This is a genomic window from Pseudonocardia sp. MH-G8 (assembly GCF_002262885.1).
Classification (GTDB): Bacteria; Actinomycetota; Actinomycetes; order Mycobacteriales; family Pseudonocardiaceae; genus Pseudonocardia.
In genome coordinates, this window is record NZ_NKYF01000031.1 from 56,681 (window position 1) to 112,522 (window position 55,842).

Consider the following 55,842-nt stretch of genomic DNA (forward strand, 5'->3'; position numbering starts at 1 on the left):
TCGTCCAGCAGCTTGTCCCTGTTCTCCACGCCCCCACGATCGAGCGGCACCGTGGCGACGAACAGGCCGTGCTCGGGCTGGCCCCCAGGGGGCCACCCTCGCGCACCGCGCGACGGGCGGGCAGCGTCATAGGCTCACGACATGGGGAAGCCATTCGGGGACTTCATCCGGGCCGCGCGCGACAGCATCCAGCCGGAATCCCTGGGACTGCCGGACCGCGGCCGCCGACGGTCCCCCGGCCTGCGTCGACTGGACCTCGCAACGCGCGCCGGCATCAGCGTCGAGTACCTGACGCGCATCGAGCAGGGCCGCGACCGCAATCCTTCGGCTGCGGTCGTCAACGCGCTCGCCGATGCGCTCGGCCTCGGCCCCTCGGAGCGCAACCACCTGCGCTACCTGGCGAAGATCACCGGCGACACGTGTTCCGCCCACGCCCGACCCGCACCACTGCGCCGGCACGTGCGACCGTCCGTCCTGACGACGCTCCGCCTCCTCGAACCGGGCATCGCCATCGTGACCAACCGGCTGGGCGACATCCTGGCGCACACCAGCGGCTACGAGTCGATCACCGACGGAACCGGGCTCCTCGACGCCGACCCGCCGAACCTCACCCGCTACGTCTTCACCGACCCCCGAGCCCGCGCGTTCTTCACCGACTGGGACGACGTCGCGGACGAGCAGGCCTTCGACCTGTGGCTCGCACCGTCGGTCGAGAACTCCGACTGGCTCACCGCCGAACTCGCCCCCGTTGCCGGCTCCGACTTCACCCGCCGCCTGCACCGCCACGTGGTGCCACGACGGGGAACCCTCCGGCTCACCCACCCTGCCGGGCACGAGCTGCACCTGCTCCGCGAGACGTTCGAACTCCCCACGGACACCCAACAACTCGTCGTCTTCCTCCCCGCGGACGAACGAGCGGCCCAGGCCGTCGACCAACTCCACCGCCCGCCCCACGGCCGGCTCCGATCCATCTCATGACTGAACCCGGTTGCCAGCCCTTGATGCCCCGCCTCAGTGCGAGCGCAGCTGCACCCGCGGCATGAGGAACGGGTCTTCGGACCACTCCCGGACGAGACGTGGGTCCACTCCGGTGACCGAGGCCTCCAGTAGGTCGGCGCGGGCGGCCCCGAACCGGGCGGCGACCACCGCGGAGGCGAGCGCGTCGGGACCACACCCGAAGGCGTCGGTTGGCGCGCACTTGACCTCGACCCGACTCGAGATTCTACCGTCCTGATCGTCCACCGCGGAGCCGTCACGACGCCGAGGAGCAGGCAATGATCGTCACCATCGCCAGGGTCGTCGAACCGGATCGGTTCCTGGAGGTCTTCGAGACCGTCGGCGCGCAGAAGCGGCGGCAGCACGGCTGCCGGGGCGCCCGGGTCTACTTCGATCCCGACGACGCGCACCGGGCGTGGTCCGTCTTCGACTGGGACGCGCAGGACTACGAGGGGTTCCTCGCGGACCCCGAGATCCCGGCCATCGCACGGGAGCTCGGGCTCCTGGCACCGCCCGTACACGCCGTCGCCGCAGCCGAGCTCGACGCCTGACACACGTCGCCGCATTCACCGGCGCGGACGGGCAGGAGCCCGATCGAGACGCTCACCCCGTCCGGAACGGGCGCCTGGCGCCCGGTTGCCGCTGCAGGCGAGCTGCACTGCACGCGTCGTCGACGATCTGCACGATCCCTCTCAGCGATCGGGGCTCGGTGCGAGGTGGGCCAGGCACGCGGCGGGCTCGGCGAAGGGTTCCAGGGCGGTGACCGTGACCGGTGCGCCGAGCTCGGTCAGCGCGCCCTGCATCAGACCCAGGTGCAGCGGGCACACGAGGTCACGGTGCGGTTCGGCGAGCTCGAGGAACGGGCAGTGCCGCAACCGGACCCGGTCCGGGAGGCCGCCGTCGCCGGCGACGGGTTCGGGCGCGAAGTCCAGGTCGTCGAGCATCGTCGTCAGCCGTTCGACCGCTTCGCCACTCGTGATCTCGCGGAACGGCGCGGGCCGCGGGACAAGATGCGCACCCCACGTCCGACCTGCAGCGGCTGCGGTGTCGGCCGCGTCGTCGCTCGTGGCGGACAGGTGGCCGAGCAGGATCTCGGCCAACATGCGGTAGCGGCGCGCGCCGCCGCGCGCCAGTCCCGGCCGCGCCCGGTAGCCGACTCGTGGCCGTCCCCGCCCAGAAGGAGCGTCCGACGCCCGCTCGACGATGCCCTCCCCCACCAAGGCTTCGAGGTGGAAGCGGGCGGTGTTGGCGTGGATACCGAGGTGGTCGGCGGTCTCGGACACGCTCACCGGCGCCGCAGCCCGATGGATCATGTCGAGCACCTGCTGGCGACGCTCACTCATCGTCCTGACCTTCCATCGGCTGCGGCGGGAGCCCGGCCACCAGTGAGGTGTCGGCGGGGCACGGCACATTTAACACAATAAACCCTTGTGAAAATAAGGTAAACCTGCTGGACTCCGGATGGCACCGGCAGGTGCCGCGGTAGGCAGGAGGACACGTCGTGACGTTGCAGGTCCACATCCAGGACACTCCCACCGACCCCGCCCGACAGGCGCAGCACATGCTGCGCGACCGCGGTGACGAGCTGCTCGCCGAGCTCGCCGCGAAGGTCGCCCTGGCCACTGAACTGCAGCTCCGCCTCGCCGACCGGGAGGATGCGCGGGAGACGCTGACCGACTTCTGCGTCCAGCACGTCGTCCGCCACCTGGTGGCGACAGATCGGGTGCTCTACTCGGTCGCAGCCAGGGCGGCAGAGACTCGGCTGCTGGTCCGCGCACTGAGGGCCCAGCACGACCTCGCAGCCGAGCGGATCACCGATCTGAAGCGCGCGGACAGTTCCGCTGATGTCGCCGCCTCTGCGCACGCACTCGTCGGCCTGCTCGAGGTCTGCGTCCACGTCGAGCAGAAGGTGCTGATCCCCGCACTGGCCACCCTCCCGGGTGTGGATCTTCCCATGCTGGTCGAGGACCTCGGCATCCTGCTCGCCGGCGGCATCCTCGACATTCCGGCGAAGGTGGACGTCCGCGATGTCCCGCACGGCCGCCGACACCCGCGCATCTTCGGCATCTACGCCCGGCTGGCACCCGGGGAATCCTTCGTACTGGTCAACAACCACGACCCGAAACCGCTGCGACGCGAGTTCCAGGCCACCTACCCCGACCAGTTCGGGTGGGACTACCTCGAGGCGGGCCCGGACCAGTGGCAGGTGCGAATCGAGCGGCTGCCGGTGCAGGCGTGACACTGCGATGACCGACCTCCGACGTCCCGAGCCGATCGCTGTCCACCCCTATCCCGTCCGGCGAGTGCCGAGGGGATCGACATTCCTGCGGATGCTGCGGACCACCGACCCCAAGGACATCGCGATCCTGTACATGGTCACGTCGTTCGGCTTCTTCCTCGCCGGCGGCGCGATGGCGCTGCTCATGCGCGGCGAGCTGGCAGTGCCGGGGCAGCAGTTCCTGTCCAGCGAGCAGTACAACCAGCTGTTCACCATGCACGGCACGATCATGCTGCTGCTCTACGCCACGCCGATCCTGTTCGCCTTCGCCAACTACATCGTGCCGCTGCAGATCGGCGCCCCCGACGTCGCGTTCCCCCGGCTCAACGCGTTCTCGTACTGGCTGTTCCTGTTCGGCGGGCTCATCGTCCTGTCCGGCTTCCTGACCCCGGGCGGTGCGCCCGACTTCGGCTGGTTCGCCTACACCGCGCTGTCCGACGCGGCCCACTCCCCCGGCGCCGGCGCAGACCTGTGGATCACGGGTCTCATCGTCGCCGGACTGGGAACGATCCTGGGTGCCGTCAACTTCATCACGACGATCGTCTGCATGCGCGCCCCCGGCATGACGATGTTCCGGATGCCGATCTTCACCTGGAACATCTTCGTGACCTCGATCCTCATCCTGCTCGCGTTCCCGGTCCTCACTGCGGCGCTGTTCGGTTTGCTGGCTGACCGCCACCTCGGTGCTCACGTGTTCGACCCGGCCAACGGCGGTGTGGTCCTCTGGCAACACATGTTCTGGTTCTTCGGCCACCCCGAGGTCTACATCGTGGCGCTGCCGTTCTTCGGGATCGTCACCGAGGTCTTCCCGGTGTTCGCTCGAAAGCCGCTGTTCGGCTACAAGGGCATGATCTTCGCAACAGTGACGATCGCGATGCTGTCGGCCGCGGTGTGGGCCCACCACATGTTCGCCACCGGCGCAGTGTTGCTGGCGTTCTTCTCCCTCACCAGCTTCCTGATCGCCGTCCCAACCGGGATCAAGTTCGTGAACTGGATCGGAACCATGTGGCGGGGGAAGCTGACGTTCGAGACTCCGATGTTGTTCGCGGTCGGCTTCGCCGTCACCTTCCTGTTCGGCGGGATGACCGGCGTACTGCTGGCATCGCCACCACTGGACTTCCACGTCTCGGACACCTACTTCGTGGTGGCCCACTTCCACTACGTGCTGTTCGGCACGATCGTGTTCGCCACCTACGCCGGCATCTACTTCTGGTTCCCCAAGATGACCGGGCGGTTCCTGGACGAGACGCTGGGCAAGGTCCACTTCTGGCTCACGTTCATCGGCTTCCACCTGACGTTCCTGGTGCAGCACTGGCTGGGCAACGAGGGCTTCCCGCGCCGCTACGCCGACTACCTGCCGATCGACGGCTTCACCACGTTGAACGCGATCTCCTCGATCGGCGCGTTCGTGCTGGGCGCGTCCACGCTGCCGTTCATCTGGAACGTGTTCCGCAGCTACCGCTACGGGCGTGTCGTCACCGCGGACGACCCGTGGGGCTTCGGCAACTCGCTGGAGTGGGCCACCTCGTGCCCGCCGCCGCGGCACAACTTCACCGAACTGCCCCGCATCCGCTCGGAGCGTCCGGCGTTCGAACTGCACTACCCGCACCTCGTCGAACGAGCTCGCGCACAGGCCCACGTCGGGCGCCGGCCTTCGCACGGTGAGGTGGCTGCCCGCGGGGTCGGCAATACGGAGAGGCCCAGCCGCGACCCCCGGTCTCGCTAATGGCCGGCCCCCGGCTCCTCGCCGAGCGGCGGCCAGCCGCGTTCGACCGAGGCGCGGCAGCGGTCTGGTCGGTCGCCCGCGCCGATGAACAGCGCGGTCAGCATCGAGGCGCCGCCGTCGAGCGTCCGGCGCGGCAAGGGTCCGGTCGCGACCAGCGACGCCAGGCCGTGGCCGGTGACCCAGCTCTGGGTCGCCAGCTCCAGGGGGTCGGTGCCGCGCCGGAAGCGACCGTCGTCCCGGCCCCGGCGGGCGGCCTGGACCAGGTACTCCAGGGTGGCGTCCGCGGCGGTGAGGTCCTCGAGTTCGACGGAGGCGTCGAACATGACCCGGTACAGGTCGGGATGGTCCAGGGCGTTGCCGAGGTAGGCCGCGACCAGAGCGGTCAGGTCCCGGACCGCGTCGTCGGTCGTCGCCAGCGCCGCGAACCTCGCCGCCAGGCGGGTGAAGCCCTCCTGCCGCAGCGCCATCCACAGGCCGTCCATGCCTCCGAAGTGGGTGTAGACGGCCATCGTCGACACGCCGGTCCCGGCGACCAGCGAACGCAGGGTGAGGGGTTCGCGGTCGCGGAGCATGCGCGCGGCGCGCTCGACGAGCAGGGTGCGCACCGCCGGGTCCCTGGTTCTCGCCATGCCGCGACGATACATAACATTGCTCTGCTATACATGGAACATGCCCATCAACTTGGTCAACCCCGCCGGACTGCCCCAGGTCGACCTCTACCGGCAGGTGTCGGTCGCCACCGGATCGCGGCTCGTGTTCATCGCCGGCCAGGTCGCCCTTGACGCCGAGGGCCGCAAGGTCGGCGAGGGCGACTTCGCCGCCCAGGTCGAGCAGTGCTACCTCAACATCGGCGTCGCGCTGGCCGAGGTCGGCGCCACCTTCGACGACGTGGCGAAGCTGACCGTCTACCTCGTCGACTGGACGCCGGACAAGATGCCGCTGTTCGCCGAGGGGGTCGGCCGGGCCGCGGCGAAGCTGGGCGTCACGCCGGCCGCGCCACTGACCGGGATCGGGGTCGCGGCGCTCGCCGAGCCCGGCCTGCTGGTCGAGGTCGAGGCCACGGCGGTCGTCGGCGGAGCCGCCTGATCACGGGGCGGTGCGCGACGAGCGAGACACCAGCGGGGTTCGATCACGGGTGACACCCCGCTCACGTCTCGCTCGTCGCGAGGTCAGTCGCGTGTCGCCCGCGCCGCCACCGGTACCCGAGCGTGGCGCTTGAGGATCGCCACGGCGGCGTCCACGACGGCCAAGGCGATGATGGGGGCGACGATCAAGGCGTGCGGCATCGAGTGGCCCTTTCGGCGGGGAGCGTGGTGGCCGCCCGGCACGGTAGGCGAACCGGGTGTCACCCGCTCGGGTGGCCCTCCCGCCGCACACCGACTTCACGCCGTTCCCACCTCGAGGCACCTGTCACCGCGCCCCGGCGACCCGTCGTCGCGGCTGGCGGGCGGGTCCGGGCGGCGACGGGCATGGTCGGGGCCATGCGCCTTCAGCACGACGTCACCCCGAGCATGAACCTCCAGGTCGAGCTCGCGCTGCCGCGCGAGGGTCGCGAGGACGGCGAGACGCTCGTCGTCGTCCTGCCGACCGGTGGCGACGGCGACCCCGCCGCGATGGCCCACCGCTGGTCGTTCACCGTGGACGAGGCCGAGCAGCTCGGCACCGTCCTGCTCGACGCCGCCCAGAAGGCGCGTGACATGGGCTGACGGCACCCGCGCGCTCCTCCTCACGCGGTTGCGCCGGGCCACCACTCGCGTTCACCCGGAAGAGATCGTTGCGCCATGTCGGCTCCCTAGGGTCGCCGCGGACGCCGCCACCCCGCGGCTGCGTCCCCTCCGGAGGCCCGTAGTGCACACGCCCGTCACCCCGCCCCTCTCCGTGCTCGCGCAACGGCGCCTGTCGCGGCGGAACGTGCTGGCAGGCGGGCTCGCCACCGCCGCAGCGACGTTCTTCGGTGCCGCCTGCGCACCCGGTGACGGTGGACCGGCGGTCCCTGCGGCGCTGCTCGGGTTCCCGGCAGTCGCCCCGAGCGTGGCCGACGAGGTCGTGCTGCCGCCCGGCTACCGCTACCAGGTGCTGTTCGCCTGGGGCGACCCGATCGTCCCGTCCGGCCCGGCGTTCCGCGAGGACGCCGGCAACAGCGCCGCCGAGCAGTCCCTGCAGGCGGGCGACCACCACGACGGCATGTGGTTCTTCCCGCTGGAGGGCAGGCGGGCCGGGCTGCTGTGCGTCAACCACGAGGCGACCACCGAGGACCTGCTGCACGCCGACGGGCGCGCCGCGTGGACTCCGGAGAAGACCGCGAAGTCGCAGGCCGCACACGGCGTCTCGGTGATCGAGGTGGAGCAGGACGGCGAGGGCCGGTGGCACGTCGTCGAGTCCGGCCACGCCCGGCGGATCACGATGACGACCCCCGCCGAGATCACCGGGCCGGTGGCGGGGCACCCGCTGCTGCGCACCGGCGCCGATCCCGAGGGCGTCCGGGTGCTGGGAACGCTGAACAACTGCGCCAGCGGTCCGACACCGTGGGACACCTACCTCACCTGCGAGGAGACCTTCAACAAGTACTTCTACTACGGCGAGCAGCCGCCACCCGCCGGTTCGGCGCAGGAGCGCTACGGGGTCGGCTCGGAGGACTCCTACCCCTGGTACACGACCGACGCCCGGTTCGACATGCGGGCCGAGCCGAACGAGTACCACCGGTTCGGCTGGGTCGTCGAGATCGACCCGTTCGACGCCGCCGCCGCCCCGAAGAAGCGCACCGCGCTGGGACGGATGGAACACGAGAACGCCGTGGTCGTGCCCGGCGGGCGCGGTGAGGCCGTGGTCTACATGGGCGACGACACCCAGTTCGAGCACTTCTACAAGTTCGTGGGCGCCGAGCCGATCGAGAGCGCCCTCGCGGCCGGGCGCAGCCCGCTCGACGAGGGCACGCTGCACGTCGCCCGGCTCGAGGAGGACGGCTCCGGCCGGTGGCTGCCGCTGGTGCACGGGCAGCCGGGCCTCACGGCGGCGGACGGTTTCGCCGACCAGGCCGATGTGCTGGTCCGCACGCGGATGGCGGCGGCCGCCGTGGGTGCCACGCCGATGGATCGTCCCGAGTGGTGCACCGTGCAGCCCGGCACCGGCGCGGTGTTCTTCACCTGCACGAACAACACCGCCCGCACGGAGTCGGTGGACGCGGCGAACCCGCGGCTGGACAACCGCTTCGGCCACATCATCAAGATCGACGAGGGCGGCGACCCCAGCGCGACGAGCTTCACCTGGGACGTCTTCCTGCTGGCAGGCGACACCGCGAGCGGCGCCACCGTGCCCGCCGATCAGGCGTTCGGCTCCCCCGACGGGCTGTGGTTCGACCGCGAGGGCCGGCTGTGGATCCAGACCGACGGGACCCAGCCGACCGTCAACGGCGCCGAACAGAACAACCAGATGCTCACCGCGGACACCGCCACCGGCGACATCCGGAGATTCCTCGTCGGTCCCCCGCGCTCCGAGATCACCGGCATCACCGCCGACCCGGACGGCCGGTCGCTGTTCGTCAACATCCAGCACCCCGGCGACTCGGGCACGCCTGAGGACCCCCGCGCGGGCTCGAACTGGCCCGACTTCAGCGCCACCGGCCGCCCGCGCTCGGCGACGATCGTGATCACCCGCGAGGACGGGGGCGTGGTGGGCGGCTGAGCCTCACCCCTTCACCGATCCGGCGGCCATGCCGCGGGCCAGGAACGGCTCGAGGAACACGAACAGCACCAGCATCGGCACCATCGACAGGATCCCGGCGGCCATCAGCCCGCTCCAGTCGACACTGAACTCGCCGATGAAGGACGCGATCCCCACGGTGATCGTCCAGCCGCTGGGGTTCGGCATGAGCGTGCGGGCGAAGAGGAAGTCTCCCCAGGCGAGGATGCAGGCGTAGGTGAACGTGGTGGCGAGGCCGGGCCGCAGCAACGGGACGACGACGAGCCACAGCGCCCGCAGCCGGCCGCAACCGTCGATCATCGCGGCCTCCTCCACCTCCACGGGCACGCCGTCGACGAAGCCCTTCATCAGCCAGGTCGTGAACGGCACCGTGGCGGCGACGTTGACCAGGACCACCGCCCAGAGATTGTTGATCATCCCCGCCGAGGCGAAGACGACGAACACGGGGATGATCAGCAGCGTGCCCGGCAGCATCCGGCTGAACAGCAACGTGTAGCCCATCGCCTGCTGCCCGCGCGTCCGGAACCGGGACAGGCTGTAGCCGCCCAGCGTCGAGACCACCACCGCGATCGCGGCGGTGCCGACGGTGACCAGCGCCGAGTTCCACAGCCAGCGCCCGATCGGCCGGCTCGTCAGCACCTCGCCGTAGGCGTCGAGGCTGACCGAACCGGCGGGCGGGAGCAGCGGTGGCGCGGACGTCAACAGCTGCTGCGACGGCACGACCGAGGTCATCACCATCCAGTAGACGGGGAACAGCAGGACGGCGAGCACGGCGACGCTCACCGCCAGCAGGCCCCACTGCCGGGGTGTGGTCGCGCGCCTGCGCACCGCGGTGACGCCCATCAGATGAACCCCTGTCGGACGGACCGGCCGGCCGCGAGCAGCAGCAGCCCGGCGATGAACATGGTCACGACGCCGAGTGCGGCCGACACCCCGAAGCCGAAGAACTCGAACGCCTCGTTGTAGATGCGGATCGCCAGCGTGCGGGTGGCGTCGTCGGGACCGCCGCCGGTGAGCGGGAAGATGAAGTCGAACTCGCGGAACACCCCGACGCCGGTGATCACGATGGCCAGCGCCGACGGCGCCCGCAGGGCGGGCCAGGTGACGTAGCGGAACTGCTGCCACGGACGCGCACCGTCGATCCGGGCGGCCTCGTACAGGTCCTCGGGCACGGCCTGCAACGCCGCGAGGAGCACGAGGGTGAAGAACGGGTAGAACTTCCAGACGGTCGGGATGATCACCGCCGCCATCGCGGTGCGGCTGTCGGCGAGCCAGGCCACGTTCTCCTCGATCAGCCCGAGTGAACGCAGGAAGTAGTTGACGACGCCGAACGACCCGTCGAGCATCCAGCTGAACGCCGCGCTCACCACCACGCCCGGTACCGCCCAGGGCAGCAGCGACAGCGGGCGGACGATCCGCCTGCCGGGGAACGAGCGGTGCAGCAGCAGCGCCAGCCCGAGCCCGATGCCGAACGCCGGCGCCACCACGCCGACCGTGTAGACGACCGAGCGCCAGATGTCGCCGAGCAGCTCCGGGTCCGTGATCACCTCGACGTAGTTGGCGAGCGTGAGCGGGTACTGCCCGAGGTTCTGCAGGTCGGTGATCTCGCCGCCGCGGAACGAGAGGTGGATCGCCACGTAGAGCGGATAGGCCATGAGCAACCCGACGGCGGCGAGCGTCGGGGTGAGCATCCCGTAGGCGAACCAACGGTCGCGCTCGGCGCGGGTCCGGCCCCGGCGGGGCGGCGGCGCTGTCGCGGGCGCGCGCTCGACCATCACGTCAGGAGTCATCGCCTGCCTCTTCCAGGTCGGTGCGCAGGGTTGCGGCGGCCTCGTCGACCGGGGTGCCGCTGGCGATCAGCCGGATCGCGGCCGAGGCGACGGCGTCGCTCACCCGCCCGTGGTTGCGCCGCAGCTGCGGCGACCGGGGGAAGATGTCCACGGCCCGGTCGGCGAGCTGCCCGAACAGCTCCAGCTCCGGCGTGGCAGCCAGCGCCTCGGGGGTCACCGAGCCCTCCCGCGGCGCCGGCACCGCCGTGAGCTCGGTGTAGCGGCGCTGCCAGTCCGGTCGCGACGCCATCTCGATCAGGTCCCACACGGCCGCGGCGGTCTCCGGGTCGGCGTCGGCGGGCACGTGCAGGCTGTTGCTGACCCCTCCCGGCACGACGGGGAACGGCGGCGCGGCCACCTTCAGATGCTGCCGCACCTCCTCCGGGGCGCCCTGCACCTCCGACAGCAGGAACGGGCCGTCGATCAGCATGGCGATCTGCCCGTTGAAGAACAGCTCGTTGCGCTGCTGGGACTGGATGCCCAGCGGCGCGGTCGCCACGAGGTCGCGGTACTGACGCATGCCCTCGAGCACCTCGGGGTCGTCGGTGGTGATCCGTCCGTCCGGCTGCGACCAGGCCCCGCCGTTGCCGACGACGAACGCGGACATCTCGGTGTAGTTGTCCGAGTTCTGCACCGTGGTGGCGCCGAAGCCGAACACGTCGTCGGACAGGCCGGACACGGCCCGCGCCGCGGCGAGCATCTGCTGCGGGTCGGTCGGCACGGAGGCGCCCGCGTCGGCGAGCAGTTGCTCGTTGTAGAACAACGCGTAGCCGTACCCGAGCAGCAGCAGGCCGTAGGTGTGCTCACCCCAGCGCATCTGCTCCTGCAGCGGGCTCCAGGTCTGCGCCACGTCCGTGGTCGCCAGCTGCTCGTCCAGGGGTGCGAGCCAGCCGCGGGCCGCGAACTGCACGGCGTTGCTCGCCGGCAGGTGCACGACGTCCGGCGGGTCCCCTGCCGCGAACCGGGTGGTCTGCTGGGCCACGAAGCTGTCGAACGGCACCTGGTAGAAGTCGATGTCGACGCCCGGATGCTCGGTCTCGTAGGCGGTGATCAGCTCGTGCCACCACGGCGAGAACGACTCGTCGGCGGCCTGCCACGAGGGAAACTCGAGCACGAGCGTGTCGTCAGCAGCGCCGCCGCACGCGGACACCGTGCAGAGCGCGGCCGCGGCGGCGAGCGCCACGCTCCTGCGGAAGCGGCCTCTCGTCATGATCTCACTCCGTCGTGGATGCGGTCTGGTGGCGGGGGCCGACGTAGCCGAGGCCGATGCTGATCGCGTCGGCCACCTCGACGATCCGGCGGCCGTGCTCGACCTCCCGGTGCGCGAGGTCGATCGCCGACAGCGGGCCGGAGATCGAGATCCCGGCGACGACGTCGCCCGCGTGGTCGCGGATCGGGGCGGCCACGCACGCCCGGCCCAGCGCCAGCTCCTCGCGCTCGACCGCGTAGCCGCGCTCGGCGACCGCGGTCAGCTCCGCGTCGAGGGCGTCGTGGGCGGTGAGCGTCTGCGCGGTGAACCGGGACAGCTCCGGGATCAGCTCCCGGCGCTGCGCGGGCCCGAGCCCGAGCAGCAGGCACTTGCCCAGCCCGGTGGCGTGCAGCGGCTTGCGCTGGCCCATGAGCGTGAACGAGCGAGGGGCGAGGTGGCCCTCGAAGTTGCAGAGGTAGGACAGCGACGCGCCGCGGCGCACCGCGACGTTCGCGCCCAGCCCCGTCGCGGCGGCGAGCTCCTGCGCCCGCTGGCGGGCCTCGCGGTGCACCGGGTGCCGGTTCACCGCGGCCCCGGCCAGCCCGACGACGGCCGGGCCGAGGCGGTAGAGCGCGGTGGCCGGGTCCCGCTCCACGTATTCCAGCTGCTCCAGCGTGGCGAGCAGCCGCGACGCCGTCGACTGGCCCAGCCCGGCGCGCTGCGCGACGTCCGAGACGCGCAGATCGGCGCCCGCGTCCAGGAACGTCGCCAGCACCGAGGTGGCCCGCTCGACGCTCTGGTTCAGGCCTTGGTCCGCAGACACTGCATCGCTCCATCCGCTGTTTGCATCGCTCATGCACTGTGTGGAAGTCTTGCTCACATGCTGCATGGCGTCAACCAGCAGGTGGTTCCGTTATGAGGATCGCCGCGGTCACCACCCACGTCCTCAAGCTGCGCGCCGACGCCGCCTACCTGGGCGCCCTGCCCGACGGGAGCGCCCCGCCCGGCGGCTACGCGGTGCGCGAGCCGTGGCGCAGCCTCTACTCCGACCGCTACGAGACGCTGCTGGTGCAGGTCACCGCGGAGGACGGCACGAGCGGCTGGGGCGAGGCGCTCGCGCCGGTCGCACCGGAGGTGCCGGCCGCGGTCGTCGACCTGCTGCTCGCGCCGGTGCTGACCGGGGCCGACGCGACGGCTCCCCGGCCGGCGTGGGTGCGCCTGCGCGACCTCATGCGCGAGCGCGGGCACCTCGTCGGGCACCAGGCCGACGCCCTCGCCGCGGTCGACATCGCGCTCTGGGACCTCGCCGGGAAGCTCACCGGCCGCCGGGTGGCCGACCTCCTCGGCGGCGCGTTCCGCGAGGAGCTCCCGACCTACGTCTCCGGCCTCCCCCGCCCCGACGACGCCGCGCGCGCCGCGCTGGCCGCCGACTGGGTCCGGCGGGGCGCGCGGTCGGTGAAGCTGCACCTCGGGCACGGCGTCGCCGAGGACCTCACAACGGTCGACGCGGTCCGCGCGGCGGCCCCGGAGCTGCGCATCGCCGTGGACGCGCACTGGGCCTACCCCGTAGACGGCGCGCTACGGCTCGCGCGCGGGCTCGCCGAGCGCGGCTGCTGGTTTCTGGAGGCGCCGCTGGCGCCCGAGGACCTCGCCGGGCACGCGGAGCTGGTGTCGCGCGCGGAGCTCCCGGTCGCCGTCGGCGAGGCTCTGCGCAACCGGTTCGAGTTCGCGCAGTGGGTGGACGCGCGGGCGCTGCGGCTCGCCCAGCCCGACGTCGCCCGCACCGGCATCACCGAGTTGATGGCGATCGCCGAGGTGTGCGCCGCCCGCCACGTGCCGGTCGCCCCGCACCACTCCGTCGGGCTCGGGATCGCCCTCGCGGCCGGGTTGCACGTCAGCGCGGCCGTCGAGGACCTGGCCGCGTTCGAGTACCAGCCGACCTCGGTGGAGGTCGGCACCCGCATCCTCACCCGGCCGCTCGACGTGGCGGCCGGCTCCGCCTCCCTGCCCACCGCCCCCGGGCTCGGCGTCGAGGTCGACGCCGACGCCGTGGCCCGCCTCGCCCAGGAGTCCTGACCACCGATGTCGCACCTCGTCCACGGCCTCGTACCCATCCTCGCGACGCCGTTCACCGCGGACGGCGCGCTCGACCTGCCCGGCCTCGCCCGGTTGACCCGCTTCCAGCTGGCCGCGGGCGTCGACGGCGTGGCCACCTTCGGCATGGCCAGCGAGGGGTTCGCGCTCACCGCCGCCGAGCGTGAGCGCGTGCTGGCCACGATCGTCGAGGTCGTCGACGGCGCTGTGCCCGTGGTGGCCGGTGTGAACGGCACCTCGACGGTCGTCGCGATCGAGCAGGCGCGCGCCGCGCAGGACGGCGGCGCACAGGCGCTGATGGTGCTGCCGCCGTTCCTGGTCAAGCCCAGCGCCCCGCAGCTGGTCGACTTCTACGGCGACGTGGCCGCCGCCGTGTCGTGCGAGGTCATGGTGCAGGACGCGCCGGGCGCCACCGGCGTCGCGATGCCGCCCGCGCTCATCGCGACCCTCGCCGGGCTCGACGGCGTCACCTCGGTGAAGGTCGAGGCGCCGCCGACGGCGCCGAAGGTCGGCCAGGTGGTCGAGGCGCTGGCCGCGGCGGTGGCCGACGACGGCTTCGCGGTGCTCGGCGGGCAGAACTCCCAGTTCGTGCTCGAGGAGTACCACCGCGGCGCGATCGGCACGATGCCGGCGTGCGAGTTCCCCGACCTGCTGCGCCCCGTGCTCGCCGACTGGGAGGCGGGCAGGCGCACCGAGGCCCGCGCCGCGTTCGCCCGCCTCACCCCCCTGGTGCTCTTCGGCCTGCAGCCGGGCATCGCCTGGGCCGTGCACAAGGAGGTGCTGGTGCGCCGCGGCATCATCGAGACGGCGACGGTCCGCTCTCCCGCGGCGGCCCTCGACGAGGCCACGCGCGCGAGCCTGCACACCCTGCTCGACGAGCTGGAGCTGCCCGACGTGCCGGTCTGACGAGGGCGCGACACACGCGCCCTCACACCCCGACTCGCGGAGGGCGGGCCCCGAACCCCGCGAGTCGGGGTGTGGATGCACGCGTGTCGCGCCCTCGCTGCGCGCGAGTCGCACGGGCTGTGCCCTCAGCTGCCGAATCGCGTGACGTCGGCGACCTGGCACGCCGCCGGACCGGGCTGCGCCTGCTCGGTGGCGGTGCCGGTCGCGTCCATCCCGGACAGGGCCACGCTCTGCCCCGGCGCCAGCGAGTTCGCGATGGCGTTGATCTCACCGATGCGGGCACCTGCGTCGTCGTTCACGCTGACGGTGACGGTGTAGGTCTGCGGGTCCTCCGTGCTGTTGGTGATCTCGATCGTGCCCTCGGCCACCACGAGGCCGTACCCACGGTCGACGATGGCGCAGTCGCGGGCCACCACGTCCTGCATCGCCGCGGGATCGTCACCGGTCAACCCGGCGAGCTGCCGGTCGAACGCCGCCACCGCCGCGTTCTGGGCCATCAGGGTGAAGGCGAGGGCCGCGACGCAGAGCACGACGGCGATGAGCGACAGCACCTTGCGCGACCCGAACACCGCGATGATGCCGAGGACGAGGCCGACGGCCGCGGCGATGGCCGTGACGTTGTTCAGGATGATGACGGGCGACCCGACGACGCCCACTATCCCGAGGATGAGCGCCGCCCAGGCGAGTCCCCCGAACCGTTGACGCCGCGGTGGCGCCGGGTCCGCCGGTGCGGGAGACGCAGGAGGCGCCGGAGCCTCGCGGTGCTGTGCAGGCGCCTGCTGGTGGGCCCGGTAACGATCGGGATGCACCGGGGCGACGTCCGATCGGGGCGAACGCTCGTGCGCCGGCAGCCGGTCCTCGTGCATCCGGCCGGGCTGCCCTCGGTACCCCTGCTCCGGATGGCTGTGGTCCGGATAGCTGTGGTCCGGATGGCTGTACTCCGGGTACGGCGGAACCGGAGAGCCCTGGTTCCGAGGCCCCAGGACGTGGCGGCCGTGCTGCTCCGCGTAAGGATCGGTGGCGGAGGCCTGTCGCTGGGGCGGCGGCGCGGAGCGCGCCTGCCGCGGGTGCGGGTGCCCTCCCGAATTCGGCTCCCGGTACTGCTGCTGCCGGCGGCGCTGTTCGGGGAACGCCTGCTCCGGGAAGCCGCGTTCCGGGCTGCCCCGGTCCGGGAAGCGCGCGTCGAAGCCCTGCGCCGGGTAGGCCTGCTGCGGGTCGTCCGGCTCGGGGTGGCCGTGCCGGGGGCCGGGACCACCCTGCTCGGGGTGGTCCGGGCGCCGGTAGGGCTCCGGGGGAGCCTGGCGCTCGTACGGATTGGGCCGGGGATGGCGGGGAGCGGTCATCCGATGTCCGATCTGTGCAGAGGTGTGCCCTGCATGACTCGATCTCCGCCGAGCACCGTTACGGGGGAACCGATCTGCGGGCCCCGCCGGCCGGCCGAAGACCCCTGCGAGCCGCGCACCGGGGTCGCGCCGACCGCGCTGACGTACGACACGCTGCGATCGCCTCGTCGAGATCGTTCCGAGCCGTGCCTGAGCGCCGTACCTGGCGCCGTCCGGTACGGGTCGGACGGATCATGAGGTGCCGGTCGTAGGCCGGCAGCGCAGGTGTCGCGACACGTGCGGTTCCGGGCCCCGACCCGTGGGAAACGTGGTCAGCGGCCCACGTAGCCGTGGCGCGTGTCGTCCACCACCAGGGGGCGGTCCAGCGTCGACGGGGGCAGAGGCTGTGGGAGGCGGTCGCGGGGGAACACCGCGGCCGCCTGCAGCACGGTCTCGTCGAGGAACCTCAGGGGCGGGGCCTGTGCCGAGAGCGTCAGGGCCGGCGGTGCCCCGCCGGAGCCCGCCAGCGCGAAGCCCCAGTCGCCGAAGCTGGGCACGTGCACGTGGTAGGGCGTCACGGCGAGGCCGGCCGAGGAGATCGTCGAGATCGTGCGCCAGTACGCCGTGGGCGTGGAGTACGGGCTGCCTGCCTGCACCGACACCAGCCCACCCGGGTTCAGCGCGGCGCGCACCAATCCGTAGAACTCGGTGGAGTAGAGCCTGCCCAGGGCCGGGGTGTCGGGGTCGGGCATGTCGACGACCACCGCGTCGAAGCCGTGCGCGGCCGGTTCCCGCAGCCAGGTGAAGGCGTCGGCGGCGATCACGTCGACGCGCGGGTCGGTCAACGAACCGCCGTTGAGCTCGGCGAGCCGGGTGCGCGCCAGGTCGAGGACGGCCGGGTCCAGGTCCACCTGCACGATCTCGCGCACCGACGGGTGGCGCAGCACCTCCCGGGCGGCCAGTCCGTCGCCCCCGCCGAGGATCAGCACCCGCTCGGGGTCGTCCGCCAGCACCGGGTGCACGAGTGTCTCGGTGTAGCGGTACTCGTCGAGGCTGGAGAACTGCAGGTCGCCGTCGAGGTAGAGCCGCACGTCGCCGTTGCGTTCGGTGAGCACCACCTGCTGGTAGGCCGACTGCTCGGCGACGACGACCGGATCGGCGTAGAGCCGCTGCCGGGCCGTCACCTCGATGTCCTGGGCCCGGACCAGCAGCACGCCCAGCACGACGGCTGCGGCGAGCAGCGCGGCGGTGGCCGTGCGCCGGGCCGGCACGCTCATCTGCTCCCGCAGCAGGAACGCCGCGACGACGGCGGCAGCCGCCAGGTTCACCATCCCGGTCACGGCCGCACCGCGGACCTGCCCGGCCAGCGGCAACAGCACGAACGGCCAGACGAGGCCCCCCAGCAGGGCACCGGCGTAGTCGGCGGCGTTGAGGTCGGCGAGCACCTTCCCCGACGTGCGGGCGTCGATGCCGGTGCGCCCGGACTGCAGCAGCGTCATCAGCAGGGGCACCTCCGCCCCGACGAGGACGCCGATCACCGCGGTGGCCCCGACCAGGACGGCGGTGCTCGTGCCGTAGAAGGAGAAGGTGACATACAGCGTCACCGCGCTGAGCCCGCCCACGACGCCGAGCAGGATCTCCACCCCGACGAAGACCGTCGCCGCGTGCCCCAGCAGGGGCTTCACCAGCAGCGCGCCGGCGCCGAGCGCCGCCACGAAGCCGGCGACGATCAAGGACGTCTCGGTGATGCCGCCGCCGACGAGGCTCGCCGACAGCGTGAGCAGGACCAGCTCGTAGACCAGCCCGCAGGCGGCGCAGACGGCCACCGCGGCGAGCAACAGCGGCCGGGCCCACCGCAGAGGGGGCCTCATCCGCGTGCCCGCCGTCACCGGATCGCTCAGGACAGCGCGGCGGCGTTCACCGCGCCGATCGCAACCAGGCTGATGCCCACCGCCCAGGCCGTGCCGTTCATGCGCGGCTCGTTGACGAGGTTGCGCAGGTGGCCGGGGACGAACGCGTCGAGCAGCCGGAGCGCCACCGCCTGCAGCACGACACCGATGATCCCGTAGACGGCCGAGTCGACCAGGCCCTGGCCCAGGCTGTCGGCGCTCGTCATGATCGAGGTGACGACGATCATCGCCAGTGCGAGGTGGTTGGCCCCGAGCAGGATCGCCGCGTTCGGGTTGCGGTCGACGTAGACCTGCCGGCGCAGGTTGCCCGGCGTGAGCAGGTCGAGGGCGAGGAAGCCCAGGCTCAGCACGACGGCGCCGACGACGAAGAACAGCAGCGTCGCGACGATGCCCTGCGCGAGCGAGCCACCGTCGACCGCGCCGAACTCGAGGGCTTGTACGGCGGTGTGCGTCACGTGCACGGGTTCCTCCTGGATGGTGCGGGGAGCGCGTTCACTTCGAGTCCCCCGGTCCGCCGCTGATGGCGCCGCCCGCGGGCGAGCCCGGGTTGAACCCGGGGCCGAGGTAGGCGAAGAAGCCGCCGCGGTACCGGTCGTCCAGATCCTCGACGTGGACGGTGCTGCCGGCGGGCGCCGCGCTCACGATCACGATGTCGTCGTCGTAGCGCAGGTACTCGGCGCCGCCGTCGGCCTGCCGCGCGGCAGGCTGCGCGGCGGCGGCGATCGCGGCGACCGTGGTGCCGACGGGGCTGGTCGCCGTGTAGGTGGCGCTGTCCCCGCTGCGGTTCTGGAGCTGGTAGGTGTCGTCGAGGTGGTTGCGGACGTCGTTGCCGACGCCGCAGCCGCCCAGCAGCAGCGCGCCGGCGGCGAGAAGCGCGGCGAGGGCCCGGTTCACGGCGTCCACCTGCTCCGCGTCGTCACGATCACGCTCCTCTCGGGGCCGGGGTAGAGGTGCCAGGTCTCCCACGTCCAGCCGCCGGCGGGCAGCGCCGCGGCCGTGAGCGCGGTCAGCGCCCCCGCTCCGCCCGGGAAGGCGCCGCAGAGCCAGTGCTCCTCGCGCTCCGCCCGGATCCGCAGCCGCGCCGCGGTGGCGTCGAACTCCGCGCGCGGAGGTGCCGTGACCGTGGAGGACATCGTGTAGGCGCCCACCTCCGCCCGCTCGGGCAGCTCCTGCCCGCCCGCGGCGAGCGCGTCGCAGGACACCTGCTCGGTGATCTGCTGCCCGTCCGCCACAGCGGTGACGACGTGCGACGCACCGAGCACGCCGAGCACGAGGGTGGCGCCGCGGCCGTCGTCGAGGGTGAGCTGCGCCAGCGCGGCGGGTGCGGGCGCGTCGAGGAGCAGGCCCAGCGCCTCGGCCCGGACGTCTCGCGGCTCGACGTCCAGGTCGTGCAGGCTCACGTTCCCGGAGCCGAGTGGTAGACGGTGAGCTCGCCGCGCGACACCGAGCGGCCGGTCGAGACCTCCCAGGACTGCGTGGCGGCCCAGCGCTCGAACGCGATCATGCCGGTGCCGTCGGCGGTGGCGTAGTCCGCGTAGTCGACCTCGCCGCTCGGCGGGGTGCCCGTGGTGCCCTCGGCGGTGTAGCTCGCGCGGCCGCGCTCGATCTGGCGGTGGACCTTGTCGTCGAGGATCACGTCGCCGTCGGGGGTGAGGCCGGTGCCCTCGCGCCGCATCCACAGCGTCATCTCGAGCTCGCCCTCGTCGTCCTCGACGGTGAGCCAGCGGCGGCCGGTGGAGCCGTCGAGCAGGTGCTCGCGCCAGGTCGTCCCGCCCTCGGACAGCACGATCGTGCCGCGGACGACGTGGTCGATCCCGGCGTAGGTGATGATGTCGCCCACCCCGATCTTGTGCGGGTCGTAGACGTCCGGCTCGTTCGCGAGGGGGTCGACGCGGCCGGGGGCCGCCTTCCCCCGCGACCGCTGCCGCAGCACGAGGACGACGACGCCGGCCAGCACGACGATCACGAGCAGGGCGAGCAGCAGTTCGGTCATGACGGCTCCTCGGACCGGCGGGACTGATCGGCGAGACCCTAGCGTCCGTGGCATCCGGGTGTTCGCACCCACCGGGCGGGGCGGTGCCGCCGTTCGGAGGAGCCGGGCTGCAGGCGGCCCAACTATAGTGGTCAGGAGGCCTGCGTCGGCGGCCGTGGAGTCCCGGTCGGTCGCGCTGAGGCGCCGGTCCAGGCGCTGGTGACCGGAGAGACATGATCGCGAGACGCACCGTGCTGATCACTGTGCGCGCGATCACCGCGCTCGCCTCGGCCGCCGCGCTCGTGGCCGCGGGGTTCGTCTGGTCGCTGCACCAGCGCGTCGACACCGCCGTCGTCACGAGCGACGCCGCGATCCCCACGCCACGCCCCACCCCGGTGGGCGAGGAGTTCACCGCCCTGCTGGTGGGGCTCGACGCCCGTACCGACGCCCACGGCGCCCCGCTGCCGCCCGCCCTCCTCGACGCCCTGCACGCCGGGCCCGACGAGGGACAGCTGCACACCGACACGATCATCCTGCTGCACGTCCCCGCGGGCGCGGACGCGCAGGCGGTGGCCGTGTCGATCCCGCGCGACTCCTTCGTGCGCATCGCGGGCGGGCGGGGCACACACAAGATCAATTCGGCGTACCGGCGCGGGATGCAGGACGCCGAGGACGCCCTGCGCGCCCAGGGAATCGAGGGCGCCGAGCTCGACCGGCGCGCCCGGGAGGCGGGCCGGCGCACCCTTGTGGCCACCGTGCAGGAGCTCACGGGCGTCGAGGTGGACCACTTCGCCGAGATCGGCATGGCGGGGTTCGTGGAGCTGACCGAGGCCCTCGGCGGGGTGCCCGTGTGCCTGAACGCCCCCGTCCGCGACCCGTACTCCGGTGTCGACCTGCCGGCCGGACCGCACCTGGTGAGCGGGGCGGGCGCGCTCGCGTTCGTCCGGCAGCGGCACGGGCTCGCCGACGGTGACCTCGACCGCATCGCCCGCCAGCAGGCCTTCGTCGCAGGCCTCAGCAGGCGGGTGCTGGAGGCGGGCAGCCTCTCCGACCCGCTGCGGCTGCAGCGCCTGCTGGACATCGGCACCCGCTACGTCGTGCTCGACCGGGGCTGGGACCTCGACCAGGCCCTCACCCAGCTGCGCCGCGTCTCCGGCGAGGCGCTCGCCTTCCACACCATCCCGACCGGCCGCCCCGACCTGCACACCCCGGTGGACGGCATCGCCGTCGAGATCGACCGCGATGCCGTGCGCGCGTTCGTCGAGGAGTTGCTGGAGGCCGCGCCGTCGACCACGAGACCCACCACCGCGACGATGACCACCGCGCCCACCGCCACCGCGGAACAGGGCGACTCCGAGCGGGTCACGCTGCGCCCCACCACTGCACCGACGTCGCCGCCGATCACCGCGGGCGGCGTCCCCTGCGTGGACTGACGCCCGCCCCGGGCACACTGGTCCGCCGTGACCGACAGCTTCCCGCGCAGACAGGCCCGCACCCGCCGCTTCACCCTCGGCGCCCCACGCGGCGTCACCGTCTCGCCCGACGGCGAGCGGGTCGTGTTCCTGCGCAGCCGCGCCGGCACCGACCCCGTCACCTGCCTCTGGACGCTGGACCTGCACACCGGTGAGGAACGGCTCGTCGTCGACCCGCGTGAGCTGGAAACCGCAGGCGAGGACCTGCCACCGGAGGAGAAGGCCCGCCGCGAGCGCAGCCGGGAACAGGCGGGCGGCGTCGTCGGCTACGCCACCGACCGGCCGGTCACGACGGCCGCGTTCACACTGTCCGGGAAGCTGTTCGTCGCGGACTTCGCCGGCGGGCTGAGCCCGCGTCTCGTCGACACCCCCGACGGCGTCGTCGACCCGCGGCCCGACCCGCACGGACGTCGCGTCGCGTTCGTCAGCGGCGGCGCGCTGCACGTCCACGACGTCACCGCCCGCACGAACACGGCGCTCGCCGAACCGGACGGTCCGCACGTCACCTACGGCCTCGCCGATTTCGTCGCGGCCGAGGAGATGGGCCGGATGCGCGGGTACTGGTGGGCGCCCGACGGTGAGTCGCTGCTGGTGGCGCGCGTCGACGACGCGCCCGTGCGGCGCTGGCACATCGCCGACCCCGCGCACCCGGAGCGCCCGCCCGCCGTCGTCGCCTATCCCGCCGCCGGCACCCCGAACGCCCGCGTGAGCCTCGAACTGATCGCGCTCGACGGCACCGTCGTGCCCGTCCGGTGGGACGCCGTCCGCGACGAGTACCTCGCCGACGCCGTCTGGGACGCGCACGGACTGCTGGTGGTCGTGCAACAGCGCGACCAGCGCGCCCTGCGGGTGCTGCGCGTCGACCCGGCCACCGGCGACACCACGCCCGTGCACGAGCAGACCGATGCCGCCTGGGTGGACCTCGTGCCCGGCGTGCCCGCGCACACCGAGTCGGGCGCGCTGGTCACGGTCGGCGACGTCGAGGGGAGCAAGCGCCTGGTCGTCGACGGCGAGCCGGTGACACCCGCGTCGCTGCAGGTGCGCGACGTCGCCGACGTCGACGGCGACGTGGTGCTGTTCCGCGCGAGCGAGGACCCCACGTCGATCGGGCTGTGGACCTGGGGACCGGACGGCGTCACGCCGGTCGCGGGCGGGACGGGGATGCACAGCGGGCGACTGGCCGGCGGCACGCTCGTGGTGACCCGGCAGGACCTGGACACCGACGGCGCCACCACCACCGTGCGGCGCGGCGGGAGCGAACGCACCATCGCCTCGTTCGCCGACCTGCCCGGCCTGACGCCGCGGGTCACGCTGCTCACCGCGGGCGAGCGCGACCTGCGCGCCGCGGTGCTGCTGCCCACCGGGCACGAGCCCGGCACCCCGCTGCCGGTCCTCATGGACCCCTATGGCGGCCCGCACGCGCAGCGCGTGGTCGCCGCCCGGAGCGCGTACCTGACCAGCCAGTGGTTCGCCGACCAGGGCTTCGCCGTCGTCGTCGTCGACGGGCGGGGCACGCCCGGGCGCGGCCCGGCGTTCGAGCGGGCGGTGCACGGGGACCTCGCCGCGCCCGTGCTGGCCGACCAGGTCGACGCCCTGCACGCCGTCGCGGAGCGGTACCCGGATCTCGACCTCGGCCGCGTCGGCATCCGCGGCTGGTCCTTCGGCGGTTACCTCGCCGCGCTCGCCGTGCTGCGCCGCCCCGACGTCTTCCACGCGGCCGTCGCGGGCGCACCGGTCACCGACTGGTCGCTCTACGACACCCACTACACGGAGCGCTACCTCGGCCGCCCCGACACCGACCCGGACGCCTACGCCCGCTCCTCGCTGATCGACGACGCGCCCGCGCTGACCCGCCCGCTGCTGCTGGTGCACGGGCTCGCCGACGACAACGTGGTCGCGGCGCACACCCTGCGCCTGTCCTCGGCGCTGCTCGCCGCGGGCCGCCCGCACAGCGTGCTGCCGCTGTCGGGCGTCACGCACATGACGCCGCAGGAGGTCGTCGCGGAGAACCTGCTCCTGCTGCAGGTCCAGTTCCTCCAGCAGGCCCTGGCGCCCTGAGGCCGTGGGCCGGTTCAGCCGTGCGCGGCGTGTCCGAAGGTGTGGGCCTCCTCCTCGGAGCAGCGGCGCCGCACCCGGCGGTCGTGGCGCAGGTCGAGCACCGCGATGACCAGCGCGGCCGACACCGAGAGCACCGCCCCGCCCAGCGCCACCGCGGCCGCCACCGGGAAGTCCTGGCCGGTCGCGCCGAGCACCAGGTAGAAGGCGCCGGGCAGGGCGGCGGTGCCGATCGCGGCGCCGATCCGCTGCCCGGTCTGCAGCGCTCCCCCGGCGGAGCCGGCCATGCGCACCGGGACCTCGCGCAGCGTCAGCGTGATGTTGGGCGAGATCACCAGGCCCCCGCCGATCCCGGCGACGAGCAGCGACGGCGCCATCGCCCACATCAGCGACCCGGCCGGCACCAGCAGCACCACGGTGATCGTCGCGAGGAGGCCCGTGAGCACGCCGACGAGGCCGATCACGGTCAGCCGCCGGCCGAACCGCTCCACGAGCCGGCCGCCGACCGCCGCCGACACCGAGGAACCGAGCGCGAAGGCGGTGACCGACAGCCCCGACTGCAGCGGCGTGTAGCCCAGCCCGGACTGCAGGAACAGCGCGAAGACCAGCCAGATTCCGGAGAAGCCGAGGAAGTAGACGGCGCCAAGGCCGGCGCCGGTGGCGTAGCCGCGGGTGCGGGTGAGCAGCCGCAGGTCGAGCAACGGTGCGCCGCCGCGGCGCAGCGTGCGCCGCTCCCACCCGACGAACGCCGCCCCCAGCGCCACACCGAGCGGGAACAGCCACCACAGCCGCGCCACGCCCCCGGACTCGGCCTGCACGAGAGGCAGGAGCACGGCGAGCACACCGCCACCGAGCAGCACCGCGCCCACGACGTCGATGCGCCCCACCCGCTCGTCGCGCGACACCTCCGGGATCAAGCGGGCCGCGAGCACGAGCGCGACCACACCGATCGGCAGGTTGATCAGGAAGATCCAGCGCCACCCGTCCGGCCCGTCGGCCAGGGCGAGGATGATCCCACCGACGACGGGGCCCACGGCCGTCGAGATCCCCACCGTCGCGCCGAAGAGCCCGAACGCGCGACCACGCTCGGTGCCCTGGAACAGCTGCTGGATCAGCGCGGAGTTCTGCGGGGCCAGGGTGCCCGCCGCGAGGCCCTGCGCCAGTCGTGCGGCCACCAGCGTGCCGATGCTCGGCGCCGCACCGGCCAACCCGCTGAACACCACGAAGGCCGCGAGCGCGCCGAGGAACATCCGCCGCCGTCCCAGCGCGTCGCCCAGGCGGCCCGCCGGGACCAGCGCGAGCCCGAACGTCAGCGCGTACCCCGACACCACCCACTGCACCCCGGCCGGGGACGCGCCCAGTCCCTGCTGCAGCGACGGCAGCGCCACCGACACGATGCTGACGTCGAGCAGGCTCATGAACCCGGCGACGAGCGTCACCGAGAGGGCCCGCCACCGGTTCGCGTCGGGCGCGTCCACGTGCGCATCGGCCCTGACCACGAGGCCTGTCTACCCGCGGGGAACCGGTCTGGCACTCTGGGCGCCCCATCCATCTGGAGGAAGCACGTGGCACCGCAGCGACCCGAGGTCGACCCGCACGACGGCCCCGCACCCGCCGACCTGCTCGTCGAGGACCTCAGCACCGGCGACGGCGCCGAGGCCACGACCGGCCGCACCGTCGAGGTGCACTACGTGGGCGTCGCCCACTCCACGGGCGAGGAGTTCGACGCCTCCTGGAACCGCGGGTCCACCCTGCGCTTCCCGCTCGGCACCGGTCGCGTCATCAGCGGTTGGGACCGCGGCGTCGTCGGGATGAAGGTCGGCGGACGGCGCCGGCTGGTGATCCCGCCGCACCTGGGCTACGGCGACCGCGGCGCGGGCGGCGCGATCAAGCCCGGCGAGACCCTGATCTTCGTGGTCGACCTGGTGGGCGTGCACTGAACCTGCTGCTGATCTCCGACACCCACCTGCCGGTGCGGGCGAAGGACCTGCCCGCACCGGTGTGGGAGGCAGTCGACACCGCCCACGTGGTGGTGCACGCCGGCGACTGGGTGTCGGTGGCACTGCTCGACGCGCTCGAGGCCCGCGCCCGCCGGCTCGTCGGGGTGTACGGCAACAACGACGGGGGCGCCCTGCGCACCCGGCTGCCGGAGGTGGCGCGCGTCGAGCTGGCCGGTGTGCGGTTCGCCGTGGTGCACGAGACCGGCGCCGCCACCGGCCGGGAGCGCCGCTGCGCGAAGGCCTACCCCGGCGTCGACGTGCTGGTGTTCGGCCACAGCCACATCCCCTGGGACACCACGGCGGACACCGGCCTGCGCCTGCTCAACCCCGGCTCCCCCACCGACCGCCGCCGGCAGCCGACCTTCACCTGGATGACGGCCGAGGTCGCCGACGGCGCGCTCGGCGAGGTGCAGCTGCACCACCTCCCACCGCGCTGACCGCCCCACCCCGCGAATCGCGCCCACCGTCCCGCGAGTCGCGCCCCACCCCCCGCGAGTCGGGCTCTGCCCCCCGCGAATCGCGCTCACCTTCCCGCGAGTCGGGCTCTGCCCCCCGCGAGTCGCGCTCTGCGCCCGCGAGTCGGGCCGGCTCCTCTGCGTCGCGCGCTCGCTGTGTGAGTCGTGGCTCCGTCAGTGCGGATCCGCGTCCGGGCGTCGCAGGTCGGGTCGGTGCTACTGCCGCCGCGCCCGCGCGCGCCGCTTGCCCTCGTGCATCGCCGCCACCCGGGCGACGGGGATCGTGTGGCCCTCCTCCAGCACGTCCACGGGCAGGGTCTGGGGCGGGGGCATGCGTTCGCGCCACGGGTCGGCGTCGCCGAGCAGCCCCGCGGCCGTGCGGACGGTGAAGTCGCGGGGCGTGATGCGGTCGAGGTCGCCCCACGCCACCGGGAACGACACCGGCACGCCCGGTCGCGCTCGCGGGCTGTAGGCCGCGACCACGGTCGCGCCGCCCGCGCGGGTCGAGTCGAGGAAGACCTTCCCGCCGCGGTCCTCCTTGATGTAGGCGGTCGTGCCCACCTCGGGGTCGACGCGCTCGGCGCGCGCGGCGAGTGCACGGGTGGCCGCGGCCGCGTCCTCGAAGCCCACTCCCGCACCCAGCGGCACGACGACGTGCAGCCCCTTGGCGCCGCTCGTCTTGACCACGCCCTCGAGCCCGCTGTCGTCGAGGGCCTGGCGCACCAGACGCGCTGCCCGGACGACGTGCGCGAAGTCGTCGTCCGCGGGCGGGTCGAGGTCGAGGATCAGCGACGTCGGGTGCGGCTCCCCCACGCGCATGAGCGTCGGGTGGTACTCCACCGAGCGCTGGTTGGCGAACCACAGCAGCGTGCGGCGGTCGTTCGCCAGCGCGTAGCGCACCTCGCGGTGCGACGCCTCGGCCCACACCGTCGTCGTCTCGACCCAGTCCGGCGTGTACTTGGGCACGTTCTTCTGCATGAACGGCTCCTGGCCCGGCCGGACCCGGATCACCGACAGGGGCCGCTGCCGCAGCTCGGGCAGGATCCGCTCGCGGACCGCGTCGAGGTAGTCCACGAGGTCGCGCTTGGTGGCGTCGGCGCCGTCGAAGAGCGGCTGGTCGAGGTTGGTGAGCTCCACCCCGTCACGGGTCTCGACGGTTTTCGCACGGCTCCTCGGAGGCATCGTGCTCTCCTACCACGCGTGGACCCGGTGCGCGACTCTCCGGAGCAGCGCGCGACTCGCGGGTGCAGGAGCCCAACTCGCGGGGAGGGGGGCGCGACTCGCGGAGAGAGGAGCCCGACTCTCCGGAGCCAGCGCCCGACTCGCGGGGACAGGAGCCCGACTCGCGAGAGATGGGGCGCGACACCTCCGTGTGTCGTCAGGAGGTGGGGGGTTCGTCCTTGCCGGACTCCTCCGCCTCGTCGGCCTCCTGCTTCGTGCGGTGCACGGCGCCGTCGGCGTGCTCGGGTGGGCCGTAGACGGTGTAGAGGACGAGCGGGTTGGGCCCGGTGTTGACGAAGTTGTGCTTCGTCCCCGACGGGACGGCCACCAGGTCACCGGCCGCGACCTTCTTGGTCTTCCCGCTCACCCGCGCCTCACCCGTGCCGCTGACGAACGTGAGGATCTGGTCGATCCCGTCGTGCACCTCCTCGCCGATCTCGCCGCCCGGCGGAATGGTCATGATCACGAGCTGGCTGTGCTCGCCGGTCCAGAGAACCCGGCGGAAGTCGTCGCTCTGCTCCGCGACGGTGGCGATGGTGAAGTGCTCCATGCTGCAACTGTGCCCCGATCGCGGCCGTTCCACTCGTGCGACGATGCCCACATGGTCCTCGAGATCGCCGACATCACCGTCCTGCCCGGTACCTCCGACGAGTTCGAAGCAGCCGCGCGCGAGGGCATCCGGTACGTCGCCGACACCCCCGGTTTCCGCACGGCCAGGCTGTCCCGCTGCATCGAGACGCCCGGCCGGTTCGTGCTGACGGTCGAATGGGACAGCGTCGAGGCGCACACCGTGGGCTTCCGGGAGTCGGAGAACTTCGGCCGCTGGCGCAGCCACATCGGTCCGTTCCTGGACGGCACGCCCCGCGTCGAGCACTTCGACGACGTCGCGCTGCCGGGTCCAGCCGGGGGCTGAGAGCGTACTGAGGGGCGCATCCGGCGGGTCGCCTAACGTCGTCTCGTGCACCCCACCCCGCGCGGCCGGCCGTCCCTCGCGCTGACCGTCGTGCTCGCGGTGCTGGGCGCGCTCGTGCTGACCGGCGCGGCCGCTCCCGCGGACGTGCGCGTGCAGGAGCAGCGCGTCACCGTCCCGGGTGGGCCGGGCAGCAGCGAACCGGTCGAGTTGGACACCTCGATCTATCTCCCGGCGATCCACCTCCCGGCCACGGCGCCCGCCCCCGCGGTGCTGGTCGCCCACGGTTTCGGGGGGAGCAAGGCCTCCGTCGACGCCGACGCCCGCGACCTGGCCGCCCGGGGGTTCGTCGTCCTCACGTGGTCGGCCCGCGGCTTCGGGACGAGCACGGGGCGGATCGCGCTGAACTCCCCCGACCACGAGGTCGCCGACGCCCGCGCGCTCGTGGACCTGCTCGCCGCCCGCCCCGACGTCGTGCAGGACGCGCCCGGCGATCCGCGCGTCGGGATCACGGGTGGCTCCTACGGCGGTGCGGTGTCGCTGCTGCTGGCCGGGCACGATCCCCGCGTCGACGCGCTGGCCCCGATGATCACCTGGAACGACCTGGGCCAGGCCCTGTTCCCCAATGCCGCCACGACGGCCCCGCCGTCCGCCGAAACCCCGGCCCAGGGGGTACCGGCACCCGACGGGGTGTTCAAGAGCGGCTGGGCGGGGCTGCTGTTCTCCGCGGCCGTCGGCCCCTCGTCCGGCGAACCGGGCGCGGAAACGGGTGCCGGCACCGCCATCGCGCCTCCTCCCCCCGCCGCGGGACCCCCGATCACCTGCGGCCGCTTCACCGCCGAGGTCTGCGCCGCCTACACCGAGGCCGCCACCACCGGCCGCATCTCCCCCGCCACCGCGCAGCTGCTGCAGCGCTCGTCCCCGGCCACCGTCGCCGGCCGGATCACCGCACCGACGCTGCTGGTCCAGGGGACCCAGGACACGCTGTTCGGGCTCGACCAGGCCGACGCCACGGCACGGCAGATCACCGCAGCGGGCGGGCGGGTGAAGGTCGAGTGGTACGCAGGCGGGCACGACGGCGCCGCACCGGGCGCGGCCGTCCGCGAGAGCGTCGGCGACTGGTTCGCGTTCCACCTCGCGGGCACCGGCGACGATCCCGGCACCGGCTTCACCTATGAGGTGCCCAGCGGCGTGCGCGCAGGTGCGAACACGCCGACCAGCCGCACCCTCCACGCTCCCGCCTACCCGGGCCTGCCCGGCACGGCACCGCTGCTCAGCACGCCGCTGCCCCTCGACGGCGCGCCGCAGCCCGTCGTGCACCCCGCGGGCGGAACGCCGGCGGCGATCACGTCGCTGCCCGGCATCGGCTCGGCCCTGGGCGCGGTGGCGGGCCGGCTCTCGGCGGCCGCGGCGGACCTGCCGGGGCAGTCGGCGACGTTCTCCACGCCTGCGCTGGAGAGCGCCCTGGTCGTGGCGGGTGCGCCCCGCGTGGAGGTGACGGTCGCGCGGATCCCGGGCCAGCCGGCGCCCGCCGAGGCGGTGCTGTTCGCCCGGCTCGTCGAGGTCTCCCCCGACGGCCCGCGCACCCTGCTCGGCGGGGCGGTGGCGCCGCTGCGCGTCCCGGTGCCCGCCGACGGCACACCGATCACCGTGACGGTCGCGCTGCCCGGTGTGGTGGCGCCCGTGGAGTCCGGCAACAGCCTCGCGGTCTCGGTGGCCACCACCGACCAGGCCTTCACCGGCCCGATCGAGCCCGCCGCCTGGCGCGTCGGCGTGGCCGGCGCGCTCACCGTGCCCGTCGTCCCCGGTGCCAGTGACGTGACGCGCACCGTGCCGCTCGGGCCGCTCGCCGGCATCGCGGCCGTGCTGGCCCTCGCGTTGCTCGGGTGGCTGGGTTCGCGCTGGTACGCGCGACGGGTCGCCCAGCCCACCCGGGACCTCGACGGCGAGCCCCTGGTGATCCGCGACCTCGCCAAGACCTACGCAGGCGGGTTCACCGCGGTGAAGGGCGTCTCGTTCACGGTGGAGAAGGGCATGGTGCTCGGCCTGCTGGGGCCCAACGGCGCCGGCAAGACCACCGTCCTGCGCATGCTCATGGGGCTGGTGCGCCCGACCGCAGGCACCATCACCGCGTTCGGTGCGCCGGTGGGGCCCGGCGCACCGGTGCTGGCCCGGATCGGGGCGTTCGTGGAGGGCCCCGGGTTCCTCCCGCACCTCTCGGGCGCGGCGAACCTGCGCCTGTACTGGGAGGCCACCGGGCGCCCGGCGGCGGACGCGCACCTCGAGGAAGCGCTGGAGATCGCCGGGCTCGGCAGCTCGCTGCAGCGCCGCGTCGGCGCCTACAGCCAGGGCATGCGCCAGCGGCTGGCCATCGCGCAGGCGATGCTCGGGCTGCCCGACCTGCTGGTGCTCGACGAGCCGACCAACGGTCTCGACCCGCCGCAGATCTCGGCGATGCGCGAGGTCCTGCGCCGCTACGCCGCCGGCGGCCGGACGGTCCTGGTGTCCAGCCACCTGCTCGCCGAGGTGGAGCAGACCTGCACCCACGTGGTCGTCATGCACCGGGGTGAGGTCGTCGCCGACGGCTCGGTCGCCGAGATCATCGCCGGGGGCGGCGCGGCCACGTTCACCGTGGACGCGCCGGAGCGCGCCGCGTCGGTGCTGGCCGACCTCGCCGGGGTGCGCTCGGTGGAGGTCGTCGAGGGCGCCGTGCACGCCGAGCTGAACGGCACCCCGCGTGCCGAGGCGGTGCGCGCGCTCGTGACGGCCGGTGTGGAGGTCACGACGGCGGGCCCGCGACGGCACCTGGAGGACGCGTTCCTGCAGCTGGTCGGAGAGGACAGGACCCCGTGAACGACCGCACCGGGAACGAGACCGGGATGGGCGAGCCGCTGGTGCGCGACGAGCCGACGCCCTACGGCGAGCCGCCGACCTCGGACGGCGCCGAAGGCGACCGTCAGATACCCCCGCGCAAGCGCCCACCGGCCTCGGCCACGCGGCGCCAGCACCGCCCCGAGCGGACGCTCCCGCTGCGGGTGGAGCTGGAGCGTCAGTTGCGCCGGCGCCGCACCCAGGTGGTGTTCGCGCTGGTGGCACTGCTGCCGGTGCTGCTGTGGCTGGCGTTCGAGCTGGCCCCGGACGGCCCGGCCACCGGCTCGGTCAGCCTCGTCGACCTCGCCACCGGCAGCGGCGCGAACTTCGCGGTGTTCGCACTGTTCGCGTCGGCGTCGTTCCTGCTGGTGGTGGTCGTGGCGCTGTTCTTCGGCGACACCGTGGCGGCCGAGGCGTCCTGGTCGAGCCTGCGCTACCTGCTCGCCGCGCCGGTGCCGCGGGCCCGGCTGCTGCGCCAGAAGGCCGTCGTGGCGGCGCTGCTGTCGGTGGCGGCGCTGCTCCTGCTGCCGATCGTGGCACTGCTGGTGGGCACCCTCGCCTACGGTGCCGGTGATCTCGTCAGCCCCACGGGGGTGTCGATCGACTACGCGCCCGCCGTGGCCCGGGTCCTGTCCGGCGCCGTCTACATCGCCGTGCACCTGAGCTGGGTGGCGGCGCTGGCGATGCTGCTGTCGGTGTCCACCGACGCCCCGCTCGGCGCCGTCGGCGGCGCCGTCATGGTCTCGATCGTGTCGCAGATCCTCGACCAGATCACCGCGCTCGAAGGGCTGCGCGACGTCCTGCCCACGCATTTCGGGGACGCGTGGGCAGGGTTGCTGAGCGCGACCGTCGACTGGGGCGACATGACCCGCGGCGTGCTCTCCGCACTGACCTACGCCCTGGTACTCGGCGCGGCGGCGGTCTGGCGCTTCCAGCGCAAGGACATCACGAGCTGAGCCGCACGTCGTCGGCCACCGGGGCCGGGCGGGGTGTGCCGAGCAGCACCCCGCCGACGATGACGGCCGCGGCCACCAGCTCCACCGCGCTCGGTCGCTCCCCGAGCACGCCCGCGGCCAGCGCGATCCCGACCACCGGCACGAGCAGCGAGTACGGCGCCACGACGCCCGCCGGGTAGCGGCGCATCAGCCACACCCAGATCCCCGACGCGACCACGGTGGCCAGCACCGACGTGTACCCGATCGCGGCGACGCCAGGGAGCCCGGCCGGGGTGAACGCGGCCCGCAGCGCGTCCCAGCCCGCGGCCGGGCCCTCCCACATCCAGGACATCAGGAGCAACGGCACCGGCGGCACGACCGACATCCACAGCGTCAGGTGCAGCGGGTTCGGTGCCGCTGCGAGCCGGCTCGCGAGGTTGCCGAACGCCCAGCCCAGCGCACCGACCAGCGTCAGCAGCACCGGGAGCACGGCGGCCACCTGCGCCCGCGACACCGCGATCGCCGCGAGGCCCACCACCGCGATCGCGATCCCGATGCCCTGGCGCAGCGAGAGCCGCTCGCGCAGCAACAGGGCACCGAGCAGCACCGTGAACGGCGCCGAGGCCTGCAGGACCAGCGACGCGAGACCCGTCGGCATGCCGATGTCCATCGCGATGAACAGGAAGACGAACTGCACGGTCCCGAACCCGATGCCGAATCCGAGCAGCCACCGCAGCCGCACCTGCGGGCGCGGCACGAGCAGCACGGTGGGCACCGCGATCACGGCGAACCGCAGCGCGGCCATGAACAGCGGCGGGAAGTGCTCCAGCCCGATGTGGATGGCGAGGAAGTTGGCACCCCACAGCGCGGCGACGAGGCAGGCGAGGAGGCGGTCGCGCGTGGTCACGGCCCCACTCTGCGCGCCGCCCTCTCCGCAGACCAGCGAAAAGATCTGAACCGACTGTTTAGGCTGGCTTCATGGATGTGCAGCGCCTGCGGGTACTGCGGGAGCTGGCGGACCGGGGCTCGGTCACGGCGGTGGCGGCCGCGCTCTCGTTCACACCCTCGGCGATCTCGCAGCAGCTCAAGGCGCTGGCCGACGAGGTCGGGCTGCCGCTCACCGAGCCCGCCGGGCGCGGTCTGCGGCTCACCGACGCCGGACGCGCGCTCGTCGCCGAGGCCGAGGACGTGCTCGCGGCGCTGGCCCGCGCCGAGGCCGCCGTCGAGCGGCTGCGCACCACGCCCCGCGGGCAGGTGCGGGTGGCGCTGTTCCCGTCCGGAGCGCGGATGCTGCTGCCGGGGCTGCTGCGCAGGCTCTCCGATCAGCCCGAGCTGGACGTGCAGTGCCGGGACGTCGACATGACCCCGGCGGACGTCCCCGTGTTGGCCGCCGACTTCGACCTCGTGGTCAGCCACCGCGACGAGACGGCCCCCGAGATGCCCGGTGACCGCTGGCTGGTCGTGCCGCTGCTGCGCGAGCCGCTCGACGTGGCGCTGCCTCCCGGGCACCGCCTCACCCGCCGTCGGAAGCTGCGGCTGGACGAGCTCGCCGGTGAGGAGTGGATCAGCGTCGGGGTGGGCTGGCCAGTCGACGACGTGCTGCGTTCGCTGGCCCTCGCCACCGGCGCGACACCGAAGATCGTGCAGCGCATCAACGACTTCTCGGTCACCGAGGAGCTCGTGGCGGCCGGGCACGGTATCGCGCTCCTCCCCCGCTACTCCACCGACGACCGCGGCGGCCGCCGGCTCGTCCGCCGCCCGCTCGCGGGGGTGCGCGCAGCACGCCTGGTGGAGGCGGTGCTGCGGACGAGCTCGGCCGAGCGACCGGCCGTGGCGGTCGTGCTCGACGCGCTGCGCGCGGAGGCGGACGCGATCGTGGCGCGCGGCTGAGCGCGCCGGCCGTCACTGCAGGCAGAACTCGTTGCCCTCGGGGTCGAGGAGCACCACCCACCACCCGCTCTCCTCCTGCATCTCCTGCGCCACGGTGGCGCCGGCCGCCACGAGTTGCGTCGCGTGCGCGCGGACGGCAGTACTCCGGTCGGTGGCGCCGTGCCCGGCGTTGACGTCGAGGTGCACCCGGTTCTTTAGGGTCTTGGGCTCGGGGACGCGCTGGAACAACAGCCGCGGACCGATCCCAGTGGGGTCGACGATCGCGGCGTACTGCTCCTCCCCGGAGCCGCGCACGACGTACCCGGCCCGCGGTGCCTGCACCACGTACCCGAGCGCGACCGCCCAGAACGCGGCGAGCCGGCCCGGATCACGAGCGTCGACGGTGATCTGGAGGGGAATCGCCATGGCACGCAGTCTCCCTCGCGTGGCCGACCGGCAGTAGGCCCAACGGCCTACGGCGCCTGCCGCGGCCAGGACCGCCGGGCCAGCCACAGCAACCCGATCAGCAGCACGGTGAACCAGACGTAGGTGCCGTCCACCACCTGCTGCAGCGGTGTCCAGGTGAGCTCCTGCTCGCCCCCGCGGGGGTGGACGTGCTGGTGCGGCGCGATCACGAACACGGCGGCCGTGGCCAGCGTGACCGCCGTCCACGCGGCCGACCGCTTCGCCCACGCGGTGGCTGCGGCCACGAGCAACGCGGGCGCCACCCACACCCAGTGGTGCGACCAGGACGTCGGGGAGACCAGCAGCGCGACACCGGCGAGCGTGACGAGGGCCAGCGGAGCGGGTGCGCGCCGGATCGCGGGCGCGGCCAGGGCCAGCAACCCGATCGACAGCAGCAGCCACACCACCGTGCGCAGCGAGCCCTCCATCCCCGCGCGCACCAGGACCGCCTCGAACGTCTGGTTGGTGAAGAACGGCGACCCGCTGACCCCGCCCGCCGGGTCGGACCAGAACGTCCACGACGGTCCCGGCGCCGCGACGAGCCCGATCCCCGTGGCCAGGATCCCCGAGATCATCGCGGTGGCGGCGGAGCGGTAGTCCCGGCGCAGCAGGAAGAACAGCACGAACGCCGCGGGGGTCAGCTTGATCGCCGCGGCGATGCCGATGAGCATGCCGCGCGGCCACTTCGGGTGCGGCGCGAGGCAGTCGAGGGCGACCAGCGCCATGAGCACGAGGTTGATCTGGCCGAACTCGAGGGTCTGGAGCACCGGCTCCAGCCCCAGCGCCGGGCGGCCCTCGAGGGGCACGTCGAAGTCGATGCCCTTGCCCGGCTCGACCGCCAGCGCGAGCGGCAACGCCAGCGATGCCACCGACAGCGCGCCTCCCCAGCCGCCGGAGGGCCACAGCCGCCGTGCGAAGACGTACAGCGTGGCGCCCAGCGACAGCGTCGACAGCCCGAGCAGCCCGACCCACGCGAGCACCCACGGCACGACCGCCAGCGGCACCATCACCAGTGCCGCGAACGGCGGGTAGATGAACGGCAGCGTGATGTGGCCGGAGGTCTCGGGCAGGGAGCCGTACATGTCCTGCCCGGCCAGCCAGGCCTGGACGCCGAACCGGTACACCTCGAGATCGATGTGCCGGCCGCCCGTGTGCAGCACGACGCCGGTGAGGACGAGGGCCAGCAGCGGAACGGTGACCGGCAGGATGCGCGACGGCGTGCGGAGCAGCTGGAGCACCCGCAGCTCTGCCGGCGTGCGCGTCGTCGACGCGCCGGCAACCGTCACGCTGAACTCCTCCCCTGTCGCACCGCCGTTCGGCACCCGCGCGGACGCAGCGCGCCGCGCCGGTGTCACCCCCGTGGCTCCCCGCCACGGTAACCCGACCGTGGCCCACGTGACGTCCCGCCCCTGCCGCTGCGCGGGCGACAGGGCTCAGCGGATGCCTGCCGCGTCCATCCCCCGCAGCTCCTTCTTGAGGTCGGCGATCTCGTCACGCAGCCGGGCGGCCAGCTCGAACTGCAGGTCGCGGGCCGCGCCGAGCATCTGGTCGGACAGCTGCTGGACGAGGTCGGCCAGCTCGGCGCGGGGCATGTTCGCGGTGTCGCGACCGGCGACGATGCCGGAGCTCGCCGACGGGGCGCGGCCCGGCTCGCCCGCGGCGCGCTTGCCCCGGGACTGGTTGCGCCCCGAGCCACCGACCGGGACCTCCTCTGCCTCCCGGTAGACCTGGTCGAGGATGTCGGCGATCTTCTTCCGCAGCGGTTGCGGGTCGAGGCCGTGGGCCTCGTTGTAGGCGACCTGCTTGGCGCGGCGGCGGTCGGTCTCGTCGATGGCGTACTGCATCGAATCGGTGACCTTGTCGGCGTACATGTGCACCTCGCCCGACACGTTGCGAGCGGCGCGACCGATCGTCTGGATCAGCGACGTGCCCGAGCGGAGGAAGCCCTCCTTGTCGGCGTCGAGGATCGCGACGAGCGACACCTCCGGCAGGTCGAGACCCTCGCGGAGCAGGTTGATGCCCACGAGCACGTCGAACTCGCCGAGCCGCAGCTGGCGCAGCAGCTCGACCCGGCGCAGCGTGTCGACCTCGGAGTGCAGGTAGCGCACCCGGATGCCGAGCTCGAGCAGGTAGTCGGTGAGGTCCTCGGCCATCTTCTTGGTGAGCGTGGTGACCAGCACCCGCTCGTCGCGCTCACTGCGCTCCCGGATCTCGTGCACCAGGTCGTCGATCTGGCCCTTGGTGGGCTTGACCACGATCTGCGGATCGACGAGGCCGGTGGGCCGGATGACCTGCTCGACGAACTCGCCCCCGGTACGGGAGAGCTCGTACGGGCCGGGGGTGGCCGACAGGTAGATCGTCTGGCCGATCCGGTCGGCGAACTCCTCCCACGTGAGCGGCCGGTTGTCGACGGCCGACGGCAACCGGAACCCGAAGTCGACGAGGTTGCGCTTGCGGGACATGTCGCCCTCGAACATGCCGCCGATCTGCGGGACCGTCTGGTGCGACTCGTCGATGACCAGCAGGAAATCGTCGGGGAAGTAGTCGATGAGCGTGGCCGGCGCCGAGCCGGACCCGCGGCCGTCGATGTGGCGCGAGTAGTTCTCGATGCCGGAGCAGAACCCGACCTGCCGGATCATCTCGATGTCGTACTGGGTGCGCATGCGCAGGCGCTGGGCCTCGAGCATCTTGCCCTGGCGCTCGAACTCGGCCAGCCGCTCCTCCAGCTCGGCCTCGATGTCCTGGACGGCCCGCTCCATCCGCTCCGGTCCGGCGACGTAGTGCGTGGCCGGGAAGATGCGGACATCCTCGACCTGGCGGATGACGTCGCCGGTGAGCGGGTGCAGGTAGTAGAGAGACTCGATCTCGTCGCCGAAGAACTCGATGCGGATCGCGAGCTCCTCGTACGCCGGGATGATCTCGACGGTGTCGCCGCGGACCCGGAACGTGCCACGGTTGAACGCCAGGTCGTTGCGGGTGTACTGCACGTCGACCAGGGCGCGCAGCAGCGCGTCGCGCTCCACGTTGCCGCCCACCTCGAGGGTGACGGACCGGTCGAGGTAGGACTGCGGCGTGCCCAGGCCGTAGATGCACGACACGGAGGCGACCACCACGACGTCGCGCCGCGACAGCAGGTTGCTCGTGGCCGAGTGGCGCAGCCGCTCGACGTCCTGGTTGATCGAGGAGTCCTTCTCGATGTAGGTGTCGGTCTGCGCGATGTACGCCTCGGGCTGGTAGTAGTCGTAGTACGAGACGAAGTACTCGACCGCGTTGTGCGGCAACATCTCGCGCAGCTCGTTGGCCAGCTGGGCGGCGAGGGTCTTGTTGGGCGCCATCACCAGGGTGGGGCGCTGCACGCGCTCGATCAGCCACGCGGTGGTGGCCGACTTGCCGGTGCCCGTGGCCCCGAGCAGCACGACGTCCTGCTCGCCGGACGTGATCCGGCGTTCCAACTCCTCGATGGCCGCCGGCTGGTCACCGGCGGGCTGGTAGGGGCTGACCACCTCGAAACGGCCGCCCGTGCGGGGGATCTCCCCGACGGGGCGGAACTCCGAGTGCGCCACCGGCACGTCCGGGACCGCCGCGCTGCCGGGAACCTCAGTCGCGAATGCCACGTGTCCAGGGTACGAGCCCGCACCGACAACTCCGGGCGCGCACGGGCCGCGGCTGGCAGCATCGGCTTCCGTGCACCCGCCGAAGATCGCGACCTTCGACGTCCCCGCCCGCGTCAACACCGACACCAAGGGCGTCGAGCGCGCCGTGGACGAGTACCGGGAAGCCCCGTTCGGGCTGTACATGAGCCGCCCGATGGTCGGCCGGCCCTCGGCGCACTGGGTCCAGTGCTGGCTGCTGCCCGAGCTCGGGCTGTGCGTCACGGACTGGTGGTGGAACCCCGGCCACGCCCGCGACCAGGACTTCTACCTCGACGTCTGCGACATCCGCCGCGACGGCGACCGCTGGATGCTCACCGACCACTACCTGGACGTCGTCGTGCGCAACCGCCGCGACGCGACCGTGATCGACGTGGACGAGTTCGTGGCCGCCGTGGCGCTGGGCCTGCTGGCCCCGGCCGCCGCCGAGACGGCGATGCACACCGCGTACCGGGCCGTGGACGGGCTGGCGACCCACGGCCACGACCTCGACGCCTGGCTCGCGACGCTGAGCATCACGCTGACGTGGAAGGAGCGGCCGGCGAACGAGGCGTGACCGCTCCGATCCGGCACGGTCACGTCACGGGCGCGCTGGAGGTGGGCCCGTCCGCGGACGGGCTGGCGCTGGCCGTCGGGGTGCCGTCGCCGTCGCCGTCGCCCTCGTCATTGCCGCCGCCGGTGTCACCGCCGCCCGTGTCACCGCCGCCGGTGTCACCACCGCCCGTGTCACCACCGCCCGTGTCACCACCACCGGTGTCACCACCACCGGTGTCACCGCCGCCCGTGTCACCACCACCGGTGTCACCACCGCCCGTGTCACCGCCGTCGTTGTCGCCGTCGTTGTCGCCGTTGTTCTCCTCGCCCTCCGAATCGTCATCCGAGCGCGACGTCGGCGGCGTCTTGGTCGGGGTGCGAGTCTCGGGCGGCGGCTCAGCAGCAGGTGGTGGCGGAAGAACCGGCCGCGGAGGCGGCGGGAGTTGGACGTGATCGGTCGTTGGGCGGGGAGCCCGCTCCGTCACCGCAGGCGGCTCCTCCTCGACCGGCGTCGGCGGCGCCTCCTCGACGACCGAGCTCGACGTCGGGGGTTCGGTGGACCGGCGGGACTCCGACCGCGCGGCACCCGCCGAGATCGATGCCGCGGTATTGACCTCCGGGGGCGGGGGCGCCGTGAGCTGCGCGATCGCCGTGGTGGCGCTGAGGGCGCCGACCGTGAGCACCGCGGCCGCCGCGGCGGTGCTGGCGCGGCTGAGCGTGCCGGCACGCCGGATCACCGTGTCCACCGCGGGCAGCGTGACCGCTGCCGAGAGCTCGTCGTCGAGCCTTCGCAGCTCGTCCGTCACCCGCTCGAAGCCGTCCGTCACCGGCGCTCTCCCTCGTCGTCACGGCCGTCGGCCTCATAGGTGCCCGCGGGCCCGTAGCTCTCGGCGGCCCCGTAGGAGCCCGAGCCGGGGCCGTCGAGGCCGTAGCCCTCGGCGTAGCCCCCGCGTGAAGCCTCGTAGCCGGGATCGTCGCCGCGGTGGTCGGAATCGCCGGCTCCCCCGAGCACATCCTGCAGCACGTCGGCCATGCCCTCGGTGACGACATGCCGGGCGCGCGAGAGCCGGGCCTGCACGAGCGTCACCGACGCCTGCTCGATCGCCGCGATCTCCTCGACGGAGGCGTCCGCCATGTGGAACAGGACGACGGCGCGCCGCTCCGCGGGCGAGAGCCTGCCGAGGGCCGCCAGCAGGGCACGGGTGCGGGCGTCGGCGCCCGTGCCGATCGCACGGCGGCGACGGGAGAACCACCGCCGCCAGGTCCGGATCGTCGACCGGACGGCCACGCGGCGGATCCACGCGCTCGGGTCGGGCGTGCGACCGATCGCCACCCAGCTGCGCCACGCCCGCGAGTAGGCGTCCTGCACCACGTCGTGCGCCTCGCCCGGATCGAGCGTGATCGCGTACAGCTGCGCGACGAGGCGCTGGTAGTTGGCCTCGAGGTGCGCCCCGAAATCGACGCGCAACTCCGCGGGTGTGCCGCCGAAGGGCTGGCGCACCTCGTCGTCGCCGGTTGCCGGCGACCCCTCTGCGTCATCGCGCAGGGCGTCGTCGGGATCCGCGCGATGATCCACCGCTGCGCTCACCCCACGCCCCTCACTCGAACGGAGATCGCTCTGTCCCCCCATCGCGGGGCTACTCCGGTCCGTTACCGGATGTGTCGTCCGTTCAGTCCAACGACGGGACCCATGCGGAAGTTGCGGCCCATGCTTGCGCCCGGGTCAGCGCAGCGTCGAACCACGGCTCCTCGAACGCGGCGTACCGGCCCGCGTCGAGGTCAGCGGCGTAGCGTGCCGCCGCCTCGCGCTCGACACCGAGGTACTCGTCACGGGCGGCGGCGTCGGCCCGCAACCAGTCGCGGAGCAGCAGCGCGCAGCGCCATCCGGGGGTACCGACCTGCCGGACGTGCAGGTGGACGGCGCGCCCGGGGTCGGCCGTTCCGTGCAACCGCTTCGGCCACACGGGTGCGCCGGGTGGCGTCGGGTTGTCGTGGTCGATGTCGGGGCGCCACGGGAAACCCGCGTCCTGCAGGGCGTCACGCACCGCGTCGGCGTCGGCGAGCGACTCGACCCCGAGCTGGAGGTCGATCACGTCCGTGGCGGGCAGGCCGGGCACCGCCGTGGAACCGGTGTGGGCCACGCCTCGCCCCCGCTCCCCTGCCGCCGCCGCGACCCGCGCCCGCAACCGCGCAGCCTGCTCGGCCCAACCCGGGTCCGGCGCCACGAGCCGGGGCGCGCCCGCGGGGACGATCCGCCGCTCCCGCAGGTTCGCCTCGAAGGGCACGAGACGCCGCTCCCAGAGCTCGTCGACCGTCGCGTCGAGGTCGCCGGGAGCGCGGCCGTTGTCCAGCCAGACGTCGGCAGCCGCGCGCCGGGCGGCGTCGTCGGCCTGGGCGGCGATCCGTGCCCGGGCATCCGCCTCGGACATCCCGCGCAGCCGCACCAGCCGGCGCACACGTTCCTCCGCCTCGGCGTGCACGACCACGACCAGCGGGAACCGCGGCGCCATCCCGTTCTCGACGAGGAGCGGGACGTCCTGCACGACCACGGCGTCCGGGGCCGCGGTGGCGATCAGCTCGTCGGACCGGGCACGGACCCGGGGGTGGACGATCGCGTTGAGCCGCTCGCGCGCGGCCGGATCGCCGAACACGACACCCGCCAGTGCCGGACGGTCCAGGGCACCGTCGGCGTCGAGGACCTCGGCGCCGAAGGCCGCGACCACCTCGGCCAGCCCGTCCGTGCCGGGCGCGACGACCTCGCGGGCCAGCGCGTCCGAGTCGACGAGCACCGCGCCATGTGCGACGAGGCGACGGGCGACCGTCGACTTGCCCGACCCGATCCCCCCGGTGAGCCCCACCCGCAGCACGGCGTCACGCTACTCCGATCAGCGGACGGCGCCTGCCTGGGGCACCGGTTCCGGCAGGCCGCTCGGCAGCTCGACCGTGACGGCGGGCAGGACGCGCAGTGCGAGATCGATGAGCACGTCACGAGGGCTGCGGTCGCCCGGCAGCGGCTGTTCCGGCAGCACGAGGCTGAGGTTGCTGGTGGCGTGGGCGACCATCAGCACCGCCTCGTCGCCCTTCTCGAACAGGGAGGCGAGGGCGGAGCCGAGCGCCACCTCGCTGCGCTCACCCGATTCCGCCTCGGCGTTGACACGCCACTGGTCGGTGGCGGCGCCCTCGTCCCGGTAGGCGGTGGCGTTGATGACCAGGAGCGAGCGGCTCGGCCCGCCGTTGCGGCTGTAGGAGCAGGAGACGCGTTCGGTGCGCCCGACCGAGGGTTGGGCCACGCCGATCGTGGTGCGCAGCTTCACCGACCCGAGCGGAAGCCCCAGCAACGCCTCCAGATCGGCCGCGGCGAGGATCTCGCCGCAGTCGTCCGGGACGACGTCCCCCGCGTCGGCGGGGTCGGCCGACGGTCCGCCGTCGCGCGCCGGCACCGGGAACGTCGGGACAGCGGTGGGCTCCTCCGACGATGAGCCGCACGCGGCGACCACGACGGCCAGGACCGCTGCGAGCACGACGGCCAGGATCATCCGCGTGACGTGCGGGGCGACCACGTGACCTCCCGCCCTGCGCATGGCTCCACGGTAGATCGGAACGCTCGCGATATCACCCGACGCGCCCGGCCCCTCACCGAACCGTGACAATCCTGACCCCGGACGCCGGACGGCCCCGGCGACCAGTGGTCGCCGGGGCCGTCGGATCGATCAGCGCGGGTTGCTCAGGCCCCGCCGGACAGCTTCTCCCGCAGCGCGGCCAGCTGCTCGTCGCTGGCGAGCGAGCCACCGGTCTGCGCCGGGGCCGCCTCTCCACCGGACGAGTAGTTGGCACCGCCGCTGCCGCCGTCGGCAGCCGCCTCCGCCTCCGCCTCGGCGGTCTTGCGGATCTGCGCGATGTGCTGCTCGAAGCGGGTGTGCGCCTCGGCGTACTGCTTCTCCCAGGCCTCGCGCTGGGTGTCGAACCCTTCCTGCCACTCGCCGGTCTCGGCGTCGAAGCCCTCGGGGTAGATGTAGTTCCCCTGGTCGTCGTACTCCGCGGCCATGCCGTAGCGGGTGGGGTCGAACTCGGTGTCGACCGTCATGCCCTCGTTGGCCTGCTTGAGCGACAGCGAGATGCGGCGCCGGTCGAGGTCGATGTCGATGACCTTGACCATGCAGTCGTCGCCGACCTGCACGACCTGCTCCGGGATCTCCACGTGGCGCTCGGCCAGCTCGGAGATGTGCACCAGGCCCTCGATGCCCTCCTCGACGCGCACGAACGCACCGAACGGGACGAGCTTGGTGACCTTGCCCGGCACGATCTGCCCGATCGCGTGGGTGCGGGCGTACAGGCGCCACGGGTCTTCCTGCGTGGCCTTGAGGGACAGCGAGACGCGCTCGCGGTCCATCTCCACGGACAGGACCTCGACCGTGACCTCCTGGCCGACCTCGACGACCTCGCTCGGGTGGTCGATGTGCTTCCAGGACAGCTCGGAGACGTGCACCAGGCCGTCGACCCCGCCCAGGTCGACGAACGCACCGAAGTTGACCACCGAGGAGACCACGCCCTTGCGGACCTGGCCCTGCTTGAGCTGGTTGAGGAACTCGCTGCGGACCTCGGACTGGGTCTGCTCCAGCCAGGCGCGGCGCGACAGGACCACGTTGTTGCGGTTCTTGTCGAGCTCGATGATCTTGGCCTCGATCTTGCGGCCGACGTACGGCTGCAGATCGCGGACGCGGCGCATCTCGACCAGCGAGGCCGGGAGGAAGCCACGGAGCCCGATGTCGAGGATCAGGCCGCCCTTGACGACCTCGATGACGGTGCCCTCGACCGGCTCGTCGGCCTCCTTGAGCGCCTCGATCGTGCCCCAGGCGCGCTCGTACTGAGCGCGCTTCTTGGACAGGATCAGCCGGCCCTCCTTGTCCTCCTTCTGGAGGACGAGGGCCTCGACGAACTCACCGACCGACACGACCTCCGCCGGATCGACGTCGTGCTTGATCGAGAGCTCCCGCGAGGGGATGACGCCCTCGGTCTTGTAACCGATGTCGAGCAGGACCTCGTCGCGATCGACCTTGACGATGGTGCCTTCGACGATGTCGCCATCGTTGAAGTACTTGATCGTCAGGTCGATGGCGGCGAGGAAATCCTCCTCCGACCCGATGTCGTTGACGGCGACCTGCGGCGTTGTGGTCGGGGCGGCGGTGGTGTCGGTGGACATGTAGTGGGGTGCTCCGGTGATGGATGGAATGGTGGTGCTGGGCAGGTGGTGTACGTCTTGTGACGTGGTGCTGTCACCCTTAGCTGGTGGGATGGTGCTCGTGAAGTGCGATGCGCTGCGTGGCCGGATCGAATCGCGCGACGTACCCGCGACGTGGACCACAACGCGGGTACCATGCTACGCGCGGCCCGATCAGCAGGGCAATGCGGGTACCCCCTTCCCAACTGCGAGGATGCCCCGGTGATTCCCGCGTGAACGAGACCGCGAGCGCCGAGGAGCGGCTGGGTACGGCAGGGGTGGCGCGCCGGCCCGTCGACGGGCCCGAATCGCAGCGGGCCAGCCGGCTGTGGTGGGACGCCGATGCCGACGACTACCTGGCCGAACACGGTCGCGACATCGGCGACGCCGACTTCGTCTGGTGCCCCGAGGGCCTGCGCGAGGCGGACGCCCGGCTGCTCGGTGAGGTCCGCGGCCGGCGCGTGCTGGAGGTCGGGGCCGGCTCGGCACCGTGTGCGCGGTGGCTACGGGCACAGGGCGCCCGGCCCGTGGCGCTCGACCTGTCCGGGGCGATGCTGCGCCACGCCGCCGCGCTCGGTGACGCCACCGGTCTGCCGGTCCCGCTCGTGCAGGCGGGCGCCGAGCACCTGCCGTTCGCCGACGCGACCTTCGACACCGCATGCTCCGCGTTCGGCGCCGTCCCTTTCGTCTCCGAGCCGGCGCGGGTCATGCGCGAGGTCGCCCGCGTGCTGCGGCCGGGCGGGCGGTGGGTGTTCGCCGTGAACCACCCCATGCGCTGGATGTTCTCCGACGACCCGGGACCCGACGGCCTCACCGTCCAGCAGCCCTACTTCGACCGCACCCCGTACGTGGAGGTCGACGCGGCGGGCCACGCCACCTACGTCGAGCACCACCGCACGATCGGCGACCGGGTCCGCGACGCCGTCGCGGCCGGGCTGGTCCTCGACGACGTCGTGGAACCGGAATGGCCGCAGGGCCGGGACACGGTGTGGGGCCAGTGGTCCCCGCTGCGCGGCGCCCTCTTCCCCGGCACCGCGATCTTCGTGACGCACAAGCCCCGCTAGAGCGGCGGCCGGCGGGGATGTCGGCGGGGCGTGGTGGGATCGACGCGTGCGGGTGACCTGGCGGCAAGTGGTGCGGTGGCGGGCGCGGCGGCAGCTGCTGGTCGAGCCCGCGCCGGACGCGCTCGCCGTGGCGCGGCGGGTCTGCGGGCTGCACGCGCAGGTGGCCTCGTGCACGCCCCTGATCGCCGGTGTCCGCAGCACGGCCCCGCCCGAGCTGGACCGGGCGCTCTGGGCGGACCGGCGGCTGGTGCGCACCTGGGCGATGCGCGGCACGCTGCACCTGCTGCCGGCCGACGAGCTCGACCTGTGGGTCGGTGCGCTCACCGACAAGGAGTCGCGGCGCCGCTTCCCGCCGTCGTGGGAGCGCGAGCACGGCGTCACCGGGGCACAGCTGCACGCGATCACCGAGGCCGTCGGCGAGGTGCTCGGTGCGCAGCCGCTCACGCGCTCCGAGTTGGCCGCCGCGATCTGCGCGCGGCTGGGATCCCCCGCGCTCGCCGGACCGCTCTCCACGGGCTGGGGCGCGCTGCTCAAACCCGCCGCCTCGCGCGGCCTGCTGTGCTCGGGCCCCGCGGCCGACCGGGCGGTCACGTTCGTCGGGCCGGCGGCGTGGCTGGGCCGCCCGATCCGTCCCGTCGAGGCGGCCGCGGCCAACCGCGCCGTCCTGCTGCGTTTCCTCGCCGCCAACGGTCCCGCCACACCTGCCGACGTCGCGCGGTGGTGGGGCGAGCAGCCCGGCCCGGCCCGTCGCCGGGTCCGGGAGCACGCCGACGCGCTCACCGCCGTCGAGGTCGACGGCGAGCCCGGGTTCGTCGCCCGCGCCGAGGACGCCGACGAGCTCGCGGCCGTTCCCGACGCACCGGCCGGTGACGTCGTGCTGCTGCCCGGGTTCGACCCCTGGGTGCTCGCCCCGCTCTCGCACCGCAGGCGGGCGGTCCCCACCGAGCACACCGCCGAGGTGTCGCGCACCGCCGGTTGGATCTCCCCGGTGCTCGTCGTCGACGGCGCGGTGGCCGGCGTGTGGGAGCTCGAGCGCCGGGGCGACGAGCCGGTGGTCGCCGTGCGCCCGTTCGCCCCGCCGCGTCCCGCGGTCCGCGCCGCCGCGGAGGAGCACGCCGGGCGCTACGCCGCGCTCCTGGGCACGGCAGCGGTCCGGGTCGACTGGCGCTGACCGCACGAGCAAGGCGTGCGCGGGCCCGCCGCCACCCTCGGGATCGAGGAGTAGCAACATCACGAATGGGCTCCAAATCCGCCGCCGGTCGCCCGGGCCCCTCTAGGCTCCGCTGTCACCCTCGCCGAGCACTGCAGACCGGAGGTCCAGGTCGATGACGAGCATCCGTAGGCGAACGGCCGTTGCCTTCTCGGCCGCCTTCCTCCTTGCCGCGGGTTGCGGCGGGGGAGGCGGAGACGGCGCGCCGGAGCCCGGTGCACCCGCCCCCACCGACACCGCCGCCGGGGGCGACGGCACCTTCCAACTCGGCTACGTGCTCCCGCAGACCGGCCAGCTGGCGTTCCTCGGACCACCCCAGATCGAGGCCACCCGGTACGCGCTCTCCGAGATCAACGCGGCCGGCGGTGTCCTCGGCGCGCAGGTGCCCGAGCCGGCGGCGGGCGACGAGTCCGACCAGGCCGCGGTGGCGCAGCAGTCCGCCGACCGCGTACTGGCCTCAGGGGTGGACGCGCTGATCGGCGCCGCCTCGTCCGGGCGGTCGCTCGACATCATCGACCGGGTCACCGGGGCGCAGGTCGTGCAGTGCTCCGGATCGAACACCGCGCCGACCTTCACCGACTACGAGGACGGCGGCTTTTACTTCCGCACGGCGCCCAGCGACGCGCTGCAGGGCCCGGTGATGGCCGAGACGATCGTCGCCGACGGCCGCAGCAACGTGGCCATCGTGGCGCGGGCCGACGACTACGGCGTCGGCCTGGCCGAGGCGACGGCGACCGCGCTGCAGGAGGCCGGGGCCACCGTCGCGCTCAACGAGTCCTACGACCCCAACGCCCAGAACTTCGACGCGCTCGTGCAGCAGGTGGCGGGCGCCCAGCCCGACGCCGTCGTCGTGATCTCCTTCGAGGAGGGCACGCAGATCCTGCAGGGCCTGCTCGAGGCCGGGCTGGGCCCGGACACGGTGGGCGTGTACGGCTCGGACGGCCTGCGCAGCGAGGAGCTCCCCTCGCTCGTCGCACCCGGCGACCCGGCCGCGCTGGCCGGGATGAAGGGCACGGCGCCGGCCTCGGAGGAGAACGCCGAGTTCCTGTCCGGACTGCGCGCCTTCGCCCCTGACCTGGTGGAGACGCAGTACGCCCCGCAGGTGTTCGACTGCGTGAACGTCGTCGCGCTCGCCGCCGAGGCGGCCGGGAGCGACGCGCCGAGCGCGATCGCGGGCGAGATGGTCGGGGTCACGCGCGACGGCACCGCATGCTCGTCGTTCGCCGAGTGCAAGGAGCTGCTCGCCGCCGGCGAGGACATCGACTACCAGGGCGCCAGCGGGCCGCTGGACTTCGTCCCGGCGGGCGAGCCCGGCACCGCGTCGATCGAGGTCTACGGCTTCGACGCCGCGGGAGCCCTGTCCACCTTGAACGTCGTGCAGTCCGAGCCCCTCGACGGGTGAGTCCCGCCCGACCGGATCCGCGCCGCCCGGCGCGGGTCCGGTCAGCGGGCCTTCGCCAGGGTGCCCAGGTAGCTCTCCACCACGGCCTCGTCGTGCAGCAGCGCACGCCCCGTGCCGGTGTGGGCGTTGCGGCCCTGGTCGAGCACGTACCCGCGGTGCGCGAGCTCGAGGCAACGGCGCGCGTTCTGCTCGACCATCACCATGGACACGCCGGCCTCGTTGATGGTGCGGATGCGCTCGAACGCATCGTCCTGCGCCATCGGGGACAGGCCCGCCGACGGCTCGTCGAGCAGGAGCACGGACGGCTCCATCATCAGCGCGCGTCCCATCGCCACGACCTGGCGCTCGCCGCCCGACAGCGACCCGGCCTGCTGGCGGCGGCGGTCGGCGAGCAGCGGGAAGAGCTCGGCGACCGCGCGCATCCGGGCGGCGAAGAGTTTCGGCCGCTGGTAGATCCCCATCTGGAGGTTCTCCTCCACGGTGAGGGAGCTGAACACGTTGCGGGACTGCGGCACGTATCCGATGCCCAGCGACACCAGCTCGTGCGGGCGGCGGCCGCTGATCTCGGTGCCGCGCAGCCGGATGGAGCCCGACCGCACCGGCAGCAGCCCGAAGACCGCCTTGAGCAGCGTCGACTTGCCCGCGCCGTTCGGGCCGATCACGCCCACGATCTCGCCGTCGGCCAGCTGCAGGTCGCAGCCGTTCAGGATGTTCACCTCGGGCAGGTACCCCGCGACCACCGATTCGGCGACGAGCAGCGGTTCGTCTGCTCCCACTGCGCTCACGATCCCTCCCTCACTCTCCCTCTCGGAAGCCCGGCTCGTCGTGCGTGGAGCCGAGGTAGGCGTCGATGACGTCGGGATTGCCCACGATGCTCGCCGGCGTGCCCTCGGCGATGACGCGGCCCTGCGCCATGCACACCACCCAGTCGCTGATCTCCATCACCACGTCCATGTCGTGCTCGACGAACAGGACGGTGCACCCGGAGCGGCGCAACCCGTCGATGTGCCCGAGGAGGTCCTGGCGCAGCGCCGGGTTCACCCCGGCCATCGGCTCGTCGAGCAGCACCAGCGCGGGGTCGACCATCAGCGCCCGCGCCATCTCCAGCAGCTTGCGCTGTCCTCCGGACAGGTAGCCCGCGTACTCGTCGCGGCGCGTGTGCAGCAGGAAGCGCTCGAGCAGGGCGTCGGCCCGCTTCTCGATCTCCGCCTCCTGGCCGCCCCACAGCGGGCGCAGCAGCGCGGGCAGCAGCCGCTCCCCCCGCTGCCCGGTGGCCGCGAGCTTCATGTTCTCCAGCACGGTCAGGCGCGCCAGCACCCGCGTGAGCTGGAACGTGCGGACCATCCCGCGCCGGGCGAGGCGGTGCGCGGGAAGGGTGGTGACGTCCTGACCGTCGAACGTCCAGCGCCCCGCGCTCGGCCGGTCGAACCCGGTGAGCAGGTTGAACAGGGTGGTCTTGCCCGCACCGTTGGGGCCGATCAGCCCGGTGACCACACCGCGCTGCACCTCCAGGTGCTCGACGTCCACCGCGCGCATCCCGCCGAAGTCCCGGCGCACCCCGTCGACGACGAGCAGCGGGTCCGGCTTGGCGGATCCGGGCTCGGCCGCAACGTCCTTCAGCGGGCTCGTCATCGGGCCTCCTCCTCCGCCCCGGCCCGGGCGCGGCGGCGCCGCCGCCGGCCCGGCATCCCGCCGGCACCTGCCTCGAGCCGCATCTGCTCGGCGTTCCCGCGGACGCCCTGCGGCCGGTACACGAGCAGCAGCATCAGCAGCAGGCCCACCAGCGCGAACCGCAGCGCGCCGACGTCGGACGCCGAGACGACCTCGGGGAGGTATCCGGCGCCCACCGCCTGCCGCAGCGCGCTGTCGGCGAACGACAGCAGGAACCAGAAGACCACCGAGCCGAGCACGGGGCCCAGCACCGTGCCTGCGCCGCCCAGGATGAGCAGCGCGTACATGTTGAACGTGACCTCGGGGTTGAACGTGTTGGGCGACACGGCCTGCGCGTCGACCGCCAGCAGCATGCCCGCGAGCGCGCCGATCGCACCGCCGAGCACCAGACTCTGCATCTTGTAGCCGTAGACGTCCTTGCCGAGGCTCCGCGCGGCGTCCTCGTCCTCCCGCACGGCGCGCAGCACGCGCCCCCACGGGCTCCGGACCAGCAGGAACACCCCCGCCGTCACCACCGCGACCCCGCCCCACCCGACGAGCATCACCCACAGGTCCCGCTCGGAGAAGGTCAGCACGCCGATCCCGTAGCTCCCGGACGGCACGGGGTTGGCGGCGTAGAACGGGTTGGCGAACTGCTGCAGGCCGAACACCCCGCCGGTCAGTGGCGCCGCGAAGCCGGCGTTGAACACGATCCGCAGCACCTCCCCCGCGGCGATCGTGGCGATCGCGAGGTAGTCGGCGCGCAGCCGCAGCGTCGGGATGCCGAGCAGGAGCGCCAGCACGACGGACGCCGCGAGGCCGACCAGCACGCCGAGCCACAGCGGCCCGCCGAACACCGACACGGTGATCGCGACGCCGTAGGCCCCGACGAGCATGAACCCGACCTGCCCGAAGTTGAGCAGCCCGGTGTAGCCGAAGTGCAGGTTCAGGCCGAGCGCGGCGAGCGCGTAGATCGCGGCGACCGGGCCGAACGCGCCGCGCCCGGCGTCGGCGAGGATGACGAGGAGGTCCATCGCGCCCTACCTATCCGATCCGCTGGGCTCGGCCGAAGATGCCCTGCGGCCGCACCAGCAGGACGAGGATGAGCACCCCGAGCGCCCAGGCGTTCTGCAGCTCGACCGGGAACCACGCCGTCGAGAGCTGGGCCACGAGGCCGACCAGCAGACCGCCGGCCATCGCCCCGAACGCGCTGCCGAGGCCGCCGAGGATCACCGCGGCGAACATCAGGAGCAGCAGCCGGAAACCCATGTCCCACGCCACGATCTCGGAGAGGCCGAAGAGGACGCCGCCGAGGGCGGCCAGCCCGCCGCCGAGCGTCCAGACGTACAGCGTGACCCGGCCGACGTCGACCCCGGAGGCCTCGGCCAGGTCACGGTCGTCCGAGACCGCCCGCATCGCCCTGCCGATACGGGTGCGCAGCAGCATGAAACCGGTGGCCACCAGCACGAGCAGGGCGAGCACGGTGATCACCAGGTCCCGCGGGGTGATCGAGACCGGCCCGAGGACCAGCGCCTCCTGGATGGTGTAGCCCGGGTAGGGCTGGGGCCGGGAACCGAAGAGCACCAGCACGAGGTTGCGCAGGACCAGCGACAACCCGATCGAGATGATGAACAGCTGGATGCGGCCGGTGCCGCGGGTCCGCAGCGGCCGCCACAGCCCGCGCTCGAGCGCGGCGCCGAGCAGCGCACCGACCACGATCGCGATGAGCACGGCCGTGATCAGCCCCGTGCCCGGCCCGATCACGCCCGCGTTGACGACGAACGCCGTGACCGCTCCGATGGTCACGAGCTCGCCGTGCGCGAAGTTGATCAGGCCGGTGGTCCCGAAGATCAGCGACAGGCCGATCGCGGTGATCGCGATGATCGCCCCGAACTTGATGCCCGCAACGGTGAGCTGCGCCAGCACCGCGCCGAACCCCGGTCCCGGAGCGGGCGCGGGCGGCGGGGCCGGTCCGCCGTCGACGGGTGCCTCCCCCGCTGCCACCAGCGGGAACAGCACGGTGCGCTGCTGACCGGGCCGGATGGTGACGCCGGGCAGCGTGCCCGCCTCGGCCTCGCGCAGGACGATCCCGTCGGGGAGCGTCGCGGCGTCGAGGACGACGTCGTAGTTGCCCGGGGCCGGCACGGGCACCTGCCACGTCCCGTCCGCGGCCGAGACGGCAATCCCGACCTCGGCGCCGCCCTGCTGGACGGTGATCGTCACGCCCGCCACCGGCTCCCGGTCGGGGCCGCGCAACGTGCCCCCGACCGCCTCGCCGTCCTGGGCCGCCGCGAGGCCGGTGCCGAGCGACATGGCAGCGAACACGAGCAGCAGCAGGGCCACCACACGTCTGCGCACTCGACCTCCTGTATCGCCCGGTAGTGGCAACGGCGCGCAACCATAGCCCGGACGGGTTCTTCCGGGAGGCGTCCGCTGCCCAATCGTGCACTCGCCGTGATGCATTCGGGTCACCGCGGCTGCGGGCCCGCTGCAGGGGACGGGGCAGCCGGACCTAATGTTCCGCCCGTGCCGATCGATCCTGCCGACCTGCCGTCCTTCGCCCGCCCCGAGCAGCTCGCCGACCGGATGGGCGTCGAACTGCTGAAGCTGACCCTCGACGAGGTGATCGGCACGCTCCCGGTGGCCGGCAACCGGCAGCCCTTCGGCCTGCTGCACGGCGGGGCCAACGCGGTGCTCGCCGAGACCCTCGGCTCCACGCTGTCGGCGCTGCACGCGCTCCCCGACCGCTTCCCGGTGGGGCTCGAGCTCGCCTGCACCCACCACCGCTCCGCCACGTCCGGTCTGGTCACCGGGGTCGCCCGCCCGATCCACGTCGGCCGCAGCACGTCGACCACCGAGATCGTGATCACCGACGCCGACGGCAGGCGCACCTGCACCGCGAAGCTCACCTGCCTGCACCGCGACACCGAACCCGGCCCGCCGCGCGGCTGACGGGCCGGCCGGCCCTCCCCCGCACCCCGCTCAGCTCGCGACACCCTCGCCGAGGTACGCCTCCTGCACGCGCGGGTCGGCGAGCAGCTCGCGGCCGGAGCCCGAGAGGGTCGTGCGCCCGAGGTCGATGACATACGCGTGGTCGGACAGCGAGAGCGCGGCGAGCGCGTTCTGCTCCACGAGCAGCACGGTGGTGCCCTCGTCGCGCAGCTCGCGCACGGTGTCGAGGATCTTCTGCGTCATGATCGGCGAGAGGCCCATCGACGGTTCGTCGAGCATGAGCAGCTTCGGGCGCGACATCAGGGCCCGCCCGATCGCGAGCATCTGCTGCTCGCCACCGGAGAACAGGCCCGCCTTGTTGCGCCGCCGCTCGCCGAGCACCGGGAACAGCGTGTAGATCTTGTCCAGGTCCGCCACGATGCCGGGCTCGTCGTGGCGGGTGTAGGCGCCCAGGCGCAGGTTCTCCTCCACCGTCATGCGGGCGAACAGCCGCCGCCCCTCCGGGGAGTGCGCCACACCGCGGGCGAGGATCTCGTGGGCGGGCAACCGGTGCACCGGCTCACCGTCCAGCAGGATCTCCCCCGACACCGGACGCAGCAGTCCGGAGATCGTGCGCAGCGTGGTGGTCTTCCCCGCGCCGTTGCTGCCGATGAGGCTGACGATCTGACCCTGCTCGACGGTGAAGCTCACGCCGCGCACGGCCTGGATCGCCCCGTAGGCGACGGTGAGGTCGCGGACCTCGAGGAAACTCATGCGTCCTGCTCCCCACGGTGGATCTGCGCTTCGATCTCGTCCGGCGGCGCCCCGAGGTACGCCTCGACCACGCGCGGATCACCGCGCACCTCGTCGGGCGTGCCCTCCACCAGCACCTCACCCTGCACGAGCACGAGCACGCGGTCGCACAGCGTGAAGATGAACTTGGTGTCGTGCTCGATCACCACGACCGAGACCCCGAGGTCCCGGATCGCGAAGATCAGCTGCCGGGTCGCCTCGGTCTCCTGGGCGTTCATGCCCGCGGTCGGCTCGTCGAGCAGCAGCACCGCCGGGTCGGTGGCCAGCGCCCTCGCGATCTCGAGCCGGCGCTGGTCGCCGTAGGGCAGGTTGCGGGCCAGCTCGTCGGCGAAGCGGGGCAACCCGACGAAGGCCAGCAGCTCCGCGGTGCGCTCGGCGGCCTCGGCCTCGCTGCGGCGGAACCGCGGCCCGTGCAGCAACGAGGACAGCGGGCTCTGCTTCATCCGCACGTGCCGCCCGACCAGCACGTTCTCCTCCGCCGTCATGCTGGGGAAGAGCCGGATGTTCTGGAACGTGCGCGCCACCCCCTGCTCGGTGACCCGCGCCGGGTCCTGCGGCAGCGCCCTGCCGCGCAGCGCCACGGTGCCCGCGGTGGGCGAGTACAGCCCGGTGAGGCAGTTGAACAGGGTGGTCTTGCCGGCACCGTTCGGGCCGATGAGACCGATGATCTCGCCCTCGGTCAGCCCGAAGGAGACGTCGTTCAGCGCGGTGAGGCCACCGAACTGCATGGTGACCCCGGTGGCCTCGAGGACCGGCGCGCCCCTGCCGACGGTGGCGGGCGCGGTCTGCGGGAGCTCCGTCATCACTGCCCCGCCTTCCCGGTCGATGCGGTGGGTAGCGGCGGTGGTTCGTCCAGGCTCTCCGGAGCGAGCTCGGCGCGCCGGTGCCGGTCGGGCACGAGGCCCTGCGGCCGGAACCGCATGATCAGGACGAGGGCGATGCCGAACAGCAGCAGCCGGTAGTCGGAGAACTCGCGCAGCTTCTCCGGCAGCACGAACAGGATCGACGCCCCGAGCACGGCACCCGGGATCGTGCCCATCCCGCCGAGGATCACCGCGGACAGCAGTGTGATCGACTCCAGGAACCGGAAGCTCTCGTACGACACCGTGGCCGTCTTGTGCGCGAAGAACGCCCCGGCGAGCCCGGCCAGCATCGCGCCGATGAGGAACGCAAGGATCTTGATCGGCCCGGTGCGCACCCCCATCGCCCGTGCCGCGTCCTCGTCCTCGCGGATCGCGATCCACGCGCGTCCCAGCCGCGAGTTCTTCAGGTGGGCGAACACGAGCATCACGGCCGCGACGATGAGCACGATCAGCACGTAGTAGAGGACGCCCGGGGGAAGCTCGAGAGCGCCGATGACGATCTCGTCGTTGAACGCCGTGCCGAAAAGCGACACCGGCGGGATGCCCGGGATGGCGTTGGAGCCACCGGTGAGCCCGCCGATGTTGTTCTGCGCGGTGCGCACGAAGATCTCGCCGAATGCGAGCGTGACGATCGCGAGGTAGTCGCCGCGCACCCGGAGCGTCGGCGAGCCGACAATCGCTCCGAAGATCCCCGCGATGACCGCCGAGATCACCATGACCAGCGGGAACGGCAACGCGATGCCGAACTGCGACGCGGTGGCCCCGGAGAGGTTCGCCGCGACGAAGGCCCCGATGCCGAGGAACGCGACGTAGCCGAGGTCCAGCAGGCCTGCGAGACCGACGACGATGTTGAGCCCGATCGCCGTGGCCGCGTACACCCCGATGTTCGCCGCGACCGTCATCCAGTATTCGGTGCCTGCGCCCGTCAACGGCAGCAGCAGCGCGCACGCCAGCAGCACCAGCACGCTGAAACCGCGGTGCCGCTCCGAAGCGGCGGTGACCCAGCTCAGCAGCCCGGACGCGTGCAGCGCGGCGAGCAGCCCGCCCACCGCGCCGAGGAAGGACAGGAACACCGCGCCCGCGTAGACGTTGGCCGCGCTGCCCTGGCCGCCGCTGGTGAGCACGGCCGAGACCAGCAGCAGCAACAGGGCGAAGACGGCGAGCAGCAGCAGCCGCTCCACCCACGGGTTGAACTGCCGCTCCCACACGGGTACCGGTTCGACGCCATCCCCTCGCGCCCCGACGAGCAGCAGCACGCCGCCCACCAGCGCGACGAACGCGCCGAAGGCGAACGCGCCGTCGGCGGCGGTGACGGCGCCGAGCCCACCGCCCTCCGAAGTGATCCAGATGCCGTTGACCGCGCTGACGACCACGACGCCCCAGCCGATGCCGCGCAGCATGCGCGTGCGCCCCGGGACCTGCACGAGCGACAGCACGATCGCCGCCACCCCGAACAGGAGCAGGTGCAGCCGGAACCCGGTGACGCCGAACGGCACCGTGAAGAACTCGAGCGTGGCCTGCGCGGGGTAGGCGCCCTCGTTCAGCACGAACGTGGCCCACGGCAGGTAGGTGCCGATCACCGTCAGGACGCCGCCCGCCACGCGCAGCGGTGTGGCGAGCCCGGCGAGCTTGGCGCTCCATCCCGACCGTTCGGCGGGCGCCGCGTGCCGTGCCTTGCGCGGGGCCGTGCCCGGCGCAGGTGTGCCTTGCGTCGCCGTCATGCCCGTACCCTCTCCGTCTCGCCGAAGAAGCCCTGGGGCCGGAACACCAGCACCACGATGAGCACGACGAAGATCCACACGTAGTCGTAGGCGGTGCCGCCGGGCAGGTACTGGCCGCCGAGCGCCTTGACCAGCCCGATCACCAGCCCGCCCACGACCGCTCCGCGGATGCTCCCGATCCCGCCGAGCACGGCGGCCGTGAACGCGAAGATGCCGGTCTGGAACCCGATGTCGATGTTGATGAAGCCGAGGTCGGCCCCGTACAGGATGCCGGCGACCCCGGCGAGCGCACCGCCCAGCACGAACGTCAGGACGATCACCCGGTCGGGGTTGATGCCCATCAGCCGCGCGACGTCACGGTCCTGCGCGGTGGCGCGCATCGCCCGTCCCATCCGGGACCGGTCGACGAACTGCTGCAGCCCGATGGCCAGCGCGAGCGACACGACGATGATGAGCACGCCCGTGTAGCGGATCGGCACGCCGTCACCGATCGGGACGATCCAGGTGCCCTCGATGAAGATCTTCGGGAACGGCAGCGCCGAGGTGGCACCCGGGTAGAACACCCGGACGGCCTCCTGCAGGGCCACGGACACGCCGAGAGCCGTGATCAGC

General features: G+C 73.0%; 55 protein-coding genes (2 of these 55 only partly in view). 22 read left to right on the plus strand and 33 right to left on the minus strand.

Going from position 1 to position 55,842, the window contains the following annotated elements; all coding sequences use genetic code 11:
* Positions 1–29: the 5' portion of an MFS transporter gene (locus CFP66_RS39865; RefSeq protein WP_198961994.1), read on the minus strand. 1,204 nt of this gene lie to the left of the window's left edge; 29 of the gene's 1,233 nt are visible here — the first part of the coding sequence; the start codon lies at positions 27–29; its stop codon lies beyond the left edge, outside the window.
* Positions 30–141: 112 nt separating this feature from the next.
* Between CFP66_RS39865 and CFP66_RS39870 the strand changes: the two genes are divergently transcribed.
* The gene (locus CFP66_RS39870; RefSeq protein ID WP_094930559.1) at positions 142–978 is read left to right on the plus strand and encodes a helix-turn-helix domain-containing protein; all 837 of its coding nucleotides are present in this window, start codon (positions 142–144) and stop codon (positions 976–978) included.
* Between the two features lie 296 nt (positions 979–1,274).
* Complete coding sequence (locus CFP66_RS39880) at positions 1,275–1,547, plus strand: hypothetical protein (protein ID WP_094930561.1); 273 nt, start codon at positions 1,275–1,277, stop codon at positions 1,545–1,547.
* Positions 1,548–1,688: 141 nt separating this feature from the next.
* Here CFP66_RS39880 and CFP66_RS39885 read toward each other — a convergent pair whose 3' ends face one another.
* Positions 1,689–2,339, minus strand: a complete 651-nt coding sequence (locus CFP66_RS39885) for a metalloregulator ArsR/SmtB family transcription factor (RefSeq protein ID WP_094930562.1) — start codon at positions 2,337–2,339, stop codon at positions 1,689–1,691.
* 158 nt (positions 2,340–2,497) lie between these two features.
* Here CFP66_RS39885 and CFP66_RS39890 point away from each other — a divergent pair, with 158 nt between their 5' ends.
* Entirely contained in the window at positions 2,498–3,235 is a 738-nt protein-coding gene (locus CFP66_RS39890) for a DUF2249 domain-containing protein (protein ID WP_233160088.1), read from the plus strand.
* 7 nt (positions 3,236–3,242) lie between these two features.
* Positions 3,243–5,000 (plus strand): cytochrome c oxidase subunit I, encoded by a 1,758-nt coding sequence (ctaD, locus tag CFP66_RS39895; RefSeq protein WP_094930563.1) that lies wholly within the window; start codon positions 3,243–3,245, stop codon positions 4,998–5,000.
* Here ctaD and CFP66_RS39900 read toward each other — a convergent pair.
* Positions 4,997–5,629, minus strand: coding sequence for a TetR/AcrR family transcriptional regulator (locus CFP66_RS39900; RefSeq protein ID WP_094930564.1), 633 nt, complete (start codon positions 5,627–5,629; stop codon positions 4,997–4,999). The two genes, ctaD and CFP66_RS39900, sit on opposite strands and share 4 nt — an antisense overlap.
* 40 nt (positions 5,630–5,669) lie before the next feature.
* Here CFP66_RS39900 and CFP66_RS39905 point away from each other — a divergent pair, with 40 nt between their 5' ends.
* The 3 genes from CFP66_RS39905 (at position 5,670) to CFP66_RS39910 (ending at position 8,681) form a co-directional block, all read left to right on the plus strand.
* A complete protein-coding gene (locus CFP66_RS39905) occupies positions 5,670–6,086 on the plus strand; it encodes a RidA family protein (protein WP_094930565.1) in 417 nt (138 codons plus the stop codon).
* Positions 6,087–6,481: 395 nt separating this feature from the next.
* The gene (locus tag CFP66_RS48295) at positions 6,482–6,706 is read left to right on the plus strand and encodes a hypothetical protein (protein WP_158228403.1); all 225 of its coding nucleotides are present in this window, start codon (positions 6,482–6,484) and stop codon (positions 6,704–6,706) included.
* Positions 6,707–6,848: 142 nt separating this feature from the next.
* Complete coding sequence (locus CFP66_RS39910) at positions 6,849–8,681, plus strand: PhoX family phosphatase (protein ID WP_158228404.1); 1,833 nt, start codon at positions 6,849–6,851, stop codon at positions 8,679–8,681.
* A gap of 3 nt (positions 8,682–8,684) precedes the next feature.
* Here the strand turns inward: CFP66_RS39910 and CFP66_RS39915 are convergent, their stop codons facing one another.
* From CFP66_RS39915 to CFP66_RS39930, 4 genes are read right to left on the minus strand one after another with little or no spacing between them, the layout of a single operon-like run.
* Positions 8,685–9,542, minus strand: a complete 858-nt coding sequence (locus tag CFP66_RS39915) for a carbohydrate ABC transporter permease (RefSeq protein ID WP_094930567.1) — start codon at positions 9,540–9,542, stop codon at positions 8,685–8,687.
* The gene (locus CFP66_RS39920) at positions 9,542–10,489 is read right to left on the minus strand and encodes a carbohydrate ABC transporter permease (RefSeq protein WP_094930568.1); all 948 of its coding nucleotides are present in this window, start codon (positions 10,487–10,489) and stop codon (positions 9,542–9,544) included. The genes CFP66_RS39915 and CFP66_RS39920 overlap by 1 nt, the downstream gene beginning before the upstream one ends.
* The gene (locus tag CFP66_RS39925; protein ID WP_094930569.1) at positions 10,479–11,738 is read right to left on the minus strand and encodes an ABC transporter substrate-binding protein; all 1,260 of its coding nucleotides are present in this window, start codon (positions 11,736–11,738) and stop codon (positions 10,479–10,481) included. Before CFP66_RS39925 ends, CFP66_RS39920 begins: the two co-directional genes overlap by 11 nt.
* A 4-nt stretch (positions 11,739–11,742) precedes the next feature.
* Positions 11,743–12,540: an IclR family transcriptional regulator gene (locus CFP66_RS39930; RefSeq protein WP_094930570.1), complete on the minus strand. Its 798-nt coding sequence runs from the start codon at positions 12,538–12,540 to the stop codon at positions 11,743–11,745.
* Between the two features lie 92 nt (positions 12,541–12,632).
* On the opposite strand from CFP66_RS39930, the gene CFP66_RS39935 reads away from it, so the two are divergent.
* Positions 12,633–13,793, plus strand: a complete 1,161-nt coding sequence (locus CFP66_RS39935) for a mandelate racemase/muconate lactonizing enzyme family protein (protein WP_094930571.1) — start codon at positions 12,633–12,635, stop codon at positions 13,791–13,793.
* A gap of 6 nt (positions 13,794–13,799) precedes the next feature.
* The gene (locus tag CFP66_RS39940) at positions 13,800–14,717 is read left to right on the plus strand and encodes a dihydrodipicolinate synthase family protein (RefSeq protein WP_094930572.1); all 918 of its coding nucleotides are present in this window, start codon (positions 13,800–13,802) and stop codon (positions 14,715–14,717) included.
* A gap of 125 nt (positions 14,718–14,842) precedes the next feature.
* Here the strand turns inward: CFP66_RS39940 and CFP66_RS39945 are convergent, their stop codons facing one another.
* From CFP66_RS39945 to CFP66_RS39970, 6 genes are all read right to left on the minus strand, one after another.
* The gene (locus CFP66_RS39945) at positions 14,843–16,060 is read right to left on the minus strand and encodes an FxLYD domain-containing protein (RefSeq protein WP_094930573.1); all 1,218 of its coding nucleotides are present in this window, start codon (positions 16,058–16,060) and stop codon (positions 14,843–14,845) included.
* Between the two features lie 311 nt (positions 16,061–16,371).
* On the minus strand, positions 16,372–17,910 hold the full coding sequence (locus CFP66_RS39950) for a polyamine aminopropyltransferase (protein WP_094930619.1): 1,539 nt from the start codon (positions 17,908–17,910) through the stop codon (positions 16,372–16,374).
* Between the two features lie 26 nt (positions 17,911–17,936).
* Positions 17,937–18,404 carry a DUF350 domain-containing protein gene (locus tag CFP66_RS39955; protein ID WP_198961996.1) on the minus strand — a complete coding sequence of 156 codons (468 nt, stop codon included), beginning with the start codon at positions 18,402–18,404 and terminating at the stop codon, positions 17,937–17,939.
* 37 nt (positions 18,405–18,441) lie between these two features.
* Positions 18,442–18,843 carry a DUF4247 domain-containing protein gene (locus tag CFP66_RS39960; protein ID WP_233160089.1) on the minus strand — a complete coding sequence of 134 codons (402 nt, stop codon included), beginning with the start codon at positions 18,841–18,843 and terminating at the stop codon, positions 18,442–18,444.
* A complete protein-coding gene (locus CFP66_RS39965) occupies positions 18,840–19,349 on the minus strand; it encodes a DUF2617 family protein (protein WP_094930576.1) in 510 nt (169 codons plus the stop codon). The genes CFP66_RS39960 and CFP66_RS39965 overlap by 4 nt, the downstream gene beginning before the upstream one ends.
* Positions 19,346–19,942: a DUF4178 domain-containing protein gene (locus CFP66_RS39970; RefSeq protein WP_094930577.1), complete on the minus strand. Its 597-nt coding sequence runs from the start codon at positions 19,940–19,942 to the stop codon at positions 19,346–19,348. The genes CFP66_RS39965 and CFP66_RS39970 overlap by 4 nt, the downstream gene beginning before the upstream one ends.
* Before the next feature lie 212 nt (positions 19,943–20,154).
* Here CFP66_RS39970 and CFP66_RS39975 point away from each other — a divergent pair, with 212 nt between their 5' ends.
* Both CFP66_RS39975 and CFP66_RS39980 read left to right on the plus strand, forming a co-directional pair.
* Entirely contained in the window at positions 20,155–21,354 is a 1,200-nt protein-coding gene (locus CFP66_RS39975) for an LCP family protein (protein WP_094930578.1), read from the plus strand.
* A 27-nt stretch (positions 21,355–21,381) separates the two neighbouring features.
* Positions 21,382–23,451, plus strand: a complete 2,070-nt coding sequence (locus tag CFP66_RS39980; RefSeq protein ID WP_094930579.1) for a S9 family peptidase — start codon at positions 21,382–21,384, stop codon at positions 23,449–23,451.
* Positions 23,452–23,465: 14 nt separating this feature from the next.
* Here CFP66_RS39980 and CFP66_RS39985 read toward each other — a convergent pair whose 3' ends face one another.
* Positions 23,466–24,947 (minus strand): MFS transporter, encoded by a 1,482-nt coding sequence (locus tag CFP66_RS39985; RefSeq protein ID WP_255413933.1) that lies wholly within the window; start codon positions 24,945–24,947, stop codon positions 23,466–23,468.
* A gap of 66 nt (positions 24,948–25,013) precedes the next feature.
* Between CFP66_RS39985 and CFP66_RS39990 the strand changes: the two genes are divergently transcribed.
* Positions 25,014–25,388, plus strand: coding sequence for an FKBP-type peptidyl-prolyl cis-trans isomerase (locus CFP66_RS39990; RefSeq protein WP_094930580.1), 375 nt, complete (start codon positions 25,014–25,016; stop codon positions 25,386–25,388).
* Entirely contained in the window at positions 25,385–25,885 is a 501-nt protein-coding gene (locus tag CFP66_RS39995) for a metallophosphoesterase (RefSeq protein WP_094930621.1), read from the plus strand. Before CFP66_RS39990 ends, CFP66_RS39995 begins: the two co-directional genes overlap by 4 nt.
* A gap of 234 nt (positions 25,886–26,119) precedes the next feature.
* Here CFP66_RS39995 and ligD read toward each other — a convergent pair whose 3' ends face one another.
* Positions 26,120–27,085 carry a non-homologous end-joining DNA ligase gene (gene ligD / locus CFP66_RS40000; RefSeq protein WP_094930581.1) on the minus strand — a complete coding sequence of 322 codons (966 nt, stop codon included), beginning with the start codon at positions 27,083–27,085 and terminating at the stop codon, positions 26,120–26,122.
* Between the two features lie 196 nt (positions 27,086–27,281).
* Positions 27,282–27,674, minus strand: coding sequence for a cupin domain-containing protein (locus tag CFP66_RS40005; RefSeq protein WP_094930582.1), 393 nt, complete (start codon positions 27,672–27,674; stop codon positions 27,282–27,284).
* Positions 27,675–27,725: 51 nt separating this feature from the next.
* On the opposite strand from CFP66_RS40005, the gene CFP66_RS40010 reads away from it, so the two are divergent.
* The 3 genes from CFP66_RS40010 to CFP66_RS40020 are packed head-to-tail and all read left to right on the plus strand — an operon-like array spanning position 27,726 to position 31,861.
* On the plus strand, positions 27,726–28,037 hold the full coding sequence (locus CFP66_RS40010; protein ID WP_094930583.1) for an antibiotic biosynthesis monooxygenase: 312 nt from the start codon (positions 27,726–27,728) through the stop codon (positions 28,035–28,037).
* A gap of 45 nt (positions 28,038–28,082) precedes the next feature.
* Entirely contained in the window at positions 28,083–30,887 is a 2,805-nt protein-coding gene (locus CFP66_RS40015; RefSeq protein ID WP_094930584.1) for an alpha/beta fold hydrolase, read from the plus strand.
* Between the two features lie 26 nt (positions 30,888–30,913).
* The gene (locus tag CFP66_RS40020; protein ID WP_094930622.1) at positions 30,914–31,861 is read left to right on the plus strand and encodes an ABC transporter permease; all 948 of its coding nucleotides are present in this window, start codon (positions 30,914–30,916) and stop codon (positions 31,859–31,861) included.
* On the opposite strand, the gene CFP66_RS40025 is transcribed toward CFP66_RS40020, so the two are convergent.
* Complete coding sequence (locus CFP66_RS40025) at positions 31,851–32,747, minus strand: EamA family transporter (RefSeq protein WP_094930585.1); 897 nt, start codon at positions 32,745–32,747, stop codon at positions 31,851–31,853. The genes CFP66_RS40020 and CFP66_RS40025 overlap by 11 nt on opposite strands.
* 71 nt (positions 32,748–32,818) lie before the next feature.
* Between CFP66_RS40025 and CFP66_RS40030 the strand changes: the two genes are divergently transcribed.
* Entirely contained in the window at positions 32,819–33,730 is a 912-nt protein-coding gene (locus CFP66_RS40030) for a LysR family transcriptional regulator (protein ID WP_094930586.1), read from the plus strand.
* Between the two features lie 12 nt (positions 33,731–33,742).
* On the opposite strand, the gene CFP66_RS40035 is transcribed toward CFP66_RS40030, so the two are convergent.
* The 3 genes from CFP66_RS40035 to uvrB all read right to left on the minus strand — a co-directional run bounded on the left by CFP66_RS40035 (position 33,743) and on the right by uvrB (position 37,788).
* Positions 33,743–34,135, minus strand: coding sequence for a VOC family protein (locus tag CFP66_RS40035; protein WP_094930587.1), 393 nt, complete (start codon positions 34,133–34,135; stop codon positions 33,743–33,745).
* Positions 34,136–34,182: 47 nt separating this feature from the next.
* On the minus strand, positions 34,183–35,460 hold the full coding sequence (locus CFP66_RS40040; protein WP_094930588.1) for a glycosyltransferase family 87 protein: 1,278 nt from the start codon (positions 35,458–35,460) through the stop codon (positions 34,183–34,185).
* Between the two features lie 147 nt (positions 35,461–35,607).
* Positions 35,608–37,788 carry an excinuclease ABC subunit UvrB gene (gene uvrB, locus CFP66_RS40045; RefSeq protein ID WP_304528790.1) on the minus strand — a complete coding sequence of 727 codons (2,181 nt, stop codon included), beginning with the start codon at positions 37,786–37,788 and terminating at the stop codon, positions 35,608–35,610.
* Between the two features lie 70 nt (positions 37,789–37,858).
* Here uvrB and CFP66_RS40050 point away from each other — a divergent pair, with 70 nt between their 5' ends.
* The gene (locus CFP66_RS40050) at positions 37,859–38,380 is read left to right on the plus strand and encodes a DUF402 domain-containing protein (protein ID WP_094930589.1); all 522 of its coding nucleotides are present in this window, start codon (positions 37,859–37,861) and stop codon (positions 38,378–38,380) included.
* A 19-nt stretch (positions 38,381–38,399) separates the two neighbouring features.
* Here CFP66_RS40050 and CFP66_RS48775 read toward each other — a convergent pair whose 3' ends face one another.
* The 5 genes from CFP66_RS48775 to rpsA form a co-directional block, all read right to left on the minus strand.
* A complete protein-coding gene (locus tag CFP66_RS48775; protein ID WP_198961997.1) occupies positions 38,400–39,185 on the minus strand; it encodes a hypothetical protein in 786 nt (261 codons plus the stop codon).
* Entirely contained in the window at positions 39,182–39,946 is a 765-nt protein-coding gene (locus CFP66_RS40060) for an RNA polymerase sigma factor (RefSeq protein WP_158228405.1), read from the minus strand. Before CFP66_RS40060 ends, CFP66_RS48775 begins: the two co-directional genes overlap by 4 nt.
* Positions 39,947–40,028: 82 nt before the next feature.
* Complete coding sequence (gene coaE / locus CFP66_RS40065) at positions 40,029–41,225, minus strand: dephospho-CoA kinase (protein ID WP_094930591.1); 1,197 nt, start codon at positions 41,223–41,225, stop codon at positions 40,029–40,031.
* 18 nt (positions 41,226–41,243) lie between these two features.
* Positions 41,244–41,939: a hypothetical protein gene (locus tag CFP66_RS40070; RefSeq protein ID WP_143517538.1), complete on the minus strand. Its 696-nt coding sequence runs from the start codon at positions 41,937–41,939 to the stop codon at positions 41,244–41,246.
* Positions 41,940–42,082: 143 nt separating this feature from the next.
* On the minus strand, positions 42,083–43,558 hold the full coding sequence (rpsA, locus tag CFP66_RS40075) for a 30S ribosomal protein S1 (protein WP_094930593.1): 1,476 nt from the start codon (positions 43,556–43,558) through the stop codon (positions 42,083–42,085).
* Between the two features lie 203 nt (positions 43,559–43,761).
* On the opposite strand from rpsA, the gene CFP66_RS40080 reads away from it, so the two are divergent.
* From CFP66_RS40080 to CFP66_RS40090, 3 genes are all read left to right on the plus strand, one after another.
* Positions 43,762–44,640, plus strand: coding sequence for a class I SAM-dependent methyltransferase (locus CFP66_RS40080; protein ID WP_094930594.1), 879 nt, complete (start codon positions 43,762–43,764; stop codon positions 44,638–44,640).
* Positions 44,641–44,692: 52 nt separating this feature from the next.
* Positions 44,693–45,811, plus strand: coding sequence for a DNA glycosylase AlkZ-like family protein (locus CFP66_RS40085; RefSeq protein WP_158228406.1), 1,119 nt, complete (start codon positions 44,693–44,695; stop codon positions 45,809–45,811).
* 154 nt (positions 45,812–45,965) lie between these two features.
* Positions 45,966–47,252, plus strand: a complete 1,287-nt coding sequence (locus CFP66_RS40090; protein ID WP_094930596.1) for an ABC transporter substrate-binding protein — start codon at positions 45,966–45,968, stop codon at positions 47,250–47,252.
* Between the two features lie 41 nt (positions 47,253–47,293).
* Here the strand turns inward: CFP66_RS40090 and CFP66_RS40095 are convergent, their stop codons facing one another.
* From CFP66_RS40095 to CFP66_RS40110, 4 genes are read right to left on the minus strand one after another with little or no spacing between them, the layout of a single operon-like run.
* Positions 47,294–48,037: an ABC transporter ATP-binding protein gene (locus tag CFP66_RS40095; RefSeq protein ID WP_233160092.1), complete on the minus strand. Its 744-nt coding sequence runs from the start codon at positions 48,035–48,037 to the stop codon at positions 47,294–47,296.
* Positions 48,038–48,047: 10 nt separating this feature from the next.
* Positions 48,048–48,884, minus strand: coding sequence for an ABC transporter ATP-binding protein (locus CFP66_RS40100; protein WP_094930598.1), 837 nt, complete (start codon positions 48,882–48,884; stop codon positions 48,048–48,050).
* The gene (locus CFP66_RS40105) at positions 48,881–49,936 is read right to left on the minus strand and encodes a branched-chain amino acid ABC transporter permease (protein WP_094930599.1); all 1,056 of its coding nucleotides are present in this window, start codon (positions 49,934–49,936) and stop codon (positions 48,881–48,883) included. Before CFP66_RS40105 ends, CFP66_RS40100 begins: the two co-directional genes overlap by 4 nt.
* A 10-nt stretch (positions 49,937–49,946) precedes the next feature.
* A complete protein-coding gene (locus CFP66_RS40110) occupies positions 49,947–51,260 on the minus strand; it encodes a branched-chain amino acid ABC transporter permease (protein ID WP_233160093.1) in 1,314 nt (437 codons plus the stop codon).
* A 228-nt stretch (positions 51,261–51,488) separates the two neighbouring features.
* On the opposite strand from CFP66_RS40110, the gene CFP66_RS40115 reads away from it, so the two are divergent.
* Positions 51,489–51,854, plus strand: a complete 366-nt coding sequence (locus CFP66_RS40115) for a hotdog fold thioesterase (protein WP_233160096.1) — start codon at positions 51,489–51,491, stop codon at positions 51,852–51,854.
* Between the two features lie 30 nt (positions 51,855–51,884).
* Here the strand turns inward: CFP66_RS40115 and CFP66_RS40120 are convergent, their stop codons facing one another.
* The 4 genes in view from CFP66_RS40120 to CFP66_RS40135 are tightly spaced (each overlapping or abutting the next) and all read right to left on the minus strand, a layout consistent with a single transcriptional unit that may run on beyond the window.
* Positions 51,885–52,607 (minus strand): ABC transporter ATP-binding protein, encoded by a 723-nt coding sequence (locus CFP66_RS40120; protein WP_094930600.1) that lies wholly within the window; start codon positions 52,605–52,607, stop codon positions 51,885–51,887.
* Positions 52,604–53,449 (minus strand): ABC transporter ATP-binding protein, encoded by an 846-nt coding sequence (locus CFP66_RS40125; protein WP_094930601.1) that lies wholly within the window; start codon positions 53,447–53,449, stop codon positions 52,604–52,606. The genes CFP66_RS40120 and CFP66_RS40125 overlap by 4 nt, the downstream gene beginning before the upstream one ends.
* Positions 53,449–55,230 (minus strand): branched-chain amino acid ABC transporter permease, encoded by a 1,782-nt coding sequence (locus tag CFP66_RS40130; RefSeq protein ID WP_094930602.1) that lies wholly within the window; start codon positions 55,228–55,230, stop codon positions 53,449–53,451. Before CFP66_RS40130 ends, CFP66_RS40125 begins: the two co-directional genes overlap by 1 nt.
* Positions 55,227–55,842 carry the 3' portion of a branched-chain amino acid ABC transporter permease gene (locus tag CFP66_RS40135; RefSeq protein WP_233160094.1) on the minus strand. 314 nt of this gene lie beyond the right edge of the window, so the window shows 616 of its 930 coding nt (coding positions 315–930); its start codon lies beyond the right edge, outside the window; the stop codon is at positions 55,227–55,229. Before CFP66_RS40135 ends, CFP66_RS40130 begins: the two co-directional genes overlap by 4 nt.

Coding starts and splice junctions, on each gene's coding strand:
- CFP66_RS40090 (WP_094930596.1), top strand. CDS start 45,966: ATGACGAGCATCCGTAGGCGAACGGCCGTTGCCTTCTCGGCCGCCTTC.
- CFP66_RS39970 (WP_094930577.1), bottom strand. CDS start 19,942: ATGACCGAACTGCTGCTCGCCCTGCTCGTGATCGTCGTGCTGGCCGGC.
- CFP66_RS40080 (WP_094930594.1), top strand. CDS start 43,762: ATGCGGGTACCCCCTTCCCAACTGCGAGGATGCCCCGGTGATTCCCGC.
- CFP66_RS40070 (WP_143517538.1), bottom strand. CDS start 41,939: ATGCGCAGGGCGGGAGGTCACGTGGTCGCCCCGCACGTCACGCGGATG.
- CFP66_RS40115 (WP_233160096.1), top strand. CDS start 51,489: ATGGGCGTCGAACTGCTGAAGCTGACCCTCGACGAGGTGATCGGCACG.
- CFP66_RS39900 (WP_094930564.1), bottom strand. CDS start 5,629: ATGGCGAGAACCAGGGACCCGGCGGTGCGCACCCTGCTCGTCGAGCGC.
- CFP66_RS39940 (WP_094930572.1), top strand. CDS start 13,800: ATGTCGCACCTCGTCCACGGCCTCGTACCCATCCTCGCGACGCCGTTC.
- CFP66_RS39905 (WP_094930565.1), top strand. CDS start 5,670: ATGCCCATCAACTTGGTCAACCCCGCCGGACTGCCCCAGGTCGACCTC.
- CFP66_RS39950 (WP_094930619.1), bottom strand. CDS start 17,910: ATGAGGCCCCCTCTGCGGTGGGCCCGGCCGCTGTTGCTCGCCGCGGTG.
- CFP66_RS39885 (WP_094930562.1), bottom strand. CDS start 2,339: ATGAGTGAGCGTCGCCAGCAGGTGCTCGACATGATCCATCGGGCTGCG.
- ligD (WP_094930581.1), bottom strand. CDS start 27,085: ATGCCTCCGAGGAGCCGTGCGAAAACCGTCGAGACCCGTGACGGGGTG.
- CFP66_RS40125 (WP_094930601.1), bottom strand. CDS start 53,449: ATGACGGAGCTCCCGCAGACCGCGCCCGCCACCGTCGGCAGGGGCGCG.
- rpsA (WP_094930593.1), bottom strand. CDS start 43,558: ATGTCCACCGACACCACCGCCGCCCCGACCACAACGCCGCAGGTCGCC.
- CFP66_RS39915 (WP_094930567.1), bottom strand. CDS start 9,542: ATGGGCGTCACCGCGGTGCGCAGGCGCGCGACCACACCCCGGCAGTGG.
- CFP66_RS39880 (WP_094930561.1), top strand. CDS start 1,275: ATGATCGTCACCATCGCCAGGGTCGTCGAACCGGATCGGTTCCTGGAG.
- CFP66_RS40105 (WP_094930599.1), bottom strand. CDS start 49,936: ATGGACCTCCTCGTCATCCTCGCCGACGCCGGGCGCGGCGCGTTCGGC.
- CFP66_RS39975 (WP_094930578.1), top strand. CDS start 20,155: ATGATCGCGAGACGCACCGTGCTGATCACTGTGCGCGCGATCACCGCG.
- CFP66_RS39870 (WP_094930559.1), top strand. CDS start 142: ATGGGGAAGCCATTCGGGGACTTCATCCGGGCCGCGCGCGACAGCATC.
- CFP66_RS40010 (WP_094930583.1), top strand. CDS start 27,726: ATGGTCCTCGAGATCGCCGACATCACCGTCCTGCCCGGTACCTCCGAC.
- CFP66_RS40030 (WP_094930586.1), top strand. CDS start 32,819: ATGGATGTGCAGCGCCTGCGGGTACTGCGGGAGCTGGCGGACCGGGGC.
- ctaD (WP_094930563.1), top strand. CDS start 3,243: ATGACCGACCTCCGACGTCCCGAGCCGATCGCTGTCCACCCCTATCCC.
- CFP66_RS39925 (WP_094930569.1), bottom strand. CDS start 11,738: ATGACGAGAGGCCGCTTCCGCAGGAGCGTGGCGCTCGCCGCCGCGGCC.
- CFP66_RS40120 (WP_094930600.1), bottom strand. CDS start 52,607: ATGAGTTTCCTCGAGGTCCGCGACCTCACCGTCGCCTACGGGGCGATC.
- CFP66_RS39935 (WP_094930571.1), top strand. CDS start 12,633: ATGAGGATCGCCGCGGTCACCACCCACGTCCTCAAGCTGCGCGCCGAC.
- CFP66_RS39920 (WP_094930568.1), bottom strand. CDS start 10,489: ATGACTCCTGACGTGATGGTCGAGCGCGCGCCCGCGACAGCGCCGCCG.
- CFP66_RS40020 (WP_094930622.1), top strand. CDS start 30,914: ATGGGCGAGCCGCTGGTGCGCGACGAGCCGACGCCCTACGGCGAGCCG.
- CFP66_RS40005 (WP_094930582.1), bottom strand. CDS start 27,674: ATGGAGCACTTCACCATCGCCACCGTCGCGGAGCAGAGCGACGACTTC.
- CFP66_RS40130 (WP_094930602.1), bottom strand. CDS start 55,230: ATGACGGCGACGCAAGGCACACCTGCGCCGGGCACGGCCCCGCGCAAG.
- CFP66_RS39945 (WP_094930573.1), bottom strand. CDS start 16,060: ATGACCGCTCCCCGCCATCCCCGGCCCAATCCGTACGAGCGCCAGGCT.
- CFP66_RS40035 (WP_094930587.1), bottom strand. CDS start 34,135: ATGGCGATTCCCCTCCAGATCACCGTCGACGCTCGTGATCCGGGCCGG.
- CFP66_RS40100 (WP_094930598.1), bottom strand. CDS start 48,884: ATGACGAGCCCGCTGAAGGACGTTGCGGCCGAGCCCGGATCCGCCAAG.
- CFP66_RS48295 (WP_158228403.1), top strand. CDS start 6,482: ATGCGCCTTCAGCACGACGTCACCCCGAGCATGAACCTCCAGGTCGAG.